Origin of the sequence: Aeromonas sp. SG16 (genome assembly GCF_024436135.1) — a bacterium.
Taxonomy (GTDB): Bacteria; Pseudomonadota; Gammaproteobacteria; order Enterobacterales; family Aeromonadaceae; genus Aeromonas; species Aeromonas jandaei.
The window spans coordinates 224,225-281,368 of sequence record NZ_JANFNW010000004.1; the positions used below are offsets into that span (position 1 = coordinate 224,225).

At 60.0% G+C, this 57,144-nt stretch carries 52 protein-coding genes (1 of these 52 running past the window's edge); 24 read left to right on the forward strand and 28 right to left on the reverse strand.

Going from position 1 to position 57,144, the window contains the following annotated elements:
• From NOM67_RS12830 to NOM67_RS12860, 7 genes are all read left to right on the forward strand, one after another.
• The coding region (locus NOM67_RS12830) for a hypothetical protein (RefSeq protein WP_255937607.1) at positions 1–241 on the forward strand (241 nt) is incomplete at its 5' end.
• A gap of 28 nt (positions 242–269) precedes the next feature.
• Positions 270–1,760: a polynucleotide adenylyltransferase PcnB gene (pcnB, locus tag NOM67_RS12835; protein WP_043849917.1), complete on the forward strand. Its 1,491-nt coding sequence runs from the start codon at positions 270–272 to the stop codon at positions 1,758–1,760.
• 11 nt (positions 1,761–1,771) lie between these two features.
• Complete coding sequence (gene folK, locus NOM67_RS12840; protein WP_071912939.1) at positions 1,772–2,281, forward strand: 2-amino-4-hydroxy-6-hydroxymethyldihydropteridine diphosphokinase; 510 nt, start codon at positions 1,772–1,774, stop codon at positions 2,279–2,281.
• Positions 2,278–3,072, forward strand: a complete 795-nt coding sequence (panB, locus tag NOM67_RS12845; protein WP_041210224.1) for a 3-methyl-2-oxobutanoate hydroxymethyltransferase — start codon at positions 2,278–2,280, stop codon at positions 3,070–3,072. Before folK ends, panB begins: the two co-directional genes overlap by 4 nt.
• 104 nt (positions 3,073–3,176) lie before the next feature.
• Positions 3,177–4,034 carry a pantoate--beta-alanine ligase gene (gene panC / locus NOM67_RS12850; RefSeq protein ID WP_043849920.1) on the forward strand — a complete coding sequence of 286 codons (858 nt, stop codon included), beginning with the start codon at positions 3,177–3,179 and terminating at the stop codon, positions 4,032–4,034.
• 24 nt (positions 4,035–4,058) lie between these two features.
• Positions 4,059–4,409 (forward strand): putative quinol monooxygenase, encoded by a 351-nt coding sequence (locus NOM67_RS12855; protein WP_041210222.1) that lies wholly within the window; start codon positions 4,059–4,061, stop codon positions 4,407–4,409.
• A 152-nt stretch (positions 4,410–4,561) separates the two neighbouring features.
• Positions 4,562–5,929 (forward strand): cation:dicarboxylate symporter family transporter, encoded by a 1,368-nt coding sequence (locus tag NOM67_RS12860; protein WP_305121668.1) that lies wholly within the window; start codon positions 4,562–4,564, stop codon positions 5,927–5,929.
• 63 nt (positions 5,930–5,992) lie between these two features.
• Here the strand turns inward: NOM67_RS12860 and NOM67_RS12865 are convergent, their stop codons facing one another.
• From NOM67_RS12865 to hpt, 8 genes are all read right to left on the reverse strand, one after another.
• Entirely contained in the window at positions 5,993–6,520 is a 528-nt protein-coding gene (locus NOM67_RS12865) for a rhodanese-like domain-containing protein (protein WP_255937609.1), read from the reverse strand.
• A 4-nt stretch (positions 6,521–6,524) separates the two neighbouring features.
• Positions 6,525–6,977: a MauE/DoxX family redox-associated membrane protein gene (locus NOM67_RS12870; protein ID WP_255937611.1), complete on the reverse strand. Its 453-nt coding sequence runs from the start codon at positions 6,975–6,977 to the stop codon at positions 6,525–6,527.
• Positions 6,974–7,282 carry a DUF3343 domain-containing protein gene (locus tag NOM67_RS12875; protein WP_255937613.1) on the reverse strand — a complete coding sequence of 103 codons (309 nt, stop codon included), beginning with the start codon at positions 7,280–7,282 and terminating at the stop codon, positions 6,974–6,976. Before NOM67_RS12875 ends, NOM67_RS12870 begins: the two co-directional genes overlap by 4 nt.
• Entirely contained in the window at positions 7,279–8,061 is a 783-nt protein-coding gene (locus NOM67_RS12880; RefSeq protein WP_255937615.1) for an acyl-CoA dehydratase activase, read from the reverse strand. The genes NOM67_RS12875 and NOM67_RS12880 overlap by 4 nt, the downstream gene beginning before the upstream one ends.
• A 9-nt stretch (positions 8,062–8,070) precedes the next feature.
• Positions 8,071–9,222 carry a double-cubane-cluster-containing anaerobic reductase gene (locus tag NOM67_RS12885; protein WP_159164276.1) on the reverse strand — a complete coding sequence of 384 codons (1,152 nt, stop codon included), beginning with the start codon at positions 9,220–9,222 and terminating at the stop codon, positions 8,071–8,073.
• 226 nt (positions 9,223–9,448) lie between these two features.
• A complete protein-coding gene (locus tag NOM67_RS12890) occupies positions 9,449–10,222 on the reverse strand; it encodes an ABC transporter permease (RefSeq protein WP_255937621.1) in 774 nt (257 codons plus the stop codon).
• Positions 10,219–11,136, reverse strand: a complete 918-nt coding sequence (locus NOM67_RS12895; RefSeq protein ID WP_182926189.1) for an ABC transporter ATP-binding protein — start codon at positions 11,134–11,136, stop codon at positions 10,219–10,221. Before NOM67_RS12895 ends, NOM67_RS12890 begins: the two co-directional genes overlap by 4 nt.
• A 108-nt stretch (positions 11,137–11,244) precedes the next feature.
• Positions 11,245–11,775 carry a hypoxanthine phosphoribosyltransferase gene (gene hpt / locus NOM67_RS12900; RefSeq protein ID WP_005343302.1) on the reverse strand — a complete coding sequence of 177 codons (531 nt, stop codon included), beginning with the start codon at positions 11,773–11,775 and terminating at the stop codon, positions 11,245–11,247.
• A 201-nt stretch (positions 11,776–11,976) separates the two neighbouring features.
• Between hpt and NOM67_RS12905 the strand changes: the two genes are divergently transcribed.
• On the forward strand, positions 11,977–12,591 hold the full coding sequence (locus tag NOM67_RS12905; RefSeq protein ID WP_255937624.1) for a TetR/AcrR family transcriptional regulator: 615 nt from the start codon (positions 11,977–11,979) through the stop codon (positions 12,589–12,591).
• Positions 12,592–12,659: 68 nt separating this feature from the next.
• Here NOM67_RS12905 and NOM67_RS12910 read toward each other — a convergent pair whose 3' ends face one another.
• Both NOM67_RS12910 and mpl read right to left on the reverse strand, forming a co-directional pair.
• Positions 12,660–13,271, reverse strand: a complete 612-nt coding sequence (locus NOM67_RS12910) for a flavin prenyltransferase UbiX (protein ID WP_042030468.1) — start codon at positions 13,269–13,271, stop codon at positions 12,660–12,662.
• Positions 13,268–14,638: a UDP-N-acetylmuramate:L-alanyl-gamma-D-glutamyl-meso-diaminopimelate ligase gene (gene mpl, locus NOM67_RS12915; protein WP_156853558.1), complete on the reverse strand. Its 1,371-nt coding sequence runs from the start codon at positions 14,636–14,638 to the stop codon at positions 13,268–13,270. The genes NOM67_RS12910 and mpl overlap by 4 nt, the downstream gene beginning before the upstream one ends.
• A gap of 259 nt (positions 14,639–14,897) precedes the next feature.
• Here mpl and NOM67_RS12920 point away from each other — a divergent pair, with 259 nt between their 5' ends.
• The gene (locus NOM67_RS12920) at positions 14,898–15,599 is read left to right on the forward strand and encodes a phosphatase PAP2 family protein (RefSeq protein WP_156853557.1); all 702 of its coding nucleotides are present in this window, start codon (positions 14,898–14,900) and stop codon (positions 15,597–15,599) included.
• Positions 15,600–15,669: 70 nt separating this feature from the next.
• Here the strand turns inward: NOM67_RS12920 and galE are convergent, their stop codons facing one another.
• From galE to barA, 7 genes are all read right to left on the reverse strand, one after another.
• Positions 15,670–16,683, reverse strand: coding sequence for a UDP-glucose 4-epimerase GalE (gene galE, locus NOM67_RS12925; RefSeq protein WP_156853556.1), 1,014 nt, complete (start codon positions 16,681–16,683; stop codon positions 15,670–15,672).
• 117 nt (positions 16,684–16,800) lie between these two features.
• Complete coding sequence (locus tag NOM67_RS12930; RefSeq protein WP_156853555.1) at positions 16,801–17,808, reverse strand: hybrid-cluster NAD(P)-dependent oxidoreductase; 1,008 nt, start codon at positions 17,806–17,808, stop codon at positions 16,801–16,803.
• 83 nt (positions 17,809–17,891) lie between these two features.
• On the reverse strand, positions 17,892–19,541 hold the full coding sequence (gene hcp / locus NOM67_RS12935; RefSeq protein ID WP_255937628.1) for a hydroxylamine reductase: 1,650 nt from the start codon (positions 19,539–19,541) through the stop codon (positions 17,892–17,894).
• Between the two features lie 205 nt (positions 19,542–19,746).
• Complete coding sequence (locus tag NOM67_RS12940) at positions 19,747–20,214, reverse strand: Dps family protein (RefSeq protein ID WP_033113084.1); 468 nt, start codon at positions 20,212–20,214, stop codon at positions 19,747–19,749.
• A 152-nt stretch (positions 20,215–20,366) separates the two neighbouring features.
• On the reverse strand, positions 20,367–21,248 hold the full coding sequence (locus tag NOM67_RS12945) for an N-acetylmuramoyl-L-alanine amidase (RefSeq protein WP_255937632.1): 882 nt from the start codon (positions 21,246–21,248) through the stop codon (positions 20,367–20,369).
• A 29-nt stretch (positions 21,249–21,277) separates the two neighbouring features.
• Entirely contained in the window at positions 21,278–21,757 is a 480-nt protein-coding gene (locus NOM67_RS12950; RefSeq protein ID WP_071912845.1) for a DUF1456 family protein, read from the reverse strand.
• A 96-nt stretch (positions 21,758–21,853) separates the two neighbouring features.
• The gene (gene barA / locus NOM67_RS12955; RefSeq protein ID WP_255937637.1) at positions 21,854–24,565 is read right to left on the reverse strand and encodes a two-component sensor histidine kinase BarA; all 2,712 of its coding nucleotides are present in this window, start codon (positions 24,563–24,565) and stop codon (positions 21,854–21,856) included.
• A 76-nt stretch (positions 24,566–24,641) separates the two neighbouring features.
• On the opposite strand from barA, the gene rlmD reads away from it, so the two are divergent.
• From rlmD to eno, 5 genes are all read left to right on the forward strand, one after another.
• On the forward strand, positions 24,642–25,964 hold the full coding sequence (gene rlmD, locus NOM67_RS12960; RefSeq protein ID WP_255937639.1) for a 23S rRNA (uracil(1939)-C(5))-methyltransferase RlmD: 1,323 nt from the start codon (positions 24,642–24,644) through the stop codon (positions 25,962–25,964).
• Between the two features lie 211 nt (positions 25,965–26,175).
• Positions 26,176–28,389, forward strand: coding sequence for a GTP diphosphokinase (relA, locus tag NOM67_RS12965; RefSeq protein ID WP_040068329.1), 2,214 nt, complete (start codon positions 26,176–26,178; stop codon positions 28,387–28,389).
• Positions 28,390–28,473: 84 nt separating this feature from the next.
• The gene (gene mazG, locus NOM67_RS12970; protein WP_156853550.1) at positions 28,474–29,271 is read left to right on the forward strand and encodes a nucleoside triphosphate pyrophosphohydrolase; all 798 of its coding nucleotides are present in this window, start codon (positions 28,474–28,476) and stop codon (positions 29,269–29,271) included.
• Positions 29,272–29,412: 141 nt separating this feature from the next.
• Positions 29,413–31,050, forward strand: a complete 1,638-nt coding sequence (pyrG, locus tag NOM67_RS12975; RefSeq protein WP_033113091.1) for a glutamine hydrolyzing CTP synthase — start codon at positions 29,413–29,415, stop codon at positions 31,048–31,050.
• 89 nt (positions 31,051–31,139) lie between these two features.
• Positions 31,140–32,441 (forward strand): phosphopyruvate hydratase, encoded by a 1,302-nt coding sequence (gene eno, locus NOM67_RS12980; protein ID WP_005335583.1) that lies wholly within the window; start codon positions 31,140–31,142, stop codon positions 32,439–32,441.
• Between the two features lie 220 nt (positions 32,442–32,661).
• Here the strand turns inward: eno and NOM67_RS12985 are convergent, their stop codons facing one another.
• The 7 genes from NOM67_RS12985 to NOM67_RS13015 all read right to left on the reverse strand — a co-directional run bounded on the left by NOM67_RS12985 (position 32,662) and on the right by NOM67_RS13015 (position 42,218).
• Positions 32,662–34,626 carry an LTA synthase family protein gene (locus tag NOM67_RS12985; RefSeq protein WP_255937648.1) on the reverse strand — a complete coding sequence of 655 codons (1,965 nt, stop codon included), beginning with the start codon at positions 34,624–34,626 and terminating at the stop codon, positions 32,662–32,664.
• 175 nt (positions 34,627–34,801) lie between these two features.
• A complete protein-coding gene (locus NOM67_RS12990; protein WP_255937650.1) occupies positions 34,802–35,632 on the reverse strand; it encodes an alpha/beta fold hydrolase in 831 nt (276 codons plus the stop codon).
• A gap of 258 nt (positions 35,633–35,890) precedes the next feature.
• A complete protein-coding gene (locus NOM67_RS12995) occupies positions 35,891–36,352 on the reverse strand; it encodes an NUDIX pyrophosphatase (RefSeq protein WP_255937652.1) in 462 nt (153 codons plus the stop codon).
• A gap of 681 nt (positions 36,353–37,033) precedes the next feature.
• Positions 37,034–38,371 carry a hypothetical protein gene (locus NOM67_RS13000; RefSeq protein WP_255937654.1) on the reverse strand — a complete coding sequence of 446 codons (1,338 nt, stop codon included), beginning with the start codon at positions 38,369–38,371 and terminating at the stop codon, positions 37,034–37,036.
• Positions 38,372–39,005: 634 nt separating this feature from the next.
• On the reverse strand, positions 39,006–39,860 hold the full coding sequence (locus NOM67_RS13005) for a 23S rRNA (adenine(2030)-N(6))-methyltransferase RlmJ (RefSeq protein ID WP_033113754.1): 855 nt from the start codon (positions 39,858–39,860) through the stop codon (positions 39,006–39,008).
• Positions 39,854–40,315, reverse strand: coding sequence for a DUF2390 domain-containing protein (locus tag NOM67_RS13010; RefSeq protein WP_201930581.1), 462 nt, complete (start codon positions 40,313–40,315; stop codon positions 39,854–39,856). The genes NOM67_RS13005 and NOM67_RS13010 overlap by 7 nt, the downstream gene beginning before the upstream one ends.
• Positions 40,308–42,218: an ABC transporter ATP-binding protein gene (locus NOM67_RS13015; protein ID WP_043849947.1), complete on the reverse strand. Its 1,911-nt coding sequence runs from the start codon at positions 42,216–42,218 to the stop codon at positions 40,308–40,310. Before NOM67_RS13015 ends, NOM67_RS13010 begins: the two co-directional genes overlap by 8 nt.
• A 154-nt stretch (positions 42,219–42,372) precedes the next feature.
• Here NOM67_RS13015 and NOM67_RS13020 point away from each other — a divergent pair, with 154 nt between their 5' ends.
• Entirely contained in the window at positions 42,373–42,783 is a 411-nt protein-coding gene (locus NOM67_RS13020) for a CBS domain-containing protein (RefSeq protein WP_033113757.1), read from the forward strand.
• Positions 42,784–42,884: 101 nt separating this feature from the next.
• Here NOM67_RS13020 and NOM67_RS13025 read toward each other — a convergent pair whose 3' ends face one another.
• The 3 genes from NOM67_RS13025 to NOM67_RS13035 form a co-directional block, all read right to left on the reverse strand.
• A complete protein-coding gene (locus NOM67_RS13025; protein WP_255937660.1) occupies positions 42,885–44,546 on the reverse strand; it encodes a hypothetical protein in 1,662 nt (553 codons plus the stop codon).
• Between the two features lie 129 nt (positions 44,547–44,675).
• On the reverse strand, positions 44,676–45,137 hold the full coding sequence (locus NOM67_RS13030; RefSeq protein WP_255937662.1) for a hypothetical protein: 462 nt from the start codon (positions 45,135–45,137) through the stop codon (positions 44,676–44,678).
• Positions 45,138–45,176: 39 nt separating this feature from the next.
• Positions 45,177–46,553, reverse strand: coding sequence for a PLP-dependent aminotransferase family protein (locus tag NOM67_RS13035; RefSeq protein ID WP_255937664.1), 1,377 nt, complete (start codon positions 46,551–46,553; stop codon positions 45,177–45,179).
• Between the two features lie 120 nt (positions 46,554–46,673).
• On the opposite strand from NOM67_RS13035, the gene NOM67_RS13040 reads away from it, so the two are divergent.
• From NOM67_RS13040 to NOM67_RS13075, 8 genes are all read left to right on the forward strand, one after another.
• Positions 46,674–47,270, forward strand: coding sequence for a LysE family translocator (locus NOM67_RS13040; protein ID WP_041210193.1), 597 nt, complete (start codon positions 46,674–46,676; stop codon positions 47,268–47,270).
• Positions 47,271–47,388: 118 nt separating this feature from the next.
• On the forward strand, positions 47,389–47,979 hold the full coding sequence (locus NOM67_RS13045; RefSeq protein WP_255937667.1) for a LysE family translocator: 591 nt from the start codon (positions 47,389–47,391) through the stop codon (positions 47,977–47,979).
• Between the two features lie 126 nt (positions 47,980–48,105).
• Entirely contained in the window at positions 48,106–48,804 is a 699-nt protein-coding gene (locus NOM67_RS13050; protein ID WP_255937669.1) for an aspartate/glutamate racemase family protein, read from the forward strand.
• A 130-nt stretch (positions 48,805–48,934) separates the two neighbouring features.
• Positions 48,935–50,041 (forward strand): 1-acyl-sn-glycerol-3-phosphate acyltransferase, encoded by a 1,107-nt coding sequence (locus NOM67_RS13055; protein WP_033113764.1) that lies wholly within the window; start codon positions 48,935–48,937, stop codon positions 50,039–50,041.
• A 306-nt stretch (positions 50,042–50,347) separates the two neighbouring features.
• Positions 50,348–50,818 (forward strand): YhcH/YjgK/YiaL family protein, encoded by a 471-nt coding sequence (locus NOM67_RS13060; RefSeq protein ID WP_255937672.1) that lies wholly within the window; start codon positions 50,348–50,350, stop codon positions 50,816–50,818.
• A 221-nt stretch (positions 50,819–51,039) separates the two neighbouring features.
• Positions 51,040–52,239 carry an acetate kinase gene (locus NOM67_RS13065; RefSeq protein WP_255937674.1) on the forward strand — a complete coding sequence of 400 codons (1,200 nt, stop codon included), beginning with the start codon at positions 51,040–51,042 and terminating at the stop codon, positions 52,237–52,239.
• A gap of 132 nt (positions 52,240–52,371) precedes the next feature.
• A complete protein-coding gene (locus NOM67_RS13070) occupies positions 52,372–53,613 on the forward strand; it encodes a mechanosensitive ion channel family protein (RefSeq protein ID WP_255937676.1) in 1,242 nt (413 codons plus the stop codon).
• 186 nt (positions 53,614–53,799) lie between these two features.
• Positions 53,800–54,726: a L,D-transpeptidase family protein gene (locus NOM67_RS13075; protein ID WP_033113768.1), complete on the forward strand. Its 927-nt coding sequence runs from the start codon at positions 53,800–53,802 to the stop codon at positions 54,724–54,726.
• Positions 54,727–54,804: 78 nt separating this feature from the next.
• Here the strand turns inward: NOM67_RS13075 and NOM67_RS13080 are convergent, their stop codons facing one another.
• Positions 54,805–55,698, reverse strand: coding sequence for a DUF535 family protein (locus NOM67_RS13080; protein WP_255937679.1), 894 nt, complete (start codon positions 55,696–55,698; stop codon positions 54,805–54,807).
• Positions 55,699–56,021: 323 nt separating this feature from the next.
• Between NOM67_RS13080 and putP the strand changes: the two genes are divergently transcribed.
• A protein-coding gene (gene putP, locus NOM67_RS13085; protein ID WP_255937681.1) for a sodium/proline symporter PutP crosses the window boundary here: on the forward strand, positions 56,022–57,144 show its 5' portion. Its footprint extends 395 nt past the window's final position; 1,123 of the gene's 1,518 nt are visible here — the first part of the coding sequence; the start codon lies at positions 56,022–56,024; the stop codon falls past the right edge of the window.

Sequence of the window (57,144 nt, forward strand, 5' to 3'; positions counted from 1 at the left end):
CTATTTTTTCCGGCAACGCCGATTCAAACGGGATCAATTGCCGTCACGGTTTTTCATTTGGTTAGGCGTGAGCTATGGGAATAGACCGCTATTTTTTCCGGCAACGCCGATTCAAACGGGATCAATTGCCGTCACGGTTTTTCATTTGGTCAGGCGTGAGCTATGGGAACAGACCGCTATTTTTTCCGGCAACGCCGATTCAAACGGGATCAATTGCCGTCACGGTTTTTCATTTGGTTAGGCGTGAGCTATGATAGGCCGCTATTTTTTTGGCCTCCCGTCAATTTGAAGTCATAACGAGGTGTACCATTTTTTCCCAGATCGCAAACTTTTGCCGCAAAGTGCTCGGCAAGGATGAGGGCGAGCAGTCGGCGGAGTCCCCCATTCCGGCCCGTGTTGCCGGACAACGTCGAACCCTGAGTCGTGACCAGCACCCGATTTCGCGCAAAGAGATCAGCGAGAATGCACTCAAGGTGCTCTATCGCCTGAACAAGGGCGGCTACGAAGCCTACCTGGTCGGCGGCGGAGTCCGGGATCTGCTGCTCGGGAAGACGCCCAAGGATTTCGACATCGCCACCGATGCGACGCCGGAGCAGATCAAGGCGCTGTTCAGCAACTGCCGCCTGATTGGCCGCCGCTTCCGCCTGGCCCACATTGTGTTTGGTCGTGACGTGATCGAAGTGGCCACCTTCCGCGGTCACCACCATCAGGTCAATACCAGCAAACATGTGTCGGCCCAGTCCGATGAAGGTATGCTGCTGCGCGACAACGTCTACGGCACCATCGAAGAGGATGCCGAGCGCCGCGACTTTACCGTCAACGCCCTCTACTACAGCGCCAAGGATTTCACCCTGCACGATTTCGAGGGCGGGCTGGAAGATTTGGCTGAGCGCAAGCTGGAGCTGATTGGCGATCCCGAAACCCGCTACCGCGAAGATCCGGTGCGGATGCTGCGCGCCGTGCGTTTCGCCGCCAAGCTCGACATGACCATCAGCCCGCGCACCGCTGCCCCCATCAGGGAGCTGGCGCCGCTGCTGCAGGATATTCCGGCGGCCCGCCTGTTTGAGGAGACCCTCAAGCTGTTCCTGGCTGGCGATGCTCTGACTACCTACAAGTTGCTGCGCGAGTACGGCCTGTTCCAGCAGCTCTTCCCGCAAGTGGCTGCGCTGTTCACCCCGCACGGCAATTCGCCTTACGAGCAGTTTATCGAGCAGGCGCTGATCGATACCGACACTCGCGTTCGTGAAGATAAACGCGTCACCCCCGCCTTCCTCTACGCCACCCTGCTGTGGGGCTGCGTCGAGGCCCGTGGTCGGGTGCTGGAGAACGAGAGCGGCCTGCCCTGGTATGACGCCTTCATGCTGGCGATCAACGAGGTGCTCGACAATCAGGTGCGGATCATCGCCGTTCCCCGCCGTTTCACGACAGATGTCCGCGATATCTGGGCACTGCAACAGCGGTTGACCCGTCGTCAGGGCAAGCACCCCGAGCGCGCCATGGAGCACCCCAAGTTCCGCGCGGCGTTCGACTTCCTGTTGCTGCGCAACCGGGTCGAGCGCGGTCTCGGCGAGCTGGCCAGCTGGTGGGAGCGCTATGTTGCCTCCAACCCCGATGTGCGCCCGCAGCTGCAACGGGAAGCGACCCGTCGCCCGGCCAGCGGTGAGCGCGGTGAGAGCCGTAGCCACGATGGCGAGAAGCGCAGCAGCAACAGCCGCAATCGCCGCCGCCCGCGCCGTCGCAAGCCGAAAGCGGCCGAGTGATCACAGACGTGATGACCGAGGTCTTCATCGCCATTGGCTCCAATCTGGCCGACCCGCTCGGTCAGGCGCGCCGCGCGGTCGCCGCGCTGGCGACCTTGCCGGAATCTGTGCTGGTGCAGGCCTCGTCGTTTTACAGCAGCCGCCCCATGGGGCCTGCTGATCAGCCGGACTACGTCAATGCCGTGGCCCGGCTCAACACCCGGCTGACGCCGCTGGCGCTGCTGGATCAACTACAAAAAATCGAGCTGGAACAGGGACGTGTGCGCAAAGAGGAGCGGTGGGGACCCAGAACTCTGGATCTCGATCTGCTGCTCTTTGGCGATCAGGTGATCAACCACGAGCGCCTGATCGTTCCCCATTACGGCATGAAGGAGCGGGAGTTCGTGCTGCTGCCCCTGGCCGAAATCGCGCCCGCTCTGGTGCTGCCCTGCGGCACCCCGCTCGCACAACTGGTTGCCCGCTGCCCGGGCAATGATCTCGCCATCATTGCGCCGAGTGCAGACGTACAGGAGCCTTTATGAGCAAGATCACCACCGCCAGCCTGCTGAAGATGAAGCAGGATGGTCAAAAGTTCACCGCCATCACCGCCTATGATGCCACCTTTGCCAAGTTGTTCGACGACGAGGGGGCCCACGTGCTGCTCATCGGCGATTCGCTGGGCATGGTGCTGCAAGGGGGTCAGGACACCCTGGCGGTCAACATGGATGAGATGGTCTATCACACCCGCTGTGTGGCTCGCGGTGCCAGCAATGCGCTGATCATCGCCGACATGCCCTTCATGAGTTACGCCACCCCCGAGCAGACTTACCAGAACGCCGCCCGCCTGATGGCAGCCGGTGCCCGCATGGTCAAGATGGAAGGGGGCGACTGGCTCTGCGACTCCATCCGCCACCTCACCCGCAACGGGGTGCCGGTGTGCGGTCACCTCGGCCTCACCCCGCAATCCGTCCACGTCTTTGGCGGCTTCAAGGTGCAGGGGCGCGACGAGTTTCAGGCCCAGGAGATCTACCGTCAGGCCCTCGAGCTGCAAGCGGCCGGTATCCAGCTGCTGGTGCTCGAGTGTGTGCCCAGTTCGCTGGCCGAGCGGATCAGCAAGGCGCTGCGCATCCCGGTGATCGGCATCGGTGCCGGCCCCGCGACCGACGGTCAGATTCTGGTGATGCACGATGCCTTTGGCGTCACCTCCGGCTATGTGCCCAAGTTCACCAAGAACTTCCTGGCCGAGACCGGTGACGTGCGTGCCGCCGTGCGCCTCTATGTGCAGCAGGTGAGCGAGGGGAGTTTCCCCGGCCCGGAACACTGCTTCAACTGATGTGATGCCCTATCGATGAGAGCGGGGGCCAGTGCCCCCGTTTCGTCATCCTGTCAGGCTGATGTAACCCGTATCTTTTTGATTCATCTGAAGGTGAACTGCCGATGTTGGTTGTTAACAATCCTGCCGCTCTGCGTGAGCAGATCTCTCAATGGCGCCGTGAAGGGCGTGCCATCGCATTCGTGCCCACCATGGGCAATCTGCATCAGGGCCACCTGACGCTGGTGAAAGAGGCGCACAGCCACGCCGAAAAGGTGGTGGTCAGCATCTTCGTCAACCCGATGCAGTTCGACAAGGCCGAGGATCTTGCCAACTACCCGCGCACTCTGGAGCAGGATTGCGCTGCGCTGGAAGCGGCCGGGGTCGATATGGTGTTCACCCCGACCCCGGAGATCATGTATCCGCAGGGGCTGGCCAGCCAGACCTTCGTCGAGGTACCGGGTCTCTCCAATCTGCTGGAGGGGGCGCTGCGCCCGGGTCACTTCCGCGGGGTCAGCACCGTCGTCACCAAGCTGTTCAATCTGGTGCAGCCGGATGTGGCCTGCTTTGGCCAGAAGGATTACCAGCAGCTGGCGCTCATTCGCAAGATGGTGGCCGACATGGCGATGCCCATCGAGATCGTCGGCGTGCCGACCGTGCGGGCCGAAGACGGGCTGGCGCTCTCTTCGCGTAACGGCTACCTGACCGCTGCCGAGCGAGCCATTGCCCCCGAGCTGGCGCGCACCATGAACTGGATCGCCGAGCAGATCGAAGCGGGTGATCACCACCTGCCCTCCTTGGTGGCGCAGGCCAGCCAGCGCCTCGACAACGCCGGTTTTCGCACCGATGCTATCGACATCGTCGATGCCGCCAACCTCGAAGCTGCTACCGACGAGAGCGAGCAGCTGGTGATCCTGATGGCTGCGTATCTCGGCAAGGCCCGTCTTATCGACAACCGGGTGGTCACGCTGCAGCAAGCCTGAGCGAGTCGCCCACAGGAGGATCTCATGTCCAAGAAGGTTTATTGCATCGCCCAATTCCTGCCGAAAGCCGGTCAGGAGCAGGCCCTGTTTCAGGTGTTGCAGGCACTGGAGCCCAACACCCTGCGTGAGGATGGCTGCCTGCAATATCGGGTAACCCGCCATATCGCCAGCCCGTTTGCCGAGGGGGAGAGCTTCCCCATCGTGTTCAACGAGATTTGGCAAGACATGGCCTCTTTCGAGGCGCACTGCCAGCGCGCCGAGATCAAGGCTTTCTTCGAACGTTACTGTCTGGCCGACGATGGCCTGGCTGCCAAGTGGAACGTCTGCGTCTATAGCGACGAACCCGAACAGTACGACGCCCCCGTAAAGAAGTAATTCCCCCGATTGTCAGCGGACGCCTTCCCGGGCGTCCGCTGCTTTTTCACGCCTGCACTCTCCTGCATCCCGGCGTTTTGTTCTGCGGCCCTGCCCGCATCCCCCTTTGTTTCAATCCACTTTCGGCCTGATGGCCGCTACAGGTATTCATGATGTTTGTCCTGATTGCATCGCTTGTTTTCTGTCTGCTCTGTTTTGCTCTCACCCGGTTGCCCACCGGGTTGCCGCTCTCGCGCAAGGTGCTTGCGGGTCTGCTGCTTGGCGCCCTGTTCGGGCTGGCGCTGCAACTTGGCTGGGGTGCCGATGATGCCGGCGTCCAGCAGACCCTGGAGTGGGTCAATATCATCGGCGGCGGCTATGTCAGCCTGCTCAAGGTGGTGATGATGCCGCTGGTGTTCACCTCCATCCTCTCCGCCATCAACAAGCTGGAGCAGGCCCAGTCCCTCGGCAAGATCAGCGCCGTACTGATCGGCTCCATGCTGACGCTGGTGATGATTGCCGGTGTGGTGGGGATGACGGTGACCCATCTGAGTGGCCTCACCGCAGAAGGGTTGCTGAGCCACGGCAGCGACACGGCCGCCCTGCAACAGAGCATGGGTACCATCGACAGTGCCCAGACCCTGCCGGCCCTGTTGCTCTCGCTGGTGCCCACCAACTTTGCCGCCGATATGGCGGGTAGCCGCGGTCTCTCGGTGATCGGGGTGGTGATCTTCACCGTGCTGGCCGGGGTTGCCCTGCTGCAGTTGAAGGCGGAGCATCCGGAGGCTGGCGCTCGCGCCGCCGTCGCCATCGACACTCTGCAACTGTGGGTGATGAAGATGGTGCGGGTGGTGATTGCGCTCACCCCCTATGGCGTGATGGCGCTGATCGCCCGGGTGGTGGCTCACTATCCCCTGAGCGAGATCCTCAGCCTGCTCGGCTTTATTCTGGTCTGCTACGTCGCCATTCTGGCGATGTTTGCCGTGCACATGGTGATCCTGCTGCTGATCGGTCAGAACCCGCTCCACTATCTGCGGGAAGTGTGGGGCGTGCTCACCTTCGCCTTTATCTCCCGCAGCAGCGCCGCCTCCATCCCGCTCAGCATCGAGACCCAGCAACGTCTTGGCGTGCCCTCCAGCATCGCCAACTTTGCCGCCTCGTTCGGTGCCAACCTCGGCCAGAACGGCTGCGCCGGTATCTATCCGGCCATGATGGTGGCGATGATTGCCCCGATGCTCGGCCTCAACCCCTTCGATCCCCTGTTTCTGCTCACCCTGCTGCCGGTGATTGCGCTGGGCTCCATCGGGGTGGCTGGCGTCGGCGGTGGCGGCACCTTCGCCGCGCTGATCGTGCTCTCCACCCTCAACTTCCCCATCGCGCTGGTGGGGGTTATGATCGCCATCGAGCCGCTGGTGGACATGGGCCGTACCGCCCTCAACGTCAACGGCTCCATCATGGCGGCCATGATCACCAAGCGCCTGCTTGGTGAACAGGCACAGAGCGACATTGCGGAAGGCGAAGCGTCCCGAGTCGCCAGCTGACAGCCAGCATCGAAATGAGAGAAGCCCGCAGTTGCGGGCTTCTTTTTTGGGCGAAAGGTCGGGTTACTCGGCCGTGACGGTGTAGCCAGCGCCTTTCCAGGCGAAGATGCCGCCCGGCACCCGATAGACCTGTTGATAGCCCTGATTGACCGCCCAGGCGGCAGCATTGTGGCTGCGGCCGCACTTGACGAAGCCGCAGTAGATCACCACAGGGCGAGCTTTGTCTTCACCCAGCAGCGCCTGGAACTGCTCCGGTGTACCGTTTCCCTCGACAATCTCGCTCCAGTTGTCGCCCGCTTTCGCCTCTTTCACGAAGGCAAAGTTCTTGGCGCCCGGGATGTGCTCCTTCTTGTAGGAGTCCTCATAGGGCATGGTGTCGATGATCACCAGCTCCTCGCCCTTGTCCATCCGGGTTTTCAACTCGGCCACGGTCAGCAGCTGATAGCCCCCCTGCTGCGCCTCCTGCGCCAGCTGTACAGCCGATTGCTCAAGCTTCACCTCCTGCTCGAACTGGTTATCGCCACAGCCCGCGAGGGCAAAGCTGGCGGCGATCAGCGAGGCCACCAGAGTGCGAGATCGCAATGTCATCATGTCACTACTCCTTTAGTACGGGAAAAACGGGAACGGGAAAAACGGGGCGGGAAGTTCGCAGCAGGGCGCCCGCAAGCGTCAGTAGCAGCAGATCCCGCACAATGGCCTCCGACAGCGAGCTGAGATCAGCCCTGCCAAGACAGCCGCAAGAGATGTCGAGCCCGATGGCAACGCCATAGCCCAACACCGGAATAAACAGGGCGAGCAGCCCGATCACCAGCCACAATCCCCAGCGCCGGTTGGCGATGACTGCAAGCCCGGCGCATAGCTCAAGGGTAATCAGCCCCCAGGCGGCGAACGGGATCAGAGGCGGCCAGATCAGGCCAAAGGCGCCGATCTGATCGATGAACAGGGCGGGGGAGGCCAGCTTGAACCCGGCGGAGGCGAGGAAGAATCCCCCCAGCGCCAGCCTGGCCAGCATGCGCAAATAAACGGCGATGGGATAGCTCTTTATCATCCATGACTCCGACTGCCAGCCACAGGCGTTTGCTTCGCCATGTCCTGACTATCGGCCGGATAGCGGGCCAGCTCCTGATAGTCGCCGTCCGCTTCGCAGCGAAAGACGGCGGCGGTTTCACCGTTCTGACACCACTGCTGCCACTCCTCGGGCGGGCAGTGGAGGCGAATGGCGAGGCCACAGCCGGCGCTGAGCAGGCGCGGCACGTCGCAGACCCGAAACTGCTGGCCATGTTGCTCCAACCGCTTGCGCAGTCTGACTGTGCCGAGGGTGGAGTGGAACAGGTAGAGAAACTCCTGATTCATGATTTGCCTCCCGTGCTGGCGCGCGCGCCGAACAGGGCGGCACCCAGCGCACCGGCAAACTGGGCATCCGGGTGGGTGGCCACTTCGCAGCCCAACCCTTCGGCCAGATAGTGGCGGAAGGTGGCACAGTGGCTGACGCCGCCGGTAAAGAGCACGCTCGGTCTGGCGCCGAGGCGGCCGATAAAGTTGGCACTGCGCCGGGCCATGGCGCGGACGATGCCGGCCAGGATCGACTCGGCAGGAATGCCCGCCGAGCGCAGGCTGATCGCCTCCGATTCGGCAAACACGGTGCACATGCTGCTGATGTCGTGGGGCTCGGCCCCTTGCAGCAGTTCGTCAAGCTGCTCGACCAGTGCCCCCAGAGTGCGGGTGATCACCTCGAGAAAGCGACCGGTACCGGCGGCGCACTTGTCGTTCATCAGAAAGTCGGTGAGATTGCCCTCGCTATCGAGCTGGATCACCTTGCTGTCCTGCCCGCCGATGTCGATGACGGTGTGTACCGACGGGCAGAGCAGGCGAGCCCCCAGCCCGTGGCAGGAGATCTCGGTAACCCGGCGATCGGCGAACGACGCCAGATCGCGGCCATAGCCGGTCAGGGTCAGGTGGGGGCGCTCTGGCAAATCGGCCGAGAGCTCCTCCCAGCCTTGCTCGATGGCAGCCAGCGGACGAAAGGGGGTCGGCACCAGAAAACGGCGGACGATACGCCCGCCATCCTTGTGGTCGAACAGGATCCCCTTGGTCGCGGTGGAGCCTGAGTCAATCCCGATGGAGAGTGACACGGCGCCTCCTTACAGCATTTCGATAAAGGCGGCCAGCCGGGTCGCCAGTTGCCCCTTGTCGGCGCTGGAGTAGTCGGTCTCGACCGCCATGTAGGGGATGCCGTGGCGTTCTCGTACGTGACGCTTGATGGCGAGCGACTCCACCGCATAGGTGTGGCAGGCCTGCAGGATCACATCGATCACCCCGTCTGCCTGATACTCCTCCACCATCTGGCTCAGCAGATTCATGCGCTGGTGGTTGGGGGAGATGCAAGAGCAGCCGATGGCCAGATACTTGTTGGTCAGCGCATCGAACAGGTCGCCCTCTTCGCTGACGCACTGCTCGGTCGCCTTGGCGCCGGTGCAGTTCTCGTAACCCACCACCCAGCCGCCGTGCTCCTCGATAAGGCGCACCACCTTGTCGGCGGCGCCGCCGATGGGGCAGCCGGTGATGAGGATGCGCGGACGGGCATCGAGCCGCTTGCCCTCGGCATACTCGGCCTTGATGCGGCGGGTCATCTCCTGCAGCTCGCTGATGAGCTGCTCCTTGTCGAAGCGGAAGGTGGCGCCATAGACCACCTTGAGCAGGTCAGTGCCGCTCAGCGCCGGCGGGTTGAGCTGGCCCAGCCGGTAGAAGTCGGCCAGTGCGCGGCGTTCGCGGTTTTTCAGCACGATGGCGTCGCGCAGCGCCTGCTCGCTGATGGGCTTGCCAAACTGCTGCTCCAGTAGCTCCTTGAAGCGGACGATTTCGCTGCGCCACAGGGTGCGGGAGGCTTCGTCATCGGCGCGGTTGGGCAGCTGCATCACATGCACCGGTTTGAACTCGGCCATGTACTCGTACATCTTCTTCTTGCCGTCGCAGGTGGTTTCCCCCACCACCAGATCGGAGAAGTAGAAGTAGGGGCACTTGTCGGTCTTGCCGAACCCGTAGCTGCTCTTGATGAGCGGGCAGAGGTTGCGGGGCAGATCTTTCTCGGCCTCTTCGATGGTCTCGTCGCTGGTGGAGCAGAGCGATACCACCACTGCGCCGGCAGCCATCGCCACCTCCTGCGGCATAAAGGTGCAGTAGGTGCCGACCAGGGGGATCTGTCGCTCCTTGAGTGCCATCACAGCCAGAAAGCCCTGACGACGGGCATCTGAAAAACTATCGAAAATGGCTGGCAACTCGGTGATAAGTGACATAGGCGATCCTGCCCTGATGAGAGAAATGAAGAGACGGATGCTCCATCAATGACGGCACATCCAACCGCGAGAATTATACCTTTGGGGGTAATTCGAAAATTGCGGTGGATCACAAGGTGTCAGGTAAAGCCTTAATAACAGGCAGGTTATTGCGAAGAGGGCTGGCAGGTTGAAGGGGCTACAGGGGGAATAAAAAACGGGCACCGCGAGGTGCCCGTTCTGGTCATCAGTGGCGCAGGCCGGTGCCGCGCGAGATAAGCCACCAGGCCAGAGCGTAGAGAGCCACGATGAAGCCGATGATGATGAGGTAGGCGGTGCTGAGCGGCACGTCTGAGATACCGAGGAAGCCGTAACGGAACGCGTTCACCATGTAGATGATGGGGTTCACCTGGGAGACCCCCTGCCAGAAGGGGGGCAGCAGGCTGATGGAGTAGAACACGCCGCCCAGATAGGTAAGCGGCGTCAGCACGAAGGTGGGGATGATGCTGATGTCGTCGAAGGTCTTGGCAAACACCGCGTTGATGAGACCACCCAGCGAGAAGAGGATGGCGGTCAGCAGCACGGTGACGCAGACGCTGAACAGGTGGTGGATCTGCAGCGGCACGAAGAAGAGCGACACCAGAGTGACAATGAGACCGACGCAGAGGCCGCGTGCCACGCCACCGCCCACGTAGCCGGCGATGATGACGTAGTTGGGCACCGGCGCGACCAGCAGCTCCTCCACGTTGCGCTGGAACTTGGCGCTGAAGAAGGAGGAGGCGACGTTGGAGTAGGAGTTGGTGATCACCGACATCATGATGAGGCCGGGCACGATGAACTCCATGTAGGTGAAGCCGCCCATGTCACCGATACGCGAACCGATCAGGTTGCCGAAGATGACGAAGTAGAGGCTCATGGTGATGGCGGGCGGCACCAGGGTCTGGATCCAGATCCGGGTAAAGCGGCTCACCTCTTTGGCCAGAATGCTCTTGAAGGCGATGTAGTAAGTGGTCAGGTTCATGCTTTTCTCCCCTCTTCGACCAGGGTGACAAACAGCTCTTCCAGCCGGTTGGCCTTGTTGCGCATGCTCAATACCTGCACCTGCTGGTGTGACAGCTGCTCGAACAGGCTATTGAGGGACTGGCTCTTGTCGAGATCCACTTCCAGGGTGCGCTCATCCGGCATGCGGCCGTTGAATTCGGGCACGTTTGGTACGGCAGAGCCCGGTGCCAGATCGAGCAGGAAGGTCTCGCGGCCCAGCTTGCCCAGCAGGTTTTTCATGCTGGTGTTCTCGATCAGGCGACCCTTGTCGATGATGCCGATGTTGCGGCAGAGCATCTCCGCCTCTTCCAGATAGTGGGTGGTGAGGATGATGGTGACGCCCTGCTCGTTGAGATCCTTGAGGAAACTCCACATGGAGCGACGGATCTCGATATCGACCCCGGCGGTCGGTTCATCGAGGATCAGCAGCTTGGGTTCGTGCATCAGGGCGCGGGCGATCATCAACCGGCGCTTCATGCCGCCGGAGAGGGTGCGGGCCGGCATGTCGCGCTTCTCCCACAAATCGAGCTGGCGCAGGTACTTCTCGGCGCGAATTTTGGCTTCTGCCTTGGGCACGCCGTAGAAGCCGGCCTGATGGGTGACAATCTGGATCACCTTCTCGAACTGGCTGAAGTTGAACTCTTGCGGCACCAGCCCGAGCTGGGCCTTGGCCTCTTCCAGATGGGTATCGATGTCATAACCGAATACCTTCACCTTGCCGTCACTCTTGTTCACCAGCGAGCTGATGACGCCGATGGTGGTGGACTTGCCCGCCCCGTTGGGGCCGAGCAGGGCGAAGAAATCCCCCTGCTTGACGGTGAGATCGATGCCTTTCAGGGCTTCGACGCCCCCCTGATAGGTCTTTTTCAGGCCGCTGATTTCCAGTGCGTTCATTGCAACCTCTAACTGGCTGAACCCGTCTTGATACAGAAAAGGCGGCCGAGGCCGCCTGAGACAGAAAATGGCGCAGCGCCACCTTGTTCGGTATGTTTTTTAACCTTGTTACTCTTGCGGTACCACTTTGCCGATGAAGGGCAGGTTGCGGTACTTCTGCGCGTAGTCGATGCCGCAGCCGACCACGAATTCATCCGGAATGGCAAAGCCGACCCAGTCAACCGGCACCTGCACTTCGCGACGGGAGGGTTTGTCCAGCAGGGTGCAGATGGCGAGGGATTTCGGCTCGCGCAGGGAGAGGATCTCGCGCACCTTGTTGAGGGTGTAGCCGGTGTCGATGATGTCTTCGACGATCACCACATCCTTGCCCTTGATGTCGTCATCCAGGTCTTTGAGGATTCGCACGTCACGGGTGCTGTGCATGCCGGAGCCATAGCTGGAGGCGGTCATAAAATCCAGGGTGATGGGCAGCTGGCACTGACGGCAGAGGTCAGCCAGGAAGACGCAGGAGCCGCGCAGCAGACCGATCATTACGACTTCGTCGGAACCCTGGTAGCGGGCGGTGATCTCTTCACCCAATTTGGCGATCCGGGCGGCAACTTCAGCCTCGGAGATCATCACCTCGACAGTGTGTTTCATCACTTACTCCCATATGGCCAAAGGGAAACTGGCCGTTCATGAACATCAAAACCGATGATTCTACCACCCGTGTCGAGAGGCGCCATATATACGTGGTGCTTTTATCGGCTTATTTTAATTGATAGAGTTAGCAGGCACTCAGGCATGATTAGTTACAATACTATAAACACCATAATCAATAACTATTAGATGATAAAAACTATGGAACCACGCGCAGAAATAAGACGTCGTACCCGGCTGTCGCCGGAGGCTCGTCGCAATCAACTGATGGAATGTGCCATCGAAGTGTTCTCCCGCCGCGGTATCGGTCGTGCCGGTCACGCCGAAATTGCCGAGCAGGCCAAGGTCTCTGTTGCCACCGTCTTCAACTATTTCAACACCCGCGAGGAGTTGGTAGATGAGGTATTGGCCGAGATCGAACGCTTCGTGAACTTGACGTTGTCGCAGGCATACAGCGGCAATGGTTCAATCTTCGACAAGATCAAGCGCCATGTGAGCTTGTCTGTCGATGCGGCCTACGACCAGCCCGATTACGCAGGTATCTGGCTGGAGTGGAGTTCCTCGGTTCGGGAAGAGGTATGGCCTCGCTATACCCGGCTGCTCGATCACTGCCTTGAGCTGATCGCCAGCGAGCTGCAAACCGCCATGGATGCAGGGGAGATCACCAGCGTGCTGTCGGCACAGGATCTTGCCCGCTCTCTGACCGGTTTTGGCTATGTGATGATGCAGATGATCAATCAACCTCAGCGCCCGCCGCGCGAAGAGGTGACTGATTTCCTGTTCAAGTACGTGACTGCACCTATTCAGGCTTGCTGATACGGCTTAACGAAAAAAGGCGCCCCTCATCGAGGGGCGCCTTTTTTTATCCGGTTTGTCTGGTCAGCTCAGCCGTGGCCATAGCCCCAGCGGCTGGTCAGCTCATGCTCGACACCCAGATGATCGAGGATGCGGGCGACCATAAAATCTACCAGATCCGCGATGCTTTTCGGCTCATGATAGAAGCCCGGCGCGGCGGGCATGATGGTCACCCCGAGCCGCGCCAGTTTCAGCATGTTCTCCAGATGGATTGCCGAGAAGGGGCTCTCGCGGGGCACCAGGATCAGCTGGCCGCGCTCCTTGATCACTACATCCGCCGCCCGCTCCAGCAGGTTGTCGGAGGTGCCGTTGGCAATGGCCGAGACGGTGCCCATGGAGCAGGGGCAGACCACCATCTGCTTGGGGGCCGCCGAGCCGGAGGCCACCGGCGAGAACCACTCCTCCTTGCCGCAGGCGACTATCTGACCCTCTTTGGCGCCATATTGGCGACAGAGATAAGCCGATAGCTCCTTCGGTGAGCCCGGCCACTCCTGCTGCTGCTCGGTCTTGAGTACCACTCGTGCCGCCGATGAGGCGAGCAGGTAGACCCGATAGTCCGCCTGTACCAGACACTCCAGCAGGCGCAGGGCGTAGGGGGCGCCGGAGGCACCGGTCAGCGCCAGGGTGATCGCTTTGTTCATAATTCGCCGTGGTAATCCTTGAGGCGGGCGATCAGCTTGTCATGAATGCCGCCGAAGCCGCCGTTGCTCATGATCAGAATATGGTCGCCATCGCGGCTCTCGGCCACCAACCGGTTGATCAGGGTCTCCAGATCGTTGAACACCTTGGCGGGTCGGGTCATATGGGTCGTCACCTCGCCAAGATCCCAGCCAATGTTGGGCGGCTGGAAGAAGAACACCTCGTCGGCGCCATCGAAGCAGCCAGCCAGCTCCTCCTTGTGAACACCCAGCTTCATGGTGTTGGAGCGTGGCTCCAGCACCGCCAGAATGCGGGCTTCACCCACCTTGGCACGCAGACCGCCGAGGGTGGTTTCGATGGCAGTGGGGTGGTGGGCGAAGTCGTCATAAACGCTGATGCCGGCTACCTCGCCTTTGAGTTCCATCCGCCGCTTGGGGGATTTGAACTGGCAGAGCGCCGCAATACCATGCTCTACCATGACACCGGCATGACGGGCGGCAGCGATGGCCATCAGGCCATTGTTGACGTTGTGCTCGCCGATGCACTCCCAGTGCACCTCGCCCTGCTTTTCGCCATCCAGCCACACCTCGAAGGCGGAGCCGTCATCGGCCAGCTTGACCGCTTTCCACTTGGCGTCGTCCTGACCCACCAGCTCCACTTCGCTCCAGCAGCCCATCTTGCGCACGGCGGTGAGGTTGTCATCTGCCTGCGGGAACAGCACCCGGCCATTGCTCGGCACGGTGCGCATCAGGTGGTGGAACTGGCGCTGGATGGCGGCGAGATCCGGGAAGATGTCCGCGTGGTCGAACTCCAGATTGTTCATCACCAGGGTTCGCGGATGGTAGTGAACGAACTTGGAGCGCTTGTCGAAGAAGGCGCAGTCATACTCGTCTGCTTCGATGACGAAGAAGGGGGCGGAGCCGAGACGGGCGGAGACCGGGAAGTTGCCCGGCACACCGCCAATGAGGAAACCGGGCTCCAGCTTGGCGTACTCCAGCACCCAGGCCAGCATGCTGGCGGTGGTAGTTTTGCCGTGGGTTCCGGCAACGGCCAGTACCCAGCGATCTTGCAGCACGTGCTCCAGCAGCCACTGGGGGCCGGAGATGTAGGGCAGATTGCGGTCCAGCACATATTCAACACAGGGGTTGCCGCGGCTCATGGCGTTGCCAATCACCACCAGATCCGGCGCAGGATCGAGTTGGGAAGGGTCATAGCCTTCGGTCAGTTCGATGCCCTGTTGCTCGAGCTGGGTGCTCATGGGGGGATAGACGTTGGCGTCTGAGCCGGTCACCCGGTAACCAAGTTGTTTTGCCAACACCGCCAGACCACCCATAAAGGTGCCGCAGATCCCGAGAATGTGAATATGCATACCGCTTCCTTTTGCAGTAAAGGGAAGTGCGCATTCTAGGGTGTGTTGCGGTAGTGGCACAAGCCGCACTCATGGTGAGAGGCCCACAGAGCGGGGGGCTGGGAGTAAAACTCAGTAGCCCGAACAGCAATGAAAGAGGAGGGCAAACCATTCGGTTTTATTTGAGGCTTGATTTTGTGTCGCACTTTCTTACAATTCTTCGTTTTTGTGACGCACTCAACAGTTTTACGATATCGCCCTTTTCCAAAGGAGAGTCCTCATGGGCAAGTTCCTGCTTTGCTATCTGGTCGGTGGTCTGGTGGCCATCAGTTGGGCTGCGCTGCCCGCCCATGGTCCCTGGGATCAGTGGGACCTCGCGATTTTTCACACCGTTAACGGCTGGCTCGGGCAGTCACCTTTGTGGGCCGATCTGGTGGCCATCACCAACAACCGGCTGTTCGATCTGGTGGTGCTTGGCTGCATGGGATTGATCTTGGCTCGCTGTTTCTTTGCTCGTGATATTGCTGGTCGTCGCCAGCTGGTGGCGATGGGCATAGTGATGCTGCTAAGTGCACTGGTGATCAACCAGCTTGGTCACAGATTGCCGGTGGAGCGACCCAGCCCGACCCTGATGGTGGCCGATGCGCTGCGGGTGACCCAGATCAGCGGTATTCCGACCAAGGACTCTTCCGGTGACAGCTTCCCCGGGGATCACGCCCTGTTCCTGATGATCTTCGCCGGCTTTGCTCTGCGCTACCTGCCGCGCTGGGCGGGGATTACTGCGCTGCTGATGGTACCGCTTTTCTCCGCCCCCCGGATTTTCTCCGGCGCCCACTGGTTTACCGATGTCTATGTCGGTGCGCTGGGTCTGGCCACCCTCTGCCTACCTTGGGTAGTGCTGACGCCGCTATCGGATCGCCTGATTGCGCGAATCGAGCCCTATCTGGCCCCTTTGCCGCTGCTGCGTAGTCAGACCCACTGATTGAGCACCACAAAATAAAACGCCCCGACATGAAAATGTCGGGGCGTTTTGTTATCCACCCGCTAGATCATCAGCCTTGATAGCCGTTCGGGTTGTTGCTTTGCCAGCGCCAGGTATCGATCATCATCTGCTCCAGACCACGCTCTGCCTGCCAGCCCAGCTCGGCACGGGCCTTGTGCGGCTCGGCCCAGCACTCGGCGATGTCACCGGGGCGGCGGGGCTTGATCTGGTAGGGAATGGGTCGGCCGCTGGCCGCTTCAAACGCCTTGATCATCTCCAGCACCGAGTAACCCTGACCTGTGCCCAGGTTATAGGTAAAGACGCCGGTATCCGATTCGATGCGAGCCAGCGCTTTGAGGTGACCGATGGCCAGATCCACCACGTGGATGTAATCGCGCACCCCGGTACCGTCAGGCGTCGGGTAGTCGTTGCCAAATACCCCCAGCTCCTTGAGCTTGCCCACGCCGACCTGACTGATATAGGGCAGCAGGTTGTTGGGGATACCGTTGGGATCTTCACCGATGAGGCCGCTCTCGTGGGCACCGACCGGGTTGAAGTAGCGCAGCAACACGATGGCCCAGCGGGGATCGGATTTGGCGAGATCGCGCAGGATCTCTTCGACCATCAGCTTGGAGCGACCATAAGGGTTGGTGGCGCTGGTGGGGAAATCTTCCCGCAGCGGTACCGAGGCCGGATCGCCATAGACGGTGGCCGAGGAGCTGAATACCAGCTGGAACACGCCAGCCCTGGCCATCTCTTCGCATAGCACCAGAGTGCCGCTGATGTTGTTCTGGTAATAGGTGAGCGGGATCTGGCTTGACTCACCGACCGCCTTGAGGCCGGCGAAATGGATTACTGACTCGATCTGGTGGGCGGCAAACAGTTGCTGCAGACAGGCCCGGTCCAGCACATCCCCTTCGACGAAGATGACCGGCTTGCCGGTGATCCGTTCGACCCGCTTGAGTGACTCGGGGGAGGAGTTGGAGAGGTTGTCCAGCACCACCACCTGCAGCCCGACGTTCAAGAGTTCAACCAGGGTATGGGAGCCGATATAGCCGGCGCCCCCTGTAACCAGAATTGTCATTTTTTTATCCCGTCTTCGACTGAAACTGGGGCTGAGTCTAGCGCCCCTGTCTACTTGGGAAAAGCTTGGGATACCGATGACGCCTTCACCTCGCTGCAAAAAAGCCTTCACCACGCCTCAATAATCGAGACTGATATCCCCTTTCGCAGTGCAGGAGCAGGCCAGAGCCACGCCGCTATCCAGATCCTGCGCACTCAGGGTTATCACGCTCTGGCGCTCGATATCGCCTTCCGTGGTGCAGCGGCAGGCACCGCATACCCCGGCGCGGCAGGCCGCCATCATGGTCTCGCCCGCAGCTTCCAGCGCTGCCAGCAGGGTCTGGCCCGGCAGGATCTTCACCTTCTTGCCGCTCTTGTTCAGGGTTAGCCAGAAGTGGTCGCTGCTGGTTGCAACTGGCGCCGTACTCGATGTAACCGCAGGCAGACCGAACGACTCCTGGTGCAACTGCGCTGCCGGTAGCCCCAGATCCGCCAGCATGGTGAAAACTGCGGTCATGTAAGGCGCGGGCCCGCACAGATAGACGTGGCGCGCGAGCAGGTCTGGTGCCAATTCCTTCAACATGTCCGCTGTGAGTCGGCCCACCCAGGGGTGATCTGCAGGGGCCTCTTCCAGAATCAGGGCGTGCCGTACACCGGCATGGGCCGCGGCCAGCGCAGCCAAGTCGTCTGCGAAGATCACATCCTCAGGCGAGCGGGCACTGTGAATAAAGCAGATGCCGGCATCCGGCCGCTTGGCCAGCTCGTCCCGCAGCATGGCCCACATTGGGGTGATGCCGGAACCGGCACTGAGCAGCAGCGGCCGCTCGCAGGGCAAGGCAGTCAGGTTGAAGTCGCCGAACGGGCCATCCACCCGGATCTCGTCCCCCACTTGCAGGGTCTGGTGCAGATGGTGGGAGACCAGCCCCACATCCTTGATGGTGACCTGCCAGCAGGCATCCTGCGGGCTGGAGGAGAGGGTATAGGCGCGGCAGTGAGGCTTGCCGTCGATCTCGGTATGCAGGGTGACGCACTGGCCTGCCAGCACGGCTGGCAAGGTTCCCGTCACTGGGGAAAATTGCCAACTTGCCACGTCGTGGGTATCTGCCCGCCGACCGATGCAGCGCAGGGTTAAAGAGGTGGAGGTCATCGCAAGGCTCCTCTTGCTCGGAAATGGCTTTGAAAAAAGGCGAGCTCAATGGCTCGCCAAATGCTTACAACATGAGGTGCTGATCAGGCCGCCAGGATCTCGGCCAGATCCGCTTCGGCGGTGGTAGTGCCCTTGAGGCCAAACTGCTCCTCCAGCACCTTGAGCAGGGCCGGGGTGAGGAAGGCGGGGGCGGTCGGGCCGGTACGGATGTCCTTCACACCCAGCGCCAGCAGGGTGAGCAGGATGACGATGGCTTTCTGCTCGAACCAGGAGAGCACCAGCGTCAGCGGCAGATCGTTGACGCCGCACTCGAACGCCTCGGAGAGCGCCAGCGCCAGCTGGATGGCGGAGTAGGCATCGTTGCACTGACCCACGTCCAGCAGACGTGGAATGCCGCTGATGTCGCCAAAGTCGAGCTTGTTGAACTTGTACTTGCCGCAGCCCAGCGTGAGCAGCAGGCTGTCGCGTGGCGCAGCCTTGGCAAACTCGGTGAAGTAGGCGCGCTCGGCCTTGTCGCCGTCACAGCCACCCACCAGGAAGAAGTGGCTGATCTCCCCGGCTTTTACCTTCTCAATCACCGCCGGTGCGGCCTGCATCAGGGCATTGCGGGCAAAGCCGATGGTGATGAAGTGCTCCAGCTCGGTGTGCTTGAAGCCTTCCAGTGCTTGCGCCTTGGCGATCACGGCGGAGAAATCATCCCCCTCCAGATGAGTGACACCCGGCCAGCCGACGATGGAGCGGGTGAAGATGCGATCCGAGTAGTTGCCCACGTTCGGGTCGATGATGCAGTTGGAGGTCATCACCACGGCGCCCGGGAAGTTGGCAAACTCCTTCTGCTGGTTTTGCCAGGCGGAGCCGTAGTTACCCACCAGATGGGGGTACTGCTTGAAGAAGGGGTAGGCCAGTGCGGGCAGCATCTCGCCGTGGGTGTAGACATGAATGCCGGCCCCCTTGGTCTGCTCCAGAATGAGCTTGAGATCCATCATGTCGTGGCCGGAGACCAGAATGCACTTGCCGGGAATTGGCGTGACCCTGACCTGGGTCGGTTCCGGGTGGCCGAAGGCCCTGGTTTCACCCAGATCCAGCATCTCCATGATTTTGAAGTTGAGCTGGCCGATCTCCATGGCGCAGTTGAACAGACGACCCATTTCGCTCGGATCTGTGCTGAGCCAGCTCATGATGCGGTGGAATTCGGCGGCCACCTCGTCACTCTGCTGATCCAGCACCCGGGCGTGCTCCATGTAGGCGGCAGCACCCTTGAGGCCGTAAAGGCAGAGCAGGCGCAGCCCCATGATGTCCTCGTTCACCTCGCTCTTGCCCCGATTGGGGGCGGCTGGCGCGGCATGGGCGAGCTGTTCCAGCAGCTTGGCACCGGGCTCGAAGTGGGCGGATGATGGCAAATCGTTGACCTGCACCGCCATGGCGGTCAGACGATCGGCCAGCTGCTGGCGATAGGTCAGCGCCTGGTTGACATACGCCACGATGCGGGCGGAGTCGAAGTTGACGTTGGTGAGGGTGGCGAAGAAGGCCTTGGGCACGAAGGCGTCGATCTCGCGGTCGATGATGCCCTGTTCGCGGGCAGCCAGTGCCCAGGCGCTGAGCCCCTGCAGGGTATAGATCAGCACATCCTGCAGATCCGAGGTTTCCGCCGTCTTGCCGCACATACCTTGTGCGTAGGCACAGCCGTTGCCAGCCGGGGTACGAATTGTCTGTTCACATTGCACACAAAACATCATGCCTCTCCTAATTGGACATTTCAGTTGTTTGTTTTGTGGCGATTCTATTCCTGCGGTTCAGAACTTAATAGACATTCATTTTGCCAATTAAGATTCCCTTGATGCAGATCAAAAACAAAAAAGCCGCCCAAACAGGGCGGCAAGCGGGTGGATAAAAGGAGAGACAACTCGGGTTTGCAACAAAGCTCACTTCAACAATGGGTCAGGCCAGGTAGGCACGCAGCATCCAGACCAGTTTCTCCTGCTGTTGCACGTAGTCGGAGAGGATGGACGCTGTCCCTTCATCACCGGCATCGGCGGCCTGAGCCAGAATGCGGCGCTGAGCCACCAGCAGTTCACGGAAGCTCCCCAGCAGGGATTCGACACAGGCACGACCGTCGTGCAGCCCTTTCTGTTCGGGAATAGCGGAGACCTTGATGTAGTCGCTGAAGCTGTGCAGCGGCACGCTATCCAGGGTCAAGATGCGTTCTGCCAGGGCATCGACTTTCAGCAGCAGGTCGTTGTAAATCTCCTCGAACTTCAGGTGCAGCTCGAAGAACTGGTTGCCACGGATATTCCAGTGGAAGCCGCGGACGTTCATGTAGAGGATCTGGTAGCTGGCCAGCAACTTGTTCAGCTCGGCAGCCAGAGCTTGTGATTGAGCGGTATCAAGACCAATCGGGCTTTTCATCATTCACCTCCAGATAAGGAAATCGGGTTTGACAATCTGTCTTGGAACGAACTCAGATTAACCCCTTGTTATTTGAAGGGATAATCGCTCGTACCTAACAGTTTGATAGCGAGTGGCTATCAAAGCGGGGAGGGAAGTGGTGAAAGGGTGGGCTAGTTTGGGTACTTCTCAAGCAGAGCCATCAGGATGGCCTGACACTCGCTATCCGGTTCGCTATCGACGTTGCCGGCGCGAAAGTGGAGCTGGAACGCACGCATGACGGCGCGGCTCTGCTCGTCCCACTGGCCGCTTTGTGACAGGCCGTAGCCGTAGCGAGCCAGCTGCTGCTGCCACATGGTGGCACTCCATTCGGGCAGAGGGTTGGCAAGCAGCTCTGCCACCCGGTTTTCATCAGGCCAGGCGCCGACGCCGTACTCCAGATAGAGCTGACGCCAGGGGAAGTGGGGGCCGGGATCCTGCTTGCGCTCGGGGGCGACGTCGCTGTGAGCCAGCACCTGGGTCGGCGGGATCCGGTAACGGTCGACCAGCTCCCGACTGAGGGCGCCGACGGCGGCAATCTGCTGCGGGGTATAGGGTTGCCAGCGGCGGGCATCGGGGGCCAGCAGCTCATCTTCCGGCGGATAGCCGAGGTTGACGATCTCGATGCCGAGCGAGCTGGCATTGAGCCCGGCATATTGGTGCCAGCGGCTGCGCCCGGCATGCCAGGCACGCTGGCTATCCGGCACCAGCTGATAGACGGGGAGCGGTGTGTCACTGCTGTCACGGGGGATCAGGTAGTGGGCGCTCACCTTGTGCTCCTGCTCGGTCAGCAGGCGCAGGGAGTGGGCGTCATCCTCGTCGGTGTAGTGGAGGATAAGAAAGGCGATCCGCTCGTTCTGGTTGGCGCTCTGATAGCGAGTGGAGAGCTGGTAGCTCTGCTGGTTGCAGCCTTGCAGCAAAGAGCCAAGCAGCGTGCCGAGGAGCAGCGATGCGGCGATGCGCCATCCCCTGACTGCTCGACGTTGGGGCAGTGTGATGGAGAGGCGCTTCGTCATGGCTGCTGGCCTGCCGTTGAGCGGTGCAGTTAGCTGCGGTATTTGGCGGTGAGGCCGAGCAGGAAGTTACGCAGGATCTGATCCCCGCAATCCTGATAGTGCTTGTGATCTTTGGAGCGGAACAGGGCGCTCAGCTCGGATTTGGAGAGGTTGAAGTTGGCGAGCTTGAGCGTGCCGAGCATATCCTCTTCCTTGAAGTTGAGGGCGATGCGCAGCTTGCGCAGGATCAGATTGTTGTTGATCCGGTTTGGCACCACCTGGGGCGGCGCATCTTCCCGCACTCCGCGGCGGGTGACGATGAGACCGTCGAGGAACTGGCTCAGGGCGGAGTCGGGGCAGGCGGCATAGCCCGCTTCCTGCACTTCTCCCTCTTCGGCCTCTTTCATCAGCCAGCCGTGCAGTTGGGCATGGTCGATGGCCAGATTGCCCTTGGCAAACATCTCGACCATCTCGTCGTTACTGATGGTGAGGGCGTAGCGCAGGCGGCGCAGAATATCGTTGTTGGTCATGCTGACTCCTGTTTAAACGGCGCAACTTTACCATCTGTCGGCCCCCGCGTCAGAAAAAGCGGGGGAACGATATCTCCGGGCGTGAACCAGTCTGGCTCAATTCAGGTAGCGTGGCGCCTCCTGGCGCACCAGCTCAAGGGCATCCTGCAGCTCCAGCAGCTCGGGCTCCAGCTCGCTGACCGGCACGCCGTCACGCAGCTGTTGCTCCAGTTGTGACAGCAGTCGCTGCAAACCGGGCACGCCCGAGTAGGCGCAGCCGCCGTTGAGACGGTGGAGCTGGGCCAGCACTTCACTGTCGTCGATGGCACCCGCAAGAGCTGCATCCAGCACAGGTTCCACCTCGTCGAAACTGGCCAGCAGCATGGTCAGCATCTCTCTGGCCAGATCCTCCTTGCCGGCCGCCTGACGCACCGCCAGTGCCCAGTCGATCTGCTGATCGCCGACGATCTGGTGACGGCGATGGGCAAAGTCGGTGATGAGTCTGGCCAGCATGCTCTCGTCGATGGGCTTGGCCAGATAGTCATCCATCCCCTGGCGGATCAGGCGCTCCCGCTCGCCGGGAATGGCGTGGGCAGTCACCGCGACGATCGGGGTTTCGGTATTGAGGGACTGGCTGCGGATCGCCTGGGTGGCGCTGATGCCATCCATGATCGGCATCTGGATATCCATGAAGATGATGTCGAACGGCTGGCTCTGGGCCTGTTTGACCGCCTCCTTGCCGTTCTTGCAGAGCACGACCTGAGTCACCATCTCCCTGAGCATGGCGGCGATGAGCTTGAGGTTGGCGGCGTTGTCATCCACCGCCAGCACTTTGATCGGTTGCAGCTGGCGTGCCGATGGCTGGGCCGGCAGTTGCTGGCGGCTTGCCTCCGGGGTGAGCAGGGCGTGCAGCAGCTTGCGATGGTTGAGCGGCTTGGAGAGACAGTGCTGGGCACCGTGAGCCAGCATCGCCTCGTAGAGCGCCGGTTCATGGCTGCTGAGCAGCACTATGGTGTTCTGCTGCTGGCCGCTCAGGCTGTCGAGTCGGCTGATCACCTGTTGCGGAGTATGCAGGGTGCTGCTGCCAATGAGCACAATGTCCTGTTCACTCATCTCTGGCCAGGGGGCATCGTTTGTCAGTAGCTGCACATCGAGCTGCCACTCGGCCAGTAGCGCCAGCAGTGCGGCGCGAGCAAAGGGGTCCGGCTCCAGTAGCCAGAGCCGTTTGTTGCGGATGCGATCCAGCGGCAGCTGATCGGTCTGCGGCAGGGGAGAGACCTCCAGATCCAGGCTGAAAGAGAAGACTGAGCCCTTGTCCAGCTCCGACTCGAAGCGGATCTGGCCGCCCATCTGCTGCACCAGCTTCTGGGTGATGACCAGACCCAGTCCGGTGCCGCCATAACGGCGCGAGATGGAGGAGTCGGCCTGATTGAAAGCCTGGAACAGCTGGCGCTGCTGCTCTTCCGAGATACCGATGCCGGTATCCCGGATCCGCACGTTGAGCTTCACCTTGTGGTTGCTGCTGCCGAGCTGTTCGATATGAACATCCACGTTGCCGCGCTCGGTGAACTTGATGGCGTTGCCGGTGAGGTTGGTCAGCACCTGCTGCAGACGCATGGGGTCGCCGGTGAGGGTATCGGGGACATCCGCATCGACCCGCAAAGAGAGCTCCAGTTGCTTGTCGTGGGCGCTGGGGCCGAGCAGGTGCATGGTCTCGTTGAGGGTGTCGCGCAAGCTGAAGGGGATATGCTCCAGCTGTAGCTTGCCCGCCTCCAGTTTGGAGAAGTCGAGGATGTCGTTGATGATGCCAAGCAGGTTGCGCGCCGACTTCTCGATGGTCTGCATGTAGTCGGTCTGGCTTGGCGTGAGGCTGGTCTTGAGCAGCTGGCGGGTAAAACCGATGACGCCGTTGAGCGGGGTGCGCAGCTCGTGAGACATGTTGGCGAGGAACTCCGATTTGACCCTTGCCGCCTCCTGCGCCCGCTTCTTGGCCATGTCGAGCTCGACGTTCTGGATCTCGATCTGCTCCAGTGTCTCGCGCAAATCCGAGGTGGCCTGATCGATATTCTGCTGCATCTCCTCGTGATATTCGGAGAGCGCCTTGGCCATGGCGTTGATGCCGTTTTTCAGCATGTCCAGCTCACCGGTCAGCTCGCCGCTGACCCGGGTATCGAGCCGCCCTTCACGGATCTTGTGCACCGCCTGCACCATGTTGGTGATGGGCTGGGTCACGCTCTTGACCAGCCGGAAACCAAACAGGGTACTGACGGCGACCCCGAGCAGCACCATGATGATGGCGAAGAAGGTATCGCGGTAGTGGAGCAGCATGGCGCGATCCGTGGTCATCTGCATCGAGATGTAACCGATCATCGGCGGCTCCACATCGCTGGGCAGCGGGAAGCCATCCATGGTGGTTTCGGCCTGGATCGGGGTGCGCAATATGATGTCGTCACCGTAGAGGGTGATGCTGGTCAGCTCCGGAATCGGCTCGCCATCGGGCAGCTGCAACCGGGTGAAGTCCCTGTGATAGTTGGACGTCACGAACAGTTGGTTGTCCTGAGTGAAGACGGCGATGGACTTGATGAGCGGCGAGTTCTTGCGATGGGTCAGACCAATCAGCCGTTTGAGAGATTCGCGGCTGTGCTGGGTCATACCATATTCACTGGCGATGGCCAGTGGCTCTATGATGTTGATCCCTTGATCGATCAGGTTGTTTTCCAGCTGCTGGTAGCGATGGAAGGTGAAGTAGCCGGCCATCAGGCCACCGATGATCAAGGTGGGTAATATGGTAAATGCCAGCACCCGCGCCCGAAGGCCGTATTTGGTCATACTATTATTCTTGTGGGACAATAGCCTGCTGCAGATTCCACAATCATGACATAGCCACCTATAGGCACCAAGTTTTATGGCCCAGTTTTTCAAGCCCCAAAAGAAATCCACCCAGCCCCAACGCATTGAATTTACGGTAGACACCCTCGATCACCACTGTGTCGGGATCGGTCGTCATCAAGGCAAGGCGATCTTCGTTGAAGGGGCGCTGCCCGGCGAGACCATCAAGGCCCGCATCACTGACGACAAAAAGCAGTATGGCCATGCCGCTCTGCAACAGGTGGTGACACCGGCCGCCAACCGCATCGCCCCCTTCTGTAGCCACTACCGCGAGTGCGGTGGTTGCAGCGCCCAGCATATGTCGGTTGCCGATCAGCAGGCAGCTAAGGCGGCCGGGCTGGTCAATCTGTTCGAGCGTCTCGGCAATATCAGTGCACCTGCACTGGAGCCGGTGCTGACTGGCGAGGAGCGTGCCTATCGCCGGGTCTGCCGGCTGGCCATCAAATTCGACAAGAACGGTCGCTGCACCCGGGTCGGTTTTCGTCGCCGCAACAGCAACGATCTGGTGGAGATCGAAGGGTGCCCGGTGCTGGCCGAACCGCTCTCTGCCCTGATTGCGCCGCTGCGCGAGTGCCTCAATCGCTTGAAGAGCCAGCGTGAGCTGGGTCATGCCGAACTGATCCAGGCGGAGCAGGGGATCATGATGCTGCTGCGTCATACCGGTCGTCCCAACGAGACGGATCGGGCGCAGCTGGTGGAGTTTGCAACCGAGCAGGGTATCGACCTCTATCTGCAGGCGGCCGACGACAAGATAGTGCCGCTGCATCAGCAGTTCGAACCCTCTTACTCGCTGGATGGCCTGTCTCTTGCATTTGCTCCGGGTGACTTCATTCAGGTCAACGGCCCCGTCAACCAGCAGATGGTCGATCAGGCGCTCTCATGGCTTGGGGCGAGTAAGGATGACAAGGTACTCGATCTCTTCTGTGGCATCGGCAACTTTACCCTGCCGCTGGCCCGTCAGGCCCGCGAAGTGGTGGGGGTGGAAGGGGAGCTGGCCATGGTGGCGCGCGCCGAAGAGAACGCCCGTCGCAACGACATCAGCAACGCCCGTTTCTACAAGGCGGACTTGAGCGGCGATATCGTCGGCATGTCCTGGGCGCGGGAAGGGTTCGATCTGGTACTGCTGGATCCGGCTCGTCCCGGTGCGCTGGAGGTGATGGAGCACGTAGTGAAACTTTCACCCAAGCGGGTGGTCTACGTCTCCTGTAATCCGGTCACGCTGGCGCGTGATAGCCAGGTGCTGGTGAAGGGCGGTTATCGACTGGTGCGGTTGGGCATGCTCGACATGTTCCCCCACACCGGTCATCTGGAGTCCATGGCCCTCTTCGAACGGGGCTAGCGAGTGCTCATCAGCAACCTGAACTGAAGCTGTTTGAGCAGACGTGATTGGGGTAACCTAGCCCCTCGTAATTCGGCTGGGCCTGCCGGAGAGACCTATTGTCTTTTTTGACAATATGCCTTGAAACCCTCTCCGGAAATCCCCATTTGAGGCGATCTCACAAGGGGTGAAAGTGACTACTTTCGGCCAAACACTTTAAAGGATTGATACCATGGTTGCGGTTCGCGATATTCATTTGAAAGACAACTTCACCCTGGAGGAGTGGGTCAGCTCGCTCACCCTGAGTGACAGTGACAAGGAGCAGTTGCGAACCGTCTACCAGTATTGCCTGACGTTGGGCGACGAGGCCCTCACCAGCAAGCTGCTGGTGCGCGGCATCGAGATGGTGGGCATCCTGCTGATGCTCAGCATGGATCTAGGTACTCTCAAGGCCGCCATCATCTACCCCTTTGTCGAAGCCGGTCTCATCAGCCAGGAGCGGATGGACGAGGACTTCGGGCCCAAGATCGCCAAGCTGGTGGAAGGGGTGCTGGAGATGGAGGCCATCCGCTCCCTGCAGACCCTCCATCGCAGCGAAACCTCGCCGGAGCAGGTCGACAATGTGCGCCGCATGCTGCTCGCCATGGTCGAGGATGTGCGTGCCGTGGTCATCAAGCTGGCCGAGCGGATCGCCTGCCTGCGGGAAGCGAAAAAGGCGGATGAAGAGACCCGGGTGCTGATGGCCCAGGAGATCACCAACATCTATGCACCGCTCGCCAACCGGCTCGGTATCGGTCAGCTCAAGTGGGAGCTTGAAGATCTCGCCTTCCGCTACCTGCACCCGGAAACCTACAAGCAGATCGCCAAACAGCTGGATGAGAAGCGGCTCGATCGGGAGCGCTACATTCAGGAATTTGTGCGCTCCCTGCGCGATGCGCTGAAAGAGGCGGGGGTCGAGGCCGAGGTCTACGGCCGACCGAAACACATCTACAGCATCTGGCGCAAGATGCAGAAGAAGCACCTCGAATTCAACGAGCTGTTCGACGTGCGCGCGGTGCGGGTGGTAACCAAGCGGCTGCAGGATTGCTATGCGGCGCTCGGCATCGTCCACACCCACTTCCACCACATTCCCCGCGAGTTTGACGACTATGTCGCCAACCCCAAACCCAACGGCTACCAATCGATCCACACCGTAGTGGTGGGGCCGGAGGGCAAGACGGTCGAGATCCAGATCCGTACCGACCAGATGCATCAGGATGCCGAGCTTGGCGTCGCTGCCCACTGGCGCTACAAGGAGGGGCCGCAGGCTGGCGGCAAGGCCAACACCTTCGAAGACAAGATCGAGTGGCTGCGCAAGCTGCTCGCCTGGCAGGAGGACCTTTCCGAGAGCGGCTCGTTGCTGGAAGACCTGCGCAGTCAGGTGTTTGAGGACAGGGTCTATGTCTTCACCCCGAAAGGGGATGTCATCGACTTGCCGGCGGGTGCCACTCCGCTCGACTTTGCCTATCACGTCCACAGCATGATCGGCCACCGCTGCATCGGTGCCAAGATTGACGGCCGCATTGTGCCGTTCACCTACGCCCTTCAGACCGGCGATCAGGTGGAGGTGATCACCCAGAAAGAGCCGAACCCGAGCCGCGACTGGATGAACCCCAATGCCGGCTTCCTGCGCTCCAGCCGGGCGCGGGCCAAGGTGGCGACCTGGTTCAGAAAGCTGGATCGGGACAAGAATATCGTGGCCGGTCGCGAGCTGTTCGAGAAGGAGCTGGATCGTCACAACCTCAGCATGTCCAAGATCGACAAGGGCAACATGCTGCGCCGCTTCAATCTGGAGAGTACCGACGATCTGCTGGCCGGTATCGGCAGCGGCGATATCCGCATCAACCAGGTGCTCAACTATCTCGACACCTGCTACAACAAGCCGACGGCGGAAGAGGAAGATCGTCGCCTGCTGGAGAGGCTGGAGCAGAAGGCCAATGCGCCGATGCGCCACAAGCCCAAGGATCACATCGTCGTGGAAGGGGTCGGCAACCTGATGACCCATATCGCCCGCTGCTGTCAGCCGATCCCGGGCGATGCCATTCAGGGCTTCATCACCATGGGGCGCGGCGTCTCCATCCACCGGGAAGATTGCGAGCAGTTGAAAGAGCTCTCCCGTCGCAACCCGGAACGACTGATCGATGCGGTGTGGGGCGAGAACTACTCCGGTGGCTACAGCCTCACCATCCGGATCATCTCCAATGATCGCTCCGGCCTGCTGCGCGATATCACTACCGTGCTGGCCAACGAGAAGATCAATGTGATGGGGGTACGCTCACGCTCCAACGTGCGCGAGCAGACCGCCGAGATCGACATGGAGCTGGAGATCTACAACATCAACGCCTTCAACCGGGCGTTGGCCAAGCTCAGCCAGCTCAATGACGTCATTAGCGCCAAGCGCCTCTGATTGTCATCAAGAACCAACTTGTGACCGACCGCCAGGTCGGTCACTGTTTTGCCCCTGCGGTACGAATCAACAAGCGAATATCCCATGTCCCAACGTTACGATCTGCCCCAACTGCTCGACATCATGGCTCGTCTGCGCGATCCGCAAAACGGCTGCCCCTGGGATCTGAAACAGAACTTCCAGACCATAGTGCCGCACACCCTGGAAGAGGCCTACGAAGTGGCCGATGCCATCGAGACCGAAGATTGGCAGGGGCTGAAAGGGGAGCTGGGTGACCTGCTGTTTCAGGTGGTGTTTTACGCCCAGCTTGGCAAGGAGCAGGGGCTGTTCGACTTCGCCGATATCGTCGATACGGTGAGTGAAAAGCTCATTCGCCGGCACCCCCATGTATTCTCGGATGCTGACCTTGCCAACGAGCAGGCAGTAAAAGCGAACTGGGAAGCAGAAAAGGCCAAAGAGCGGGCGGCACTCGACAAAGAGAGCGTGCTGGACGATATCCCGCTCTCGCTGCCGGCCCTGACCCGTGCCGCCAAGATCCAGAAACGCTGTGCCACCGTCGGTTTTGACTGGAAGACCCTGGGGCCGGTGGTGGACAAGATCCACGAAGAGATCGACGAGGTGATGGAAGAGGTGTTGATGGTCGATGTGGACGAGGAGCGGGTGAGCGACGAGCTCGGCGATCTGCTGTTTGCTACCGTCAATCTGGTGCGCCATCTGGGCAAGGATCCGGAGCAGGTGCTGCGGGGCGCCAACGCCAAGTTCGAGCGTCGCTTTCGTCAGGTTGAGCAGATAATCGCCGCAGAAGGGCTGAAAATGACCGATTGCACCCTCGAAAAGCTTGATGCTGCCTGGGACAAGGCGAAGGAAACCGAGCAAAGTTGATTTGGCGCAAGATGGGGCGGCAAGGAGCCTGATAGATTTTTGCTCATTGTTTGGGAGAGGGGTTTTTGGTATACTGTTTCCCCGTCCTGCTTCATCCCCGAAGCACCCCTTAAAATTCCCTAAACTTCTTTCAGGTTCAGCATGACGACCAAATATATTTTTGTTACTGGTGGCGTTGTTTCATCCCTCGGCAAAGGCATTGCCGCAGCTTCTCTGGCAGCCATTCTGGAAGCCCGTGGTCTGGATGTGACCATCATGAAACTGGACCCCTACATCAACGTGGATCCGGGCACCATGAGCCCGACCCAGCATGGTGAAGTGTTCGTAACCGAGGACGGGGCCGAAACCGATCTGGATTTGGGTCACTACGAGCGTTTCATCCGCACCAAGATGACCCGTCGCAACAACTTTACCACCGGCCGTATCTACGCCGACGTACTGCGTAAAGAGCGTCGTGGTGACTATCTGGGCGCCACCATTCAGGTTATCCCGCACATCACCAACGCCATCAAAGAGCGGGTGATTGCCGGTGCCGAAGGCCATCAGGTTGCCATCGTCGAAGTGGGCGGTACTGTAGGTGACATCGAGTCCCTGCCGTTCCTCGAAGCCATTCGTCAGCTGGCTGCCGAAGTGGGCCGCAACAATGCCATGTTCATGCACCTGACGCTGGTTCCTTACCTGGCCGCTGCCGGTGAAGTGAAGACCAAGCCGACCCAGCACTCTGTAAAAGAGCTGCTCTCCATCGGTATCCAGCCGGATGTGCTGATCTGCCGCTCCGACCGTGCCATTCCGGCCAACGAGCGCGCCAAAATTGCCCTGTTCTGCAACGTGCCCGAGCGCGCCGTCATCTCCATGAAAGACGTCGACTCCATCTACAAGATCCCGGCACTGCTGAAATCCCAGAACCTGGACTCCTACTTCACCGAGCGTTTCGGTCTGGAGTGCAAGGAAGCCGATCTCTCCGAGTGGGAACAGGTTATCTACGAAGAGGCCAACCCGACTGGTGAAGTGACCATCGGTATGGTCGGCAAGTACGTCTCCCTGCCGGACGCCTACAAGTCCGTCAACGAGGCGCTCAAGCACGGTGGTCTCAAGACCCGTCACTCCGTCAACATCAAGTACATCGACTCTCAGGATATCGAGACCCGTGGCTCCGAGCTGCTGGAAGGTCTGGACGCAATCCTGGTGCCGGGTGGCTTCGGTGAGCGCGGCGTGGAAGGCAAAATTCTGGCTGCCCAGTATGCCCGCGAGAACAAGATCCCCTACCTGGGTATCTGCCTCGGCATGCAGGTTGCCATGATCGAATTCGCTCGCAATGTAGCGGGCATGGAAGGGGCTCACTCCTCCGAATTCAAGAAAGATTGCGCGTACCCGGTTGTTGGCCTCATCACCGAGTGGGTGGATGAAGAGGGCAACATCGAGACCCGTACCGAGAAGTCCGATCTGGGCGGTACCATGCGTCTGGGTTCCCAGCTCTGCCACCTGGTCGAAGATTCCAAGGTGCGTCAGATGTACGGCAGCCCGACCATTTACGAGCGTCACCGCCACCGTTATGAAGTCAACAACAAGCTGCTGCCGCAGATCGAGGCAGCCGGCCTGAAAGTGACCGGTCTCTCCGCTGACAAGAAGTTGGTGGAAATCATCGAGATCCCGGATCACCCCTGGTTCGTGGCCGCGCAGTTCCACCCGGAGTTCACCTCAACTCCTCGTGATGGCCACGCCCTGTTCGCCGGTTTTGTGAAGGCGGCAGGCGAGTATCAGAAGCGTAATTTGAAGTAATTGAAAATAAATGCGGTTGGGGCACTGTGCCACAGCCGCTTTTTTTGGCATATTTTTGTTGTTTTTTTACGAAACCTGAGGAAATACACATGTCCAAGATCGTTAAAGTGATCGGTCGTGAAATCATCGACTCCCGTGGTAACCCGACCGTTGAGGCCGAAGTTCACCTGGAAGGTGGTTTTGTTGGTATGGCAGCCGCTCCGTCTGGCGCGTCCACCGGTTCCCGCGAAGCGCTGGAACTGCGTGACGGCGACAAGAGCCGTTTCCTGGGTAAAGGCGTGCTGAAAGCCATCGAAGCCGTAAACGGCCCGATCGCTCAAGCTCTGCTGGGTAAAGATGCCAAGGACCAGGCCACTGTCGACCAGATCATGATCGACCTCGACGGTACCGAGAACAAATCCAAGTTCGGCGCCAACGCCATCCTGGCTGTTTCCCTGGCTAACGCCAAAGCTGCCGCTGCTGCCAAAGGCATGCCGCTGTACGCCCACATCGCCGAGCTGAACGGCACCCCGGGTGTTTACTCCATGCCGCTGCCGATGATGAACATCATCAACGGTGGTGAGCACGCCGACAACAACGTCGACATCCAGGAGTTCATGATCCAGCCGGTTGGCGCCAAGACCCTGAAAGAAGCCGTTCGCATGGGCGCAGAAGTGTTCCACAACCTGGCCAAAGTGCTGAAGTCCAAGGGCTACAACACTGCAGTTGGTGACGAAGGTGGTTTCGCTCCGAACCTGAAATCCAACGCCGAAGCGCTGGAAGTTATCGCTGAAGCCGTTGCCGCTGCCGGTTACAAACTGGGCACCGACATCACCCTGGCTATGGACTGCGCTGCTTCCGAGTTCTACGACGCAGAGAAGAAAGAGTACAACCTGAAAGGCGAAGGTCGTGTCTTCACCTCCAACGGTTTCTCCGACTTCCTGGCTGACCTGACCACCAAGTTCCCGATCGTCTCCATCGAAGATGGCCTGGACGAATCTGACTGGGAAGGTTTCGCCTACCAGACTGCTGAACTGGGCAAGAAAATCCAGATCGTTGGTGACGACCTGTTCGTAACCAACACCAAGATCCTGAAGCGCGGTATCGACAACGGCATCGCCAACTCCATCCTGATCAAGTTCAACCAGATCGGTTCCCTGACCGAAACTCTGGCTGCCATCAAGATGGCCAAAGACGCTGGCTACACTGCCGTCATCTCCCACCGCTCCGGTGAGACCGAAGACGCTACCATCGCCGACCTGGCTGTTGGTACCGCTGCTGGCCAGATCAAGACCGGTTCCATGAGCCGTTCTGACCGTGTTGCCAAGTACAACCAGCTGATCCGTATCGAAGAAGCTCTGGGTGCCAAAGCTCCTTTCCGCGGTCTGAAAGAAGTTAAGAACCAGGCTTAATCAAGCCTCGGTCGTCAACCTCGGTTGACCCGGCCAGACCTAAGGTTTGGCGAACAATCCGGAGCCCTGGTGGCTCCGGATTTTTTTATGGCTGTTTTCCGTCGGCGTTGCCGGTGTGGCAGAAGTTGGCAGCGCAGCTGGCCAGCCAGGGTCAGCAATCCCTGACCGGCAACAGATACAAAGAAGCCCGCATGATGCGGGCTTTTTGCTTGGGATGGGCTCAGCTCTTGGCGTGGTCAGCCTTGCTGTGGGGTTCAACTCCTGCGGTTGTGGCGGCGGCTGGGGTGCTCTGATCGGCCAGCTGGGGGGCAAGCAGGCTGGCTGGCGCGAGTTGGCCATAGGCGCGCGACTTGCCGTCAAACAGCAGGCTCTGCTGATACCAGGTGGTGGCCCAGCTGAAGTCCCGCTCGCGGGCCGCCGCGTCGTCGCAAGGCTGCGGCCGGTGCAGTTGCAGGTCTGCCTTCCAGTTAAAGCAGGTGAGCTTGTCCGGCTCGCGCATCGGGTACTCGACGATCCGCTCGCCGTAGACCCGCCCTATGGTGCCGCTGGCGGCATAGATACCCCCGCGCGGCGCTTCGCTTAGCAGGGAGTGGCCGGTAAACCAGGGCGCCTTGCCCCCCAGCAGGTCGAGGATGGTGGGGGCGATATCCTGCTGGGCGCCGATGCCCGGCTGATGGCGCGGGGCGATGGAGCCATCGGTGGCAAACATCAGGAAGGGGATCCAGTACCGCCCCATATGGCCGCTGCGCTCGCCAGCGGTGTGATCGGCGGTGATGACAAACAGGGTCGGGCCAAGGTTGGCCTGCTTGTACTCCTCGATAAAGCGGCCGAGCGCCTTGTCGGCATAGTGCAGCACGCTCATCTGCCGCTCGTTGCTGCTTTGGTCGCCAAACAGCCAGGGCTCGCCCGGCGGCAGCTGGTCATCGTGGGTGGTGGTGTTGTTCACCATGTAGAAGAAGGGGCGCGACTCCGCGCGCGCCTTGCTCAGGATAAAGCGGTAGAGATCCGGGTCCTGATAGCCCCAGCTGTTCTGCTCCACCTCGGCTGCGGGCATCTCCAGCTTGCCGTAAGAGGCCTGCGTCCCCAGCAGCTGGGCCAACTGCCCGGTCTCCCCCTTGTGCATCCCCTGAAAGACCGCCGTGCTCCAGCCGGCGTCGCTCAACAGTTTGGGCAGGCACTCGTAGTGCTGATCCTGCAGCGGTGTATTGGGGATGCCCGCCTCCAGCGGATTTTGATAGGAGCAGAGCGCGGTAAAGAACCCCTCCACCGTGCGACGGCCGCCGGCGATCAGACCATCGGTGCGCAGCCCCTCGCGGTGCAGCGCATCCAGATGGGGAGTGACATTGGGCGCAGCCGGGTTGTAGCTCTGCATCAGCTCGGCAGGCCAGCTCTCCAGCAGCATCAGGATGACGTTCATCTTGCGCTGCGGCGGCTGGTAGGGAGCGTGGCCATCGAGCTGTGCCAGCGTCGCCAGCTGCTGCGCCGTGGGTAGTGGCAGCTGCTGATAGAGCGGCGTGCCGCCACCGGTCTCGTCGGCGGAGCTGCTGCTGACCAGCATGGCGTAGACAGGGTTGAGGGCGAGCAGCGCCTGCTGGGGATTGCCGATGGCGTAGGCGCGATCCGGCTTCATCGGCAGATCGGTCAGGGAGCCGCGTACGCAGAGCACCGCGACGGCAAAGGTGAGCAGCAGCGGCAGTTCGGCCTTCGCCAGCGTCATGCGCGCCGGCAGGCGCAGCTGGCGGCGACACAGCAGGGAGCTGGCCAGTGCACCGGCCAGGGTTGCGACCATCAGCAATGGGTACTGCTTGAGGGCGGTGGTGAGCAGACTGCCCGCCTCGCGGGTCACCTCCCCCAGCTCATAGCCGATATGGCGCCCCGAATTGGCGAAATACATCAGGTCGGCCACCTGCAACCCCGCCAGCACCATGGCCGGAACCCACCACCAGAGCCAGGAGAGGCGACGCAGCCCGAGCCGCACCGCCAGCCAGCAGAGCAGGGCAACCGGCGCCCACAGCAGGGCTGCCGCCGCCAGATCGAAGCGAAAGCCCCACAACAGCGCCTCAAGTTGTTGAGTGGTGGTCAGCACCGCAAAGCTGGCGGGCGACCAGAACAGCAGCAGGGATTTGAGCAGCAGTGCCAGGAGCGCGAGCAGCGCCAGACCCGACAGCAGAAAGCGAGCGAACATAGCCAATCCGGAGTTTCAGGAAGTCATCGAGCGGCTATTGATAACGGATGTAGTTGTCGGCTTACAAGCATTACTGTCACGCAATGGTAACCAGATGTGACAAGTGTGAAGAGGTTCGCCTTTGCCGGGGAGATACGAGAGCCAAGTGCGCTCGCATCCCCTCCTTGTGATGCCCTTAGCGGGCGGTGGATTGGCTGGTCAGCCACTCCTGCAAGGTATTGGCAAAGGCGGCGGGTTGCTCGATGGGGTAGAGGTGGTTGGCCCCCTCGATCCGCTTGAGCTGGCAGTGCGGCAGCTTCGCGGCAAGGGCCTCGCCGACCAGCGCGAACAGCGGGCGGGTCGCTGCTCCCAGCATCACGCAGGCGGGCAGGGTCAGGGTGGCAAGACGTGCGGGCGACCAGTCGGGGCGTTCGCTCTGGCTCAACTGCTTGGGCAGGCTGGCGGCCTCGGCCAGCTGCGCCTGCTGCCACTTGACGGGCTGGCTGGCAAAATAGCCGCCGCGGCCACCCGAGCCATCGATCAAACTGGCGACCGCCTGTGGCAACTTGCCCTCCTGCGCCTGTGCAAACAGCGGGCCGAACATGGCGCCGGCATCGGCCATAAAGGCGGCAAGGCCCTGCTCATCGAGGGCGCCGGGGCAACCCGGCTCCACCAGACAGAGGGAGCGAAACCGCTCGGGCGCCATCAGGGCGGCAGTCAGGGCGACATCCGCCCCGTATGACCAGCCCGCCAGATGCACTGGCCCGCACGGCAACTGCTCCAGCAAGGCAAGCAGATCGCCGGCATGGGTCTCAAGACCGAACGGCCCCTCTCTGCCCGCCTCGCCAAAGTGGCGCAGGGTGGGGGCATAGACGCTGTAGTGCTGCGAGAGCAGCTCGATATGTTCGAGCCAGAGGGTGTGGTTGGCCAGCGCGCCATGGATCAGCAACAGCGGCTCGCCGCTGCCCGCCTGCAGGCAGGGCTGCGCGCTGCCATTGACGATAAAAGTGTGAGTCTGTGACTGCATATCAACGCCTCCCCGGCGTGTCATAAGAGCGGAGGAGTATATGACAAGCGCCCTGCGGCCGGTAAGTGGGCTCTTTCCGGCTGGCGCTAGCCACTATAAGCAAAAGTTGGGTCATTATCGGAAAACCCATAAATCCAGCTTATAGTGGCACCGACGAGCCTTGGGTTGCATCAGGGTGACTGATACAAGCCCCACAAGGAGATCTTCCGATCCTTGGTGATGTATTGGCGGGGATATTCGCGATTGTCCAAGATGACATCAGGCCACAATGAGATGGTTATCCAGCAAACGCTGGCGTAATTCCCAAGCGGCGGTTCTATTGCTGTCCCATGTTTTTAGGTCTGTTAACCGCGGGTAAGTGATCAATAGATATTCTGAATGTTCTTCGCTCAGCGCTATCTTGTCACTGACCTTTAACTCGATGGCAAAGGCATACTCGGTGACGGTATAAAGATGTTTATAAGTGGTGCCTGGTAAATCAAAGTGACACTTGGGGATTGTGCAGTGAGATTCGAGTGGCAAGAGTGGATTGTCACGGCATGCTATACCGAGCTCTTCGCTGCACTCGCGTCGCGCGGCCTCATCAAGAGATTCGTTCTCATCGACTCCTCCAGCCACCCACTGCCATATATCGAGATCGGCACGTTTTAACATCACCATCTGCAACACGGCATCGCGAATCACATAGGGGATGACCAATACCTGCTTTGCTGTTCTCATATTTTCTCCCAAACCGATAATGCAAAACCGGAGCCATGAAGCTGCTGTTCTTTATTGTTTTGTCAGCCACTCCTGCAACGTATTGGCAAAGGCTGCCTGCCCGCTGCCATTGACAATAAAAGAGTGAGTCTGTGACTGCATATCAAAGCTGTCCCGGCGTATCACTGGATCGGGAGGGAATATCACAAGCGCCCTGTGGTCGGTAAGTAGGCGCATTCAGGCTGGCGCTAGCTACTATAAGCAAAAGTTGGGGCATTATCGGAAAACCCATAAATCCAGCTTATAGTGGCACCGACGAGCCTTGGGTTGCATCAGGGTGACGTATACAAGCCCAACAAGGGTATCTTCCGATCCTTGGTGATGTATTGGCGGGGATTCGCGATTGTCCGAATAGGCTGCGCTATTCGAACCTACAGGCTGCAACCGATAAGAGAGTCGTGACTGTTGTGGATGGATGAGCGTTAGCCAGAAAGGTGTGTGCCTTATGATAAAGCTTCGTGAGTCTCCGTAGTGGTTGTGGGGTCACTCGTTGTTGGTTGTAACGAATTGTGATACCTAACATCGGCGGGAGGCCGATGTTAGGTGATAACTAGAACGGTACTGAAGTATGAATTCTCATTATTCATTATTCATTATTCATTATTCATTATTCATTATTCATTATTCATTATTCATTATTCATTATTCATTATTCATTTTTATATTTAATATTTGTTGGGCATTGTCTATTCTATCTTTAGTTATTGACTTAAACACATCTAAAATAATTTCAGTTATTTCTAAAGATGTTTTCTTCACATGTTCGGCTAGTGTATATATTTGATATTCCAGAGGGATTTCATCATTATAGATTGCCTCTTGAATTGAGTCGTGTGAGATGTTGGCATCGTTATCAATATATCTAGAAAGTTCATAATCCCCAATATTACTTTCTATTTGGCTAATAACTTCGTGGCTCATATATTCGACTAGATGTCTTTTATCATATAGGCCAGCATAAAAAATAACATCCTTTATTTTCGTTAACATAACATGGAAAGCGTTACCATCAATATCTGATACTTTTATTTCAGATAGAACACTAGTAAGTACATTAGTGAGTGCGTTTAACATTTCATTCTTGTGTGTGCTTGAGTTAATGTCACTTAAGAAAGATATTTTCTCCAGTAATTCAACAATGTTAAACGAGGAGGACGATAGACTTAATTCCTTTCTTAAATATCTATCCTCTCCGGTTACTAACAGTAAAAAATCTGATAACTTCCTAATGGAAGAGCAATCATTTGTATGAATGTTATGTATTTCTTCGCACAATTCAACTATTTCAACACAGTCTTCAATTTCTAACTCCCATTTTGACGTGTCAATAGTGTTTTTTAAATTGTAAATTTCATCTGCCGCAAGACGAATTATTTTAAAATACTCCTTAATAGTTTTGCTATCATATAGTTCGAATATTATCTTATAGTCTAATGGCGTTTTTAAACCATTTTTAATTATATTAAAGCAACTAAGTTCATCTTTCATTATCTCATTAATAATGGAGTTTGAAATGTGTTGCCCTTCATCATGAATCTTCATTATCAACTCATGGTTGCTGAATATGTTATTATAACCTAGGTGGCTAATTTCAGAAAAAGAGCAAGACGTACTAGAAATGTTTTGTGTTCCTAAAAATAATTCATTGTCAGCTAACAACATTTTTATATGACATCTCGTATGAATGTAGACGTTCAGATTTTTAGTTGATAACTTACTAATCTCATTGCATTCTTTACATAGTGCTTCTTGTGAGTCTTTAGAGTTTAGACCAGTCACCCCAAATATAATTATTGCTTCATCGCTTTTTATAATAAAGTTTTCATGAATGAATTTGAATGTCGATATTAATGCGCTTATAGGAACATATGTGACTATTTTTAGTGATTTAATGCTTGCCATTCCTTTTTGACGCTCAAAGGCATCCTGTGCAAAATGCCGGTGAAATAAATCAGCTGAAATTCTTCCAAGATGTTTCAATGTAAACCTCAAACTATATCTGAGTGATGGTTGATGAGTGGGAGTTTAAATATTTATATACGTAAGGCATTTATTTTAAGGGGTTGTCTTTTCATGTTTTAATTTCCCGTGGGAGTCATAATTTGTCTACAAGATAGATTTGTTTTCTCCTTCATATATATGCTCTCTATTTTTAACTCAATGATTACTTTTATAATAATATTGCTGACGGAGATGTATTTCACAGTCATGATGCTACCGCCCCTGAATTACAGCCTCCAGTCTGCTGTTTTTAACCAACGGGGTATGGCTGGCATGGCTCATGGGGTGACTCCGACGAGGCTTGTGTTGCCAATTGGCTATAGTACCGACCCCTTGGCCAAGGGAAAGGGCGATGAGGGGAGTTTCTGAGCCAGATCAAGCAATTAATAAATCGCGACCGGTTGGCGCAGCGAGTGGAAAGTGCGACACACTGTGTTGCTGGATAAAAAGTGTTGGCGGGTAGCCGTGTCGGTGGGTAAAAGCGCTGGCAGGTAAAAAACAAGAAGCCCCTGAACGGGGCTTCTTTTTGGGCAAGCCATGTCGTCACTGTGAACGGCTTGGCTGATCGTCTCGCTGGCGCGTTGACCGGGCGTCGGAGCGGGCTGGTGCGGGCTTACTCTTCGACCTTGTTCAGCCACTCGACCTTGTATTGGGCACCGGCGCCCTGCGCCAGCTTGGCACACAGCGGTTTGAGGAAGGCTTCAATCTGCTCGTCCAGCATCCAGGGCGGGCTGATGATCAGCATCCCTGAGCCGTTCATGCCCCAATCCTTGGTCTGACCGGCCACTTCCAGCTCGGCCACCAGCACGTTGCCGAAGTTTTCGCGCTTGATGGCGCGCAGCATGTCGCGGGATTTGTCCGCCTCTTCCCCCAGAATGGGGTACCAGAGGGCGTAGATGCCGGTGGCCCAGCGCTTCTGCGCTTTTTTCAGGGTATCGACCACCGCGAAGTAATCTTCCTTGAGCTCATAGGGTGGGTCGATCAGCACCAGCCCGCGGCGCGGGGTGGGCGGCAGCAGGGCGACCAGCCCTTCGAAGCCGTCCCTATGGTGGACGGCGACGCGCGGGTCGTAACCCATATTGGCGCGCAGATCTTCCACTTCGTTGTTGTGCAGCTCCATCAGCGCCAGCTTGTCCTGCTCGCGGGTGAGGCGGCGGGAGAGCTCCGGTGAGCCGGGGTAGTAGTGGAGCTGGCCATCGCTATTCATCTCGTCGATAACGGCGAAATAGGGGGCCATGGCGGGCCACTGGCCGCGCTCGTCCCACAGCCGGCCGATGCCGTCGGCATACTCCGCCTTCTTCTGCGACCACTCGCCGCGCAGGTCGTAGAGACCGCCGCCGGCATGGGTGTCCAGCACGATGAAGGGTTTCTCCTTCTTCTTGAGGGACTCGATGATCAGGGCCTGAACGGTGTGTTTCAGCACGTCGGCGTGGTTGCCGGCGTGAAAGGCGTGGCGATAACTCAGCATATTAGGTCTCTGAGGGGGCCCTGCGTGGCCCCCAGTAGCGATAGATAGTTCAACAGATTCTGGCTCTTGCCGCGCACCAGGGTGAGGCTGCGCAGGGTTTGCAGCAGCACCCCCTGCTGGAGCCGTTCCAGCTCCAGCTCGTGGGCCAGCATGGCCTGATATTCGGATTCGCCGAGCCGCCCCTTGGCGTTTTTGCGCAGGGCGCGCCAGGGGGTCAGCACGGCTTCGGTTTGCAGCAGTGCAGGCTGCAGGTCGAGCAGGTCGACCGGGATCCCGAGCTCATCGAGGCGATGCAGCAGCAGGGCCAGATTGACGTTGCCACCGAGCGTCTGCACGGTGAGCCAGTCGTGGCTGCGGGCGCCATACACCTCACCGCTCCACTGCCAGAAGCCGCGCGGGGAGGGGAGTTCATCGGCAGCGACCCGCTCCGGGGCCATCAGCATTTCGTCACGCAAGGAATTCCTGCTCCATGGTTTCCAGCTCTTCGGAGAGGCTCATCCACTCCATCTCGACGTTCTCCAGCTCCTCCTTGATGGGGCCCTGGGACTTGAGCAGCTCGGAGAGCTTCTGCTTGGCGCTCTCCTCGTAGATGGCCGGATCGGCCAGCTGGCTCTCGATGTCGGCCAGCTTGCCCTGCAGCTTCTCCATGCTCGCTTCGAGCTTTTCCAGCTTCTGGCGCAGCGGACGGGTTTGCTGGCGGAACTCCGCCTCGCGCCGCTTCTGATCCTTGCGCGCCACCGCCGAGTTGGCGGAGACGGGGCCATCCGCCGGTTTGGCGTTGGCCTCTTTCTCCTGCTCGCCGAGCCACTTGTGGTAGTCGTCGAGATCGCCGTCGAACGGCTCGACCCGGCCACCGTGCACCAGATAGAAGTCGTCGGTGGTGGTACGCAGCAGGTGGCGATCGTGTGATACCACTACCATGGCCCCTTCGAAGCCTTGCAGCGCCATGGTCAGGGCGTGGCGCATCTCCAGATCCAGGTGGTTGGTCGGTTCATCGAGCAGCAAGAGGTTGGGCTTTTGCCAGGTGATGAGGGCCAGCACCAGCCGCGCCTTTTCGCCGCCGGAGAAGGGGGCCACCTTGTCGAGCGCCTTATCACCGTGAAAGCCAAAGCTGCCCAGATAGTTGCGCAGCTCCTGCTCGGTCTTGTCCGGCGCGAGGCGCACCAGATGATCGAGCGGGGTGTCGTCGAGACGCAGGGTCTCCAGCTGATGCTGGGCAAAATAACCGATGCTCACCCCGGCGCTCACTTCCAGCTTGCCGGAGAGCGGCGGGTTGGAGCCGGCCAGCATCTTGATAAAGGTCGATTTACCGGCGCCGTTGCGACCGAGCAGACCGATGCGCGAACCCGGTACCAGATTGAGTTTGATCTTCTCGAGGATCACCTTGTCACCGTAACCGGCAGAGAGGTTCTCCATGGCGATGAGCGGGGTCGGCAGGGCCGACGGCTCGCGAAACTCGAAGCTGAACTCGGAGTCGGCGTGGGCGGGCAGGATCTTCTCCATCCGCTCCATGGCTTTCAGGCGGCTCTGGGCCTGACGGGCCTTGGAGGCCTTGTAGCGGAAGCGGTCCACATAGGATTGCATGTGGGCCATTTCGCGCTGCTGCTTCTCGTACATCGACTGCTGCTGGGCCAGATGTTCGGCGCGCTGCAGTTCGAAGTCGGAGTAGCCGCCGGTGTATTCGTTGAGCTTGCCGTTCTCGATATGGATGATGCGGCTGATGACCGAGTCGAGGAAATCGCGGTCGTGAGAGATCAGCACCAGCGTGCCCTGATAGCCCTTGAGCCACTTCTCCAGCCAGATGACGGCGTCGAGATCCAGGTGGTTGGTCGGTTCATCGAGTAGCAGCAGATCGGAGCGGCAGAGCAGCGCCTGGGCGAGGTTCAGGCGCATGCGCCAGCCACCGGAGAAGCTGCGTACCGGCGAGCTGAGCTGCTCGTCGGCAAAACCGAGGCCGTGCAGCAGTTCGGCGGCGCGGGCGCGGATGCTGTAGGCGCCGATGGTGTCGAGCTTGCTGTGCAGCTCGGCCACCAGCAGGCCGTTGTCATCCTGCTCGGCCTGGGCGAGCTCGGCCTCCAGCGCGCGAAACTCCTTGTCGCCGTCGATCACGTAGTCGAGGGCGGAGCAATCGAGCGCCGGGGTCTCCTGCGCCACGCCCGCAATTTGCCAGCCGGCGGGCAGGCTGAAGCTGCCGCTGTCGATGGCCAGCTCCCCCCGTACCAGTGCAAAAAAGGTGGACTTGCCACAGCCGTTTTTGCCCACCAGACCCACCTTGTGGCCCGGGTGAATGGTGGCGGAGGCGTTGTCCAGCAGCTTGCGGCCGCCGCGGATCAGTTCGATTTGACTGGCAACTATCATGGGTGGGATCTGCTTGCTCAAAAATGGAGGAGAAAAACTGGCGCGGATCTTACGTGAAAAGGCGCAGATTTGCACTTTGGCGCGTGGCTCGCTATGGCTGGTATGACAAAAACATGCCATAACAGAGAAACCAGTTTGGTTACGGGAGGTTAGCATGCTTATCAGGGATATTATGACGACCCGGGTCGCCACCGTGTCGATGGATGATCGGCTCAGCGTCATCAAGGATATCTTCGAGCAGGCCCACTTTCGCCATCTGCTGGTGCTGGAGGAGGGGGAGCTGGTGGGGGTCATCTCCGACCGCGACCTGTTTCGCGCCATCAGCCCCTATCTCGACTCCGAGGCCGAGATGACCCGCGACACCGAAACTCTCACCAAGCGGGCGCACCAGATCATGAGCCGCCACCCCGTCACCATCGCCCCCCAGCTCACCGTGCGCGAAGGGGTGCAGCTGATGCTGGAGAAGAATGTCTCCTGCCTGCCGGTGCTGGAAAACGGCGCTCTGGTCGGCATCATCAGCTGGAAGGATTTTCTGCGGGTTGCGCTGACGCCGGACGGGCTCTGAATCGCCCCGGCCGCCCGGGGCCGAACGGGAAGTGATAACCGGAACGAGAGAGGGGAGCCATGGCTCCCCTCTCTCGTTGAGGCTCACTGGTCGCTTGGGCTTTATGACGCCGGCGGCTTGCCGGCATTGCTCGCAGGCATGCCGCCGGAGAGCTTGGGTTGCAGGTGGCTGCGGATCTCGCTCAGAGTCTGGCGATACTGCTCCCCGTGCTGCTCCAGAAAGGCGGGGCTATGGCGCAGGCGCCGCTCCAGCCGATCCACCACCAGTGCCACCTTGGGCGCCGCCATGCCGGCGGGCCAGCTGTGTTGCAGCAGCTCCAGCAGTTGCCAGGCATCGCCGGGCAGGGCGGGAAACTCCTCCTGCAACTGCAATCCCGCCTGCAGCGCCAGCTGGTGGTCGCCAAGGTGCATCGCCCGGTGGCGGGTCTGGCGCAGCTCGGTAAGGCGCTGCTCGCGGGCCGTCAGGCGCACTCCCAGCTCGCTCACCAGATGGTGAAAGAGCTGGCGGGTGAGGGGATGGGGGGCGACCCGGATGCGATATTCGGATAGCTGGGTCAGGTAGCGGCTCGCATGGTGCGGCAGCCCGCAGAACTGGCTGACGGCAAAACCGAGCAGCAGGGTGACATGACTGGTGCTTGCCTGATCCGGCTGATGGTGCGAGATGAGGATCAACGCCTCGTCGAAGCGGTACTCCAGCCCCAGTTTCAGCGCCTGCAGCAGCTCGTACTCGTGCGCCTGCAGAGTCACGGTGCGCTTGAGGTGAACCCACTCCTGCAGCAGGGAGCGGATCCGGTTGGCAGAGGGACTCTGCCACAGTACCGCCAGCGCCGCGCTCAGCATGAAGCTCTCCAGCGACTGGCGGGGATGCAGCTCACCGAAATAGCGCAGATTGAGGCTGTGGACCTGCTCCAGCACCTTATCCTCATCCTGCAAGATCAATCCCAGCAGCATGGCCAGCTGGTGCCAGCGTGGCTGGTGGGGGCGGATTTTTTGCAGCTCCTGCAGCGTGCCCCAGGCAGTTTGCCACTGATGCTGATGGAGCTGGCTGGCCAGCGTCAGCTCCCGCTTGGTGGCCAGCGGCAAGGTATCCTGATGGCGCTGCAGATCGGTGAGCGCACTCTGCAGTTTGCCCAGCCCGAGCAGGCCGTAGAAGAGGCCGGCTCGGGGCCAGCCGGAGCGGTATTCGTTGGCGCAGAGGGCGTAGTGCTGGGCGGCTGCCATCTGATCGGCGGATTGCAGCAGCAGATAACCCTTGAGTCGATCCAGCCAGGGGTTGAGCTCCCGATGTTCCGGCTGGAACAGCAGGTCTTCACAGGTGGCGGTAGCGATCTGCCACTCCCGCAGGGCGATGGGGGCGCTGAGGGAGGGGGTGAGTGAGCTCAGGTGCACCAGCTGGCACAGCACCTCGTCGAGCTGACCGGTCATAAAGGGGAGCGGCAGATAGAGGGAGAAGTAGAGATCCGAGGGGAGAAACTCCTGCTCGCTGGCGTCGGCATCGAGCAGCAGCAGGACACAACCGGGTTGCAGCAGGCCGAGGTAGTGCGCCTCGTGGAGCAGGCGGGCCCCTTCACGCCCCTGCTGCTTGTCCTGCTGGCAGATGATGGCATCAAAAGGTTGTTGCTGGAGCAGGGCAAACAGGCCGTGGTGCCCATGTTCCGGGTGGCTGTGGTAGTGAATATGTTCGGCCAGCACACCCTGTTCGGTCAGTTGCCGGATGATGGCGCTGCGCAGCAGAGGATCCTCATCAAGCAGCAATATCGCCATACAACACTCCCTTTTTACCAATCCTTGAATGGATCATGGTAGAGCCAAGGGACAGATAGGCCCAGTTTTGGGCGGATGAAAAGTTGACAGTAGTCAGCAGAGTGCGGGATGGGGCATGATGAGCAGTTATCACATCTTGCTGGTCTTGGTCGGGAAGCTGCACTCGGTCTGCCTGATCATGCGCTCCCCCTCTCCCCCGGCACCTTGCCAGCTTAGTTCGAGCTGCCCGAGGTGGCCAAGGTGGCGCAGCTCGAATTCGTAGCGCTGGCAGGGATTATCCAGCGGCAGTGTGCTCATCCCCGCCGGCAACCGGTAGTCATAGCTGAGCCGCGGCCCATCCTGCAGCTGGCTGTGAAGTGGCACCAGCCCCTCCGGCGTGGGGGATGGCGCCTTCAGATAGCGGCGCAAGCTGAGCGGCGCGTCGATCGCCTTCTGATAGTTGAGGCCGTTCATGGCCGCCAGCTCCTCCTCCAGCCGTTGCAGCTCCCCCTCCAGACCCGTGATGACTACCCCCAGCTGTTGATGGGCTGGCGAGGCGCACCCGCCCAGCAGCAGGGTTGAGGCGAGCAGGGTGGCTCTGAAGCGGGGCATGGCATCTCCTTGACGGGTCATTGTGGTTGGCAGGGCAGACTATAGCAGGGGATTGCTGGGGGGCGTGCCCCGCAGCAGCTGGGCCAGCCGCTCCAGCCCTTCGGCCACGCGGGCATCGGTTGCGGGCTGGCTCAGGCTCAGGCGTACCCCCTGCGGGGCGGCGAACTGGCCGGCGGCGAAGTGTTCCCCGCTTGCCACCCCGACGTCAAGGGCATCGGCGGCGGCGGCGAACTCCTGACTGCGCCACGGCTCGGGCAGCGGCAACCAGGCGTGCATGCTGCCCGGCTGCCAGCGCGCGCCGGGCAGCAGGTGGTGCAGCAGCTCGCCACGACGTGCCAGAGTCTGCCGCTGCTCGCGGATCAACTGGTCGATCCCCGGCTGGCTTACCAGCTGGCAGGCCAGCTCGACCAGCAGGGGGCTGACCATCCAGCTGGAGAGGCGCATCGCCTGGGCGAAGCCCTGCTTGAGGTGGTCAGGCGCCAGCACGAAGCCGACCCGCATGCCGCCGCAGGCGATCTTGGCCAGACTGCCGAGGTAGATGACCCGCTCCGGCGCCAGATTGACCAGCGGCACCTGATGGGGTTCCGGCAGCATGCCGTTGACGTCATCCTCGATGATCAGCAGGTCGTGCCGACGGGCAACGGCGACGATGGCCTCGCGCCGTGCCAGCGACATGATGGCGGTGGTGGGGTTTTGCAGGGTAGGGGTGAGGTAGAGCACTCTGGCACGGCGACTGCGGCAGGCCGCCTCCAACGCATCGGGCAGCAGCCCCTCTTCATCCATGGCAAGACCGATGACCTGATTTTTCAGCTGGCGGGCATTGCCCAGCATGCCGGGATAGCTGAGCCCCTCGCACATCAGACTCTCGCCGACACAGCCGGTCGCCAGCATGGCCAGCATGATGCCGTGCTGGGCGCCGTGGCTGAACAGCAGCCGCTCCTCTTGCGCCGCAATACCCTGCCTTGTCAGCCACTCGATAAAGCGCTGGCGCTGATCCGGCTGGCCCGCCTCCTTGCCATAGCCAAGCAGCAGGTTGAGATCCCCCTGACTCAGCTTTTCCAGCAGCGGGCGGATTAAGGCGGCCCGATCGAGCTGCACCGGCAGGTTCTGCCACAACTCGATGCGCGGCCCCTCCTCGGTGCGGATCACCCACTGATTGGCGGGATCCGTGCTCGCTCCCTTAACCCAGGTGCCGTGGCCGACCCGGGCGGCGACCAGCCCGCGCCGCTCAGCCTCGCTGTAGGCGCGGGTGACAGTGCCCACCGTGACCCCCAGCTTGTCCGCCAGCGCCCTGTGGGTGGGCAGACGGGTTTGGGCTGGCAGCGAGCCATCCACAATGGCCTGCTCGATGGCGCTGGCCAATCTGAGGTAGAGGGGGCCATCGAAGGCGGAGAGATCCGGTGTCCAGATTGTCATGGTGACAATAAATCCATTGATCGAAACTTGAGGACAATATAGCGTGAATTTCAACCTGACAACAACCATTGAGGGTTGATTGTATCGATACAATCAACCTATCAAGATGAGGAGTCGCTCATGACGTTCGAATGGTATGCCACCCTGTTTGGCTTCGCCGTGCTCACCTGCGGCACGCCCGGCCCCAACAACTTGATGCTGACGGCCTCCGGCGCCAATTTCGGCGTGCGGCGCACCCTGCCACACCTGTTTGGCGTAGCGCTGGGGCAACCTGTGCTGCAACTGGTGCTGGCGCTGGGGCTTTATCCGCTGTTCGAGCGCTGGCCCTTGCTGCGCCTCGGCTTGCAGATCTTCGGCAGCCTCTATCTGCTCTGGCTGGCCTGGCGTATCGCGGTGGCGGGCGCTCCGAGCGATCCGGCGCGGCGCGCCCGGCCGCTGACCCTGCTGGAGGGGCTGGGTTTCCAGTTTCTCAACCCCAAAGCGTGGATGATGGGGATCTCCGCCATCAGTCTGTTCAGTCTGACCGGTGCCGGTTACTGGCCCAGCCAGCTGGCGGTGATGACCATGTTCGCGCTGGTGGCGCTGCCCACCTGCTTTGTCTGGGTGCTCTTTGGCCATCAGCTGAGCAACTGGATCAGCACGGATCGGGGCTGGCGCCGGCTCAATGGCTCCCTCGGTCTGCTGACTGCCCTCTGCGTGGTGATGCTCTGGTATTGAGGCTTTTCCCACCCGCTTTCTCCTTGTGGTCGGGCTGCCGCTTCTGCATATTGGTGGGCTGCTTTATCTGACGGATTGTCTGGCAGGCAGTCCGATATGTGGTCTGAACGAGGTTGAGATGGATCTGAACTGGGTACTGCCCCTCGCGGGGTTTGCACTGGTCACCTGCGGTACGCCGGGGCCAAACAATATGCTGCTCACCAGCGCCGGGGCGGCGCAGGGATTTCGCCGCACGCTGCCCCTGCTGGTGGGGGTGGTCGGGGGGATCAACCTGATGATCCTCGCCATGGCGCTGGGGCTCGGGGTGATCTTTGACAAGGTGCCGCTGCTGCACGACGGCCTCAAGCTGATCGGCTCGGCCTACCTGCTCTGGCTGGCGTGGAAGGTGGCGACCGCCAGCGGCCCGGCCGAGGGCAATCGGCCGCTTATTCCCGCCCATCAGGGGGCCATGCTGCAACTGCTCAATCCCAAGGCGTGGATGATGGCGCTCTCCGCCATCAGCGGTTTCACCCTGGCAGGAGAGGCCTACTGGCCATCCGCCATCTGGGTGCTCGCCATCTTCTTTGTGACCGGCCTCTATACCGGCGCTTTCTGGGTACTGTTCGGCGCCCAGGTGCGCCGTCTTATCCGCACCGCCCGGGGCTGGCGCCGTTTTAACCTCGGCATGGGGCTGGCGACGGCGGCCTGCGTGCTGATGATCTGGATTTAGCCCGGGGTTGACCCGGGCCTTTACCTGCTGTCTTGTTGGCCCTGCGGGGCCTTTTTTATCTCGCTCGCGTGACCTTGCCTGCAAGGTGGCGCGGCACAGCCTTACCTTGGGATGAAAGGAGCTGTTATGAAATGTATCGGTCTGCTGGGTGGCATGAGCTGGGAGTCCACGGTCAGCTACTATCAGGCGCTCAACCGCGGGGTGCGGGCCAAGCTCGGTGGCCTGCACTCGGCGCGGGTGCTGCTCAATAGCGTCGACTTTGCCGAGATAGAGCGGCTGCAGCATGTCGGTGACTGGCCCGCTACCGCACGCCTGCTTGCGGCCGAAGCGCGCAAACTGCAGGATGGCGGCGCCGATTTCTTGCTGATCGGCACCAACACCATGCACAAGGTGGCGCCAGAGATAGAGGCCGCCATCGATATCCCGCTGCTCCATATCGCCGATGCCACCGCGCGCCGCCTGCAAGCGGACGGGATACAAAGGGTTGGTTTGCTCGGCACCCGCTTTACCATGGAGCAGGATTTCTACAAGGGACGGCTGCAAACGAACTTCGGGCTGGAGGTGCTGGTGCCTGCCGAGGCTGAGCGGGAGCGGGTCCATCGCATCATCTATGACGAGCTCTGTCTGGGCGAGATCCGCGACGCATCGCGCGCCGAGTATCTGGCCATTATCGCCGGGCTGGCTGCTGCCGGCGCCGAGGCGGTGATCCTCGGTTGCACCGAGATTGCCCTGCTGGTGGGGGAGTCGCAGGCGGCCGTGCCGCTCTACGACACCACCGCCATTCATGCCGAGGCGGCCGTCACCCTGGCCCTGACATCCGATTAATTAACTGGTCAGATCTCACTATTCATGCTTGTCTCATACCCCTTGCCATAAAAGCGTGTAAAATTGCGCCCTGAATTTTCCCCGGCCAACGCGGGTTGGCTGCGGTTTCCTAGCATGCAAGGCTGACATTGTGACTGAAGTTGACAGATTCGCGGACATTCGCCCTTACCGCGATGAAGAAGTGCCGGCGGCCATCGAACGGCTGATCCAGGATGATGAATTTATCGGTGCCATCGCCAAATACCGTTTTGGCTCCCTGATGAGCTGGCTGGGCTGGGCGATTCGCCCGCTGATCCGCCAGGTGCTGCGCTACAAGTGGTCAAAAGTGACCACAGTGCATCAGGTGCAGGTCGGGGTGACCAACTATATGTCCCGGATGATCGCTACCTCCACCAAGGGGGTGACCTTCTCCGGGATCGAGCATCTGAAGAAGGAGCAGGGCTACCTGTTCGTCTCCAACCACAGGGACATCGCCATGGATCCGGCCTTCGTCAACTGGGGTCTCTATACCCACGGTTTTGACACGGTCCGCATCGCCATCGGCGACAACCTGCTGCGCAAACCCTGCGCCACCGAGCTGATGAAGCTCAACAAGAGCTTTATCGTCAAGCGCTCCGCCAAGGGGCCGCGGGAGATGATGAAGGCGCTCGGCGAGCTCTCTGCCTACATCGGCCAGTCGGTGCACGAAGGCCACTCCATCTGGATCGCCCAGAAGGAAGGGCGCGCCAAGAATGGCGATGACAAGACCGATCCGGCCATCCTCAAGATGTTCTACGTCGACGGCAAGAAGCAGAAGATCGACTTCGTCGACTACATGCGCAGCCTCAATATCGTGCCGGTCAGCATCAGCTACGAGCTGGACCCCACCGACAAGGCGAAGGCACGCGAGCTCTACGAGAAGTCGGTCAACGGCAGCTACGAGAAGGGCGAGTTCGAGGATATCGAGAGCATCGTTGCCGGCATCGTCGGCATGAAGGGGCGGGTACACGTCGCTTTTGGTGCGCCTATTACCGAGGGCTTCAGCGATCCGGACGAGCTGGCGGCACTGATCGACAAGGCGATCTGGAGCAGCTACCGCCTCTTCCCGAGCAACTATCTGGCGGCCGATGTCTCCGGCAAGGCCAACACCATCGAGCAGGCGGCCTTCCTGACCCGTCAGTCAGAGGTGCCGGAAGAGCACAAGGCAATCTGGCGTGCCATGTATGCAAAACCGGTGGAAAACGCCGGCAAGGCTTGAATGAAACCGGTTGCGTGAAAAAAACGGGAGCAGATGCTCCCGTTTTTGCGTCTGGTCAAAGTCGCCGGCAAAAGGGTGGTGAATAATATGGTTTCAGCTGGTACGATCACCCGAAAAATGGGGTTCACGCTCTTGGCAACCACCGGATGAGTGTGTAACAGTGCCCCAATATGCTGAATGTGAGCATTAGCTCTAATCCCTCTGCACGGATCGCCGGGGGCATTATCGAAGGACCTGTAACAGGTCCTTTTTCATTGGGCGGCAAAGATGCCGCGCAGATATACCTAACAGGAAGATGCTCGCACCATGATCACCGGTAGCCTGAACACTTTGCAGCGTACGCCGCTGCCTGCCCCGCTGGATCGCATCATGGTCGAGGTGGTCAAAAGCGTTGCCCTCTGGCGCGAGGCGCCCCTTGGCAAGAGCGAGATCGACGGCCTCAAGCTGTTCTGTCTGGTGAGCGAGGAGATGACCGAGCCGGCTGCGGATCGCCGTGGCGAGTTCCACCGCGACTATCTCGATATCCAGCTGCTGCTGGCAGGCGAAGAGTGGATCGGTGTCGGGCCTCATGAGTATGCGGATGAAGGTGCTGATCATCCCCATCCCGACCTCTGGTTTGTCGATGACGAGCAGACTACCTATCTGGCGCTGCAACTGGGCGATTTCGCCATCTTCTGGCCGGGCGAACTGCATCGCCCGCTCTGTACGCGCAACCAGCCCGCCAAAGTGAAGAAGCTGGTGGTCAAGGTACATAGGGAGCTGCTGGCCATCGCCTGAGCATCCCCATTGACGCGAGCCCTGCGCAGCAGATGCGTCGAGACTCGCAAGCATTGAAACGAGTGATACGCACCACAAGTGGCGATGACTCTTTCAAGAGCAAGAATTGAAAAATTGGACGCACCCTCCTGCGACCATAAGCCCCCGGCAGGGGAATCCCATCCTCTTTTGGATGACACGACACTGTCGGCATAAAGCCGAAGCACAGGAAGATGTAGAAAATGAGCAAGTTGGTACTGATCCTTAACTGCGGTAGCTCTTCCCTGAAATTTGCCGTAATGGACGCCGAAACAGGTGAGGACATGCTGTCCGGCCTGGCCGAATGCTTCAATCTGGATGATGCACGTATCAAATGGAAACTCCACGGGGTCAAGGGCGAAGCCATGCTGGGAGCGGGTGCCGCTCACCAGGAAGCGCTCGACCACATCGTGGGCCACATCCTGCCGCAGGATCCGTCTCTGGCCGGTCAGCTGGTGGCCATCGGCCATCGCATCGTACACGGTGGCGAGCAGTTCTCCCGTTCCGTTCGCATCGATGACAGCGTGATCGCCGGCATCGAAGCCGCTATCCCGTTCGCCCCGCTGCACAACCCGGCTCACCTGATCGGTATCCGCGCTGCGCTCAAGGTGTTCCCGCAACTGGCTGACAAGAACGTGGCCGTGTTCGACACCGCGTTCCACCAGACCCTGCCGCAGGAGGCCTACCTCTACGCGCTGCCTTACAAGCTCTACAGCGAGCACGGCATCCGTCGTTACGGCGCGCACGGCACCTCTCACCGCTACATCGCGGAAGAGGCGGCCAAAGAGCTGGGCAAGCCGCTGAACGAACTGAACATCATCAACTGCCACCTGGGCAACGGTGCTTCCGTTTGCGCCATCAAGAACGGTGAGTCTGTTGACACCTCCATGGGTCTGACTCCGCTGGAAGGTCTGGCGATGGGCACCCGTTGTGGCGACATCGATCCGGCTGTGGTCTTCTTCATGCACGACCAGCTCGGTTACAGCGTGGAGCAGATCAACCACTCCCTGACCCGTGAGTCCGGTCTGCTGGGGATGACTGAAGCGAGCAGCGACTGCCGCTATGTCACCACCAACTACGCTACCGACGCCGGTGCCAAGCGTGCGCTGGATGTCTTCACCTACCGTGTGGCCAAGTATGTCGGCGCCTATGCTGCTGCGATGGATGGCCGTCTGGACGCCGTGGTCTTCACCGGTGGTATCGGTGAGAACGCCGCCATGGTGCGCGAGATGGTGCTGGCGCGTCTGGCCCTGTTCGGCTTCAAGGTGGACAAAGAGGCGAACAACGCCGCGGTACTGGGTGGCGAAGGCCGCATCACTACCGCCGACAGCCGTTGCGCCATGGTGATCCCGACCAACGAAGAGCTGGTCATCGCCCGCGATGCCCTGGGTCTGGTCGGCTAACGCCAATCGGTCTCATCACAACGCCCGGCTTTTGCCGGGCGTTGTCGTTTGTGGCGACCCGTTATTTGACTTGGAGGCTCGGGGCGTTACCCTGACGGCCACGTTTTGGCATTGCAGCATAGGGGGAGAGGAATGAAAGAGACGTTTTTTAACTGGCTGTCGGCGCTTGGGGTCGAGGTGACCGGCATGATGGGGCTGGTGATTGCGCTCGCTTTCATCCTCGTCACCTCGCTGCTACTGCACATGATGTTGCACCGCTTTCTGCTGGTGCGGCTGGTGGGCATCCTCGGCAGGGCCAAGCAGGTGTGGCTGCCACCCCAGTTGCAACAGCGCCTCTTCTACCGGCTTGCTTTCGTCTTTCAGGGGGCCGTGCTGCTCGGTCAGGCAGAGATCTGGCTGCCGCGCAGCTCCGACAGCCTGAAGCTTATCGAGATGTCGGCCCAGCTCTGGATCCTCTTCTTTCTGCTGCTCTCCTTCTTTACCCTGCTCGACTGCGTGCTGGCGGTGAGCCGCAACATCCGGCTGTGGCGGGATCTGCCTCTGCGAGGCATCTTCCAGGGGGCCAAGCTGGTGGGCAGCATTCTGGTCGGCATCCTGATGATCTCCCTGCTGCTTGGCAAGTCGCCGCTTTTCCTGTTCAGCGGTCTGGGGGCCATGACCGCGGTGCTGATGCTGGTGTTCAAGGATCCCATCCTCGGGCTGGTGGCGGGGATCCAGCTCTCTGCCAACCGGATGCTGAACGTTGGCGACTGGCTGCAGATGGACAAATATGGCGCCGATGGTGAGGTGACCGATATCGGCCTTACCACGGTCAAGGTGTCGAACTGGGACAAGACGGTTACCACCATTCCCACCTATGCTCTCATCTCCGACTCCTTCAAGAACTGGCAGGGGATGACCGAATCGGGCGGGCGGCGCATCAAGCGCAGCATCAATATCGACATGACCAGCGTGCGCTTCATGACGGCCGATGAGCAGTTGCAGCTCAAGCAGGCCCAGCTGCTGGCGCCCTATCTCACCCGCAAGGAGCAGGAGCTGAGCAGTTACAACCAGCAGCTGAGCGATGCCTTGAGTTGCCCCATCAACGGCCGTCACCTCACCAACCTCGGCACCCTGCGCGCTTATCTGGATGCCTATCTGCGCGCCCATCCCGGTATTCGCAAGGACATGACCCTGATGGTGCGTCAGCTGGCGCCGACCTCTGACGGCTTGCCGCTGGAGATCTACTGCTTTACCGCGACGACGGCATGGGCCGAGTACGAAGGGATCCAGGCCGATATTTTCGACCACATTTTCGCCATCATCGAGCAATTTCATCTGCGGTTGCACCAATCTCCCACTGGATACGATATGCGCTCCTGGCAGAAGGGATAAACGGGCGACCGACAGGGGCTGGCGGCGGATAAAAAAAGCGATATTAATCGTCGACCCGCCGCTACTTGTCAGTTGAAATTTGTTTTGCAGAAGAGAAAAATGGCGGCCTTCTCTTCGCGCCCCTGATCCTCGTCTGATCAGCTGTCAGCCCAGAGATGTCAACTCAGTCATTATCATGGGAAAGTTATGAAGCTCCTTCGCAATAGTGTGGCAACACTCTGCTACAGCCTGCTGCTGACCGCTGCGCCGGTTTTCGCTGTTGAATATGCTCTGCCTGCGGCCAACAGCCGTCTGGTGGGGGAAAATCTGGAATACGTGGTCCCGGCCGAAGAGAACGGCCAGCCGCTGGAAGCCATTGCCGCAAAATTCCAGCTGGGGCTGACCAACATGATCGAAGCCAACCCCAAGGCTGACCCCCTGCTGGTGCAGACCGGCGAGAAGCTGGTGATCCCCCATCAGCTGATCCTGCCGGATGCGCCCCGTGAAGGGATCGTGCTGAACGTGGCCGAGATGCGCCTCTACTACTACCCGAAAGGCAAGAAGGTGGTGGAAGTGCTGCCCATCGGCATCGGCCAACTGGGCACCGACACTCCGGAGAACTGGGTGACCAGCGTGCAGCGCAAGAAAGCGGGCCCGACCTGGACTCCGACTGCCAAGATGCACGCCGAATATGCCGCCCGTGGCGAGAGCCTGCCTGCGGTATGGCCGGCTGGCCCGGACAACCCCATGGGGCTGTTTGCGCTCTACATCGGCAAGATGTACGCCATCCACGGTACCAACGCCCAGTTCGGTATCGGCCTGCGGGTGAGCCACGGTTGTGTGCGTCTGCGCAACGATGACATCGAGTACCTGTTCAAGAAGGTACCGGTAGGCACTCGCGTCCAGTTCATCAACCAGCCGCTCAAAGCCTCTGTCGAGCCGGATGGCCGCCGCTATCTGGAAGTGCATCAGCCGCTGTCGCGCAGCGAGGAGGAGTTCAACTCCAGCCTGCCGGCACCGCTGCCGATGACCCCGGCCATCACCCGTTTCATTGCCCACGCCGACAGCGACTCCCAGCTGGTCAAACAGGCGCTGGAGCAGCGCAGCGGCATGCCGGTCGCCATCAACGGCTAATCCCGGTAATCGGCCACAAGAAAGGGCGAACAGCGTGCTGTTCGCCCTTTCTCTTTTCTGACCTTGTACGGGGCCGGATTAGCTGCGGCGCAGATTGTCGGCGAGCTCTCCGGCGAGCTGATCGAGCATCTGGTAGCGCGCCTTGTAGCTGGCCCGCTTGCGGGAGGGGATCTCCTCCAGCGTTTTGCGCGGTATCTGCAGTGGCAGGCTCATCCAGAGTTCATCCATGACGTTGCCCTGATGCTCTTCCCACAGCCCATCCAGATCGAACTTGACCCGGTTGGCGGTGCGCTTGCTGCACTGGTAGACGTGACTTTGAGTGCGGATCCCGAGCAGGGTTTCACACCCCAGGCCGCGAGCCAGCTCGGCTGCCATGTAGACCAGCAGGGACATGGGACGCAGGCCGCCACACGCCTTGGTGACCAGTTTGATCTCTTCGCTCAGCCCCTTGCCCCCTTGCAGCGAGCAGATCTCCAGCGTGGGCTGCGGCTCGCAGCGCAGGTTGAGCGCCATGAAGTAGAGCGCCGACTTGCCGAGCTTGAGGGTCAGGCTCATCTCTCCCTCTTTGGCCATGTGGGTCTGGTAATCGAGCTGCAGGGTGAGCGGCGCGGTAAGCTTGTCGCTTTGCCAGCTGGCAAGCTGCAAGCCGCTCTGGCTGTAGATCGCCTGCTGCTGCGCTTCGGGCAGGGCCAGTGCCAGCTGCCGGTAGTGGGCGGTGATGAGCCCGGCGCGGAGCCCCTTGCGCAGCCCCTTGTGGCGATAGGGGTGAATCGGTTTTTCCAGAATATCGGGGAAGCGGGTGATCGCCTGCGCCAGCAGCGGCAGCGTCTCCTGCTGGCGATAGAGGGCGCGGGCACCCGGATGCAGCCAGAGGCGGCCAACGAATTTGGCTCGTCTGATGAGATGGCCCGACTCCTCTACCGGATGGAGACGGCGGGCGAGGGTACGCAGTTGCGACAGATGAGAGGACATAGGCGTGGCCCCGGTTCGTTGGATTCAGGGCGGCGAGTGTAGGAGGGGACGGGGAGGATGTAAAAAGCTCGATAGTAACAAAATGTGAAGATAAAACGCTCAATAGCAGGGGCAAGTGCTCTGATCTCTCGCCCGGACGGAAAAGGAAATTCGGTTCTATCTCCTTGATGTAGAGATGATTTGCTGCGCAAAGGTTTTTATTGTGTTTTCTGTTTGTTAATAAAGGGGTTGAGCCGACAGGGACGGGTGATTAAGCTAGGCCGGTTTTTAGGGACGAGCCCGTCATCAGAGCGGGTAAAAGATGAAATAAAACGGAGTTTTGCATGACAGCCAGCACACCCATGTTAATCACCTTTCTGGTGTACATCCTCGGGATGGTACTGATCGGCTTTGTTGCCTATCGCGCCACCCGCAACTTTGACGACTACATCCTTGGCGGCCGCCGGATGGGGAGCTGGGTCACCGCCCTCTCCGCCGGCGCCTCCGACATGAGTGGATGGTTGCTGATGGGCTTGCCCGGCGCCATCTTCATCAGCGGCATCTCCGAGAGCTGGATCGCCATCGGTCTGGTCATCGGTGCCTACCTCAACTGGCGCTGGGTGGCGGGCCGCCTGCGGGTTCATACCGAGAAGAACCGCAACGCCCTGACCCTGCCGGACTACTTCACCTACCGCTTTGAAGATCACAGCAAGGTGCTGCGCATCCTTTCGGCGCTGGTGATCCTGCTCTTCTTCACCATCTACTGCGCCTCCGGCGTGGTGGCCGGTGCCCGCCTGTTCGAGAGCACCTTCGGCATGGATTACAACACTGCCCTCTGGGTCGGTGCGGCCGCCACCATCACCTACACCTTCTTCGGCGGCTTCCTCGCGGTGAGCTGGACCGATACGGTGCAGGCGACCCTGATGATCTTCGCCCTGATCCTCACCCCGGTCTTTGTCATCATCGCCGTGGGCGGGGTGGACAGCGCCATGATCGAGGTGGCCGCCAAGAGTGCCAGCAACCTCGACATGTTCAAGAATCTGGACGTTATCGCCATCATCTCCCTGATGGCGTGGGGGCTCGGTTACTTCGGTCAGCCGCATATTCTGGCCCGCTTCATGGCAGCGGATTCCCACCACTCCATGGCCAACGCCCGTCGCATCAGCATGACCTGGATGATCTTCTGCCTGGGCGGCGCGGTGGCCATCGGCTTCTTCGGTCTGGCCTACTTCGCCCGCTTCCCGGAAGTGGCGGGCGGCGTCACCGGCAACCCGGAGCGGGTCTTTATCGAGCTCTCCAAGATCCTGTTCAACCCCTGGATTGCCGGCGTGCTGCTCTCCGCCATTCTGGCGGCGGTGATGAGTACCCTGAGTTGCCAGCTGCTGGTCTGCTCCAGCGCCATCACCGAGGATCTCTACAAGCCGTTCCTGCGCAAGAACGCCTCCCAGCGCGAGCTGGTGTGGGTGG

What these genes read in the sequence shown, in the direction of transcription:
- folK (WP_071912939.1), top strand. Translation starts at nt 1,772, where the DNA reads ATGACCGAGGTCTTCATCGCCATTGGCTCCAATCTGGCCGACCCGCTC.
- panB (WP_041210224.1), top strand. Translation starts at nt 2,278, where the DNA reads ATGAGCAAGATCACCACCGCCAGCCTGCTGAAGATGAAGCAGGATGGT.
- panC (WP_043849920.1), top strand. Translation starts at nt 3,177, where the DNA reads ATGTTGGTTGTTAACAATCCTGCCGCTCTGCGTGAGCAGATCTCTCAA.
- NOM67_RS12855 (WP_041210222.1), top strand. Translation starts at nt 4,059, where the DNA reads ATGTCCAAGAAGGTTTATTGCATCGCCCAATTCCTGCCGAAAGCCGGT.
- NOM67_RS12860 (WP_305121668.1), top strand. Translation starts at nt 4,562, where the DNA reads ATGTTTGTCCTGATTGCATCGCTTGTTTTCTGTCTGCTCTGTTTTGCT.
- NOM67_RS12865 (WP_255937609.1), bottom strand. Translation starts at nt 6,520, where the DNA reads ATGATGACATTGCGATCTCGCACTCTGGTGGCCTCGCTGATCGCCGCC.
- NOM67_RS12870 (WP_255937611.1), bottom strand. Translation starts at nt 6,977, where the DNA reads ATGATAAAGAGCTATCCCATCGCCGTTTATTTGCGCATGCTGGCCAGG.
- NOM67_RS12875 (WP_255937613.1), bottom strand. Translation starts at nt 7,282, where the DNA reads ATGAATCAGGAGTTTCTCTACCTGTTCCACTCCACCCTCGGCACAGTC.
- NOM67_RS12885 (WP_159164276.1), bottom strand. Translation starts at nt 9,222, where the DNA reads ATGTCACTTATCACCGAGTTGCCAGCCATTTTCGATAGTTTTTCAGAT.
- NOM67_RS12890 (WP_255937621.1), bottom strand. Translation starts at nt 10,222, where the DNA reads ATGAACCTGACCACTTACTACATCGCCTTCAAGAGCATTCTGGCCAAA.
- NOM67_RS12895 (WP_182926189.1), bottom strand. Translation starts at nt 11,136, where the DNA reads ATGAACGCACTGGAAATCAGCGGCCTGAAAAAGACCTATCAGGGGGGC.
- hpt (WP_005343302.1), bottom strand. Translation starts at nt 11,775, where the DNA reads ATGAAACACACTGTCGAGGTGATGATCTCCGAGGCTGAAGTTGCCGCC.
- NOM67_RS12905 (WP_255937624.1), top strand. Translation starts at nt 11,977, where the DNA reads ATGGAACCACGCGCAGAAATAAGACGTCGTACCCGGCTGTCGCCGGAG.
- NOM67_RS12910 (WP_042030468.1), bottom strand. Translation starts at nt 13,271, where the DNA reads ATGAACAAAGCGATCACCCTGGCGCTGACCGGTGCCTCCGGCGCCCCC.
- mpl (WP_156853558.1), bottom strand. Translation starts at nt 14,638, where the DNA reads ATGCATATTCACATTCTCGGGATCTGCGGCACCTTTATGGGTGGTCTG.
- NOM67_RS12920 (WP_156853557.1), top strand. Translation starts at nt 14,898, where the DNA reads ATGGGCAAGTTCCTGCTTTGCTATCTGGTCGGTGGTCTGGTGGCCATC.
- galE (WP_156853556.1), bottom strand. Translation starts at nt 16,683, where the DNA reads ATGACAATTCTGGTTACAGGGGGCGCCGGCTATATCGGCTCCCATACC.
- NOM67_RS12930 (WP_156853555.1), bottom strand. Translation starts at nt 17,808, where the DNA reads ATGACCTCCACCTCTTTAACCCTGCGCTGCATCGGTCGGCGGGCAGAT.
- hcp (WP_255937628.1), bottom strand. Translation starts at nt 19,541, where the DNA reads ATGTTTTGTGTGCAATGTGAACAGACAATTCGTACCCCGGCTGGCAAC.
- NOM67_RS12940 (WP_033113084.1), bottom strand. Translation starts at nt 20,214, where the DNA reads ATGAAAAGCCCGATTGGTCTTGATACCGCTCAATCACAAGCTCTGGCT.
- NOM67_RS12945 (WP_255937632.1), bottom strand. Translation starts at nt 21,248, where the DNA reads ATGACGAAGCGCCTCTCCATCACACTGCCCCAACGTCGAGCAGTCAGG.
- NOM67_RS12950 (WP_071912845.1), bottom strand. Translation starts at nt 21,757, where the DNA reads ATGACCAACAACGATATTCTGCGCCGCCTGCGCTACGCCCTCACCATC.
- barA (WP_255937637.1), bottom strand. Translation starts at nt 24,565, where the DNA reads ATGACCAAATACGGCCTTCGGGCGCGGGTGCTGGCATTTACCATATTA.
- rlmD (WP_255937639.1), top strand. Translation starts at nt 24,642, where the DNA reads ATGGCCCAGTTTTTCAAGCCCCAAAAGAAATCCACCCAGCCCCAACGC.
- relA (WP_040068329.1), top strand. Translation starts at nt 26,176, where the DNA reads ATGGTTGCGGTTCGCGATATTCATTTGAAAGACAACTTCACCCTGGAG.
- mazG (WP_156853550.1), top strand. Translation starts at nt 28,474, where the DNA reads ATGTCCCAACGTTACGATCTGCCCCAACTGCTCGACATCATGGCTCGT.
- pyrG (WP_033113091.1), top strand. Translation starts at nt 29,413, where the DNA reads ATGACGACCAAATATATTTTTGTTACTGGTGGCGTTGTTTCATCCCTC.
- eno (WP_005335583.1), top strand. Translation starts at nt 31,140, where the DNA reads ATGTCCAAGATCGTTAAAGTGATCGGTCGTGAAATCATCGACTCCCGT.
- NOM67_RS12985 (WP_255937648.1), bottom strand. Translation starts at nt 34,626, where the DNA reads ATGTTCGCTCGCTTTCTGCTGTCGGGTCTGGCGCTGCTCGCGCTCCTG.
- NOM67_RS12990 (WP_255937650.1), bottom strand. Translation starts at nt 35,632, where the DNA reads ATGCAGTCACAGACTCACACTTTTATCGTCAATGGCAGCGCGCAGCCC.
- NOM67_RS12995 (WP_255937652.1), bottom strand. Translation starts at nt 36,352, where the DNA reads ATGAGAACAGCAAAGCAGGTATTGGTCATCCCCTATGTGATTCGCGAT.
- NOM67_RS13005 (WP_033113754.1), bottom strand. Translation starts at nt 39,860, where the DNA reads ATGCTGAGTTATCGCCACGCCTTTCACGCCGGCAACCACGCCGACGTG.
- NOM67_RS13015 (WP_043849947.1), bottom strand. Translation starts at nt 42,218, where the DNA reads ATGATAGTTGCCAGTCAAATCGAACTGATCCGCGGCGGCCGCAAGCTG.
- NOM67_RS13020 (WP_033113757.1), top strand. Translation starts at nt 42,373, where the DNA reads ATGCTTATCAGGGATATTATGACGACCCGGGTCGCCACCGTGTCGATG.
- NOM67_RS13025 (WP_255937660.1), bottom strand. Translation starts at nt 44,546, where the DNA reads ATGGCGATATTGCTGCTTGATGAGGATCCTCTGCTGCGCAGCGCCATC.
- NOM67_RS13030 (WP_255937662.1), bottom strand. Translation starts at nt 45,137, where the DNA reads ATGCCCCGCTTCAGAGCCACCCTGCTCGCCTCAACCCTGCTGCTGGGC.
- NOM67_RS13035 (WP_255937664.1), bottom strand. Translation starts at nt 46,553, where the DNA reads ATGACAATCTGGACACCGGATCTCTCCGCCTTCGATGGCCCCCTCTAC.
- NOM67_RS13040 (WP_041210193.1), top strand. Translation starts at nt 46,674, where the DNA reads ATGACGTTCGAATGGTATGCCACCCTGTTTGGCTTCGCCGTGCTCACC.
- NOM67_RS13045 (WP_255937667.1), top strand. Translation starts at nt 47,389, where the DNA reads ATGGATCTGAACTGGGTACTGCCCCTCGCGGGGTTTGCACTGGTCACC.
- NOM67_RS13050 (WP_255937669.1), top strand. Translation starts at nt 48,106, where the DNA reads ATGAAATGTATCGGTCTGCTGGGTGGCATGAGCTGGGAGTCCACGGTC.
- NOM67_RS13060 (WP_255937672.1), top strand. Translation starts at nt 50,348, where the DNA reads ATGATCACCGGTAGCCTGAACACTTTGCAGCGTACGCCGCTGCCTGCC.
- NOM67_RS13065 (WP_255937674.1), top strand. Translation starts at nt 51,040, where the DNA reads ATGAGCAAGTTGGTACTGATCCTTAACTGCGGTAGCTCTTCCCTGAAA.
- NOM67_RS13070 (WP_255937676.1), top strand. Translation starts at nt 52,372, where the DNA reads ATGAAAGAGACGTTTTTTAACTGGCTGTCGGCGCTTGGGGTCGAGGTG.
- NOM67_RS13075 (WP_033113768.1), top strand. Translation starts at nt 53,800, where the DNA reads ATGAAGCTCCTTCGCAATAGTGTGGCAACACTCTGCTACAGCCTGCTG.
- NOM67_RS13080 (WP_255937679.1), bottom strand. Translation starts at nt 55,698, where the DNA reads ATGTCCTCTCATCTGTCGCAACTGCGTACCCTCGCCCGCCGTCTCCAT.